47 protein-coding genes (2 of these 47 running past the window's edge) are annotated in these 57671 nt (G+C 37.8%); 15 read left to right on the top strand and 32 right to left on the bottom strand.

The features are described 5' to 3' along the window. The 5 genes from NOV28_RS05290 to NOV28_RS05310 form a co-directional block, all read right to left on the bottom strand. Positions 1 to 1570 carry the 5' portion of a YfhO family protein gene (locus NOV28_RS05290; protein ID WP_255928319.1) on the bottom strand. 992 nt of this gene lie to the left of the window's left edge, so the window shows 1570 of its 2562 coding nt (coding positions 1–1570); its start codon is at positions 1568 to 1570; its stop codon lies beyond the left edge, outside the window. Positions 1571 to 1627: 57 nt separating this feature from the next. Further along, positions 1628 to 1852 (bottom strand): hypothetical protein, encoded by a 225-nt coding sequence (locus NOV28_RS05295; protein ID WP_255928320.1) that lies wholly within the window; start codon positions 1850 to 1852, stop codon positions 1628 to 1630. Positions 1853 to 1890: 38 nt separating this feature from the next. Further along, positions 1891 to 2943 (bottom strand): DUF6263 family protein, encoded by a 1053-nt coding sequence (locus NOV28_RS05300; RefSeq protein WP_255928321.1) that lies wholly within the window; start codon positions 2941 to 2943, stop codon positions 1891 to 1893. 178 nt (positions 2944 to 3121) lie between these two features. Then, a complete protein-coding gene (locus tag NOV28_RS05305) occupies positions 3122 to 3571 on the bottom strand; it encodes a copper resistance protein CopD (RefSeq protein WP_255928322.1) in 450 nt (149 codons plus the stop codon). Beyond that, positions 3571 to 4089, bottom strand: a complete 519-nt coding sequence (locus NOV28_RS05310; RefSeq protein WP_255928323.1) for an SRPBCC family protein — start codon at positions 4087 to 4089, stop codon at positions 3571 to 3573. Before NOV28_RS05310 ends, NOV28_RS05305 begins: the two co-directional genes overlap by 1 nt. Positions 4090 to 4192: 103 nt before the next feature. On the opposite strand from NOV28_RS05310, the gene NOV28_RS05315 reads away from it, so the two are divergent. Together NOV28_RS05315 and NOV28_RS05320 are read left to right on the top strand one after the other, a co-directional pair. Next, positions 4193 to 6208: a M3 family metallopeptidase gene (locus NOV28_RS05315; protein ID WP_255928325.1), complete on the top strand. Its 2016-nt coding sequence runs from the start codon at positions 4193 to 4195 to the stop codon at positions 6206 to 6208. Positions 6209 to 6297: 89 nt separating this feature from the next. Continuing rightward, the gene (locus NOV28_RS05320; protein ID WP_255928327.1) at positions 6298 to 6957 is read left to right on the top strand and encodes an SGNH/GDSL hydrolase family protein; all 660 of its coding nucleotides are present in this window, start codon (positions 6298 to 6300) and stop codon (positions 6955 to 6957) included. A 27-nt stretch (positions 6958 to 6984) separates the two neighbouring features. On the opposite strand, the gene NOV28_RS05325 is transcribed toward NOV28_RS05320, so the two are convergent. Further along, on the bottom strand, positions 6985 to 8034 hold the full coding sequence (locus NOV28_RS05325; RefSeq protein ID WP_255928329.1) for a lysylphosphatidylglycerol synthase transmembrane domain-containing protein: 1050 nt from the start codon (positions 8032 to 8034) through the stop codon (positions 6985 to 6987). A gap of 26 nt (positions 8035 to 8060) precedes the next feature. Beyond that, positions 8061 to 8411, bottom strand: a complete 351-nt coding sequence (panD, locus tag NOV28_RS05330; RefSeq protein ID WP_255928331.1) for an aspartate 1-decarboxylase — start codon at positions 8409 to 8411, stop codon at positions 8061 to 8063. 397 nt (positions 8412 to 8808) lie between these two features. On the opposite strand from panD, the gene NOV28_RS05335 reads away from it, so the two are divergent. Next, entirely contained in the window at positions 8809 to 9099 is a 291-nt protein-coding gene (locus NOV28_RS05335) for an HU family DNA-binding protein (protein ID WP_255928333.1), read from the top strand. Positions 9100 to 9170: 71 nt separating this feature from the next. Here the strand turns inward: NOV28_RS05335 and pdxH are convergent, their stop codons facing one another. Continuing rightward, entirely contained in the window at positions 9171 to 9815 is a 645-nt protein-coding gene (pdxH, locus tag NOV28_RS05340; protein WP_255928335.1) for a pyridoxamine 5'-phosphate oxidase, read from the bottom strand. Positions 9816 to 9869: 54 nt separating this feature from the next. Here pdxH and NOV28_RS05345 point away from each other — a divergent pair, with 54 nt between their 5' ends. Further along, positions 9870 to 10418, top strand: a complete 549-nt coding sequence (locus NOV28_RS05345; protein WP_255928337.1) for a YqgE/AlgH family protein — start codon at positions 9870 to 9872, stop codon at positions 10416 to 10418. A gap of 138 nt (positions 10419 to 10556) precedes the next feature. Here the strand turns inward: NOV28_RS05345 and NOV28_RS05350 are convergent, their stop codons facing one another. From NOV28_RS05350 to NOV28_RS05410, 13 genes are all read right to left on the bottom strand, one after another. Then, on the bottom strand, positions 10557 to 11363 hold the full coding sequence (locus NOV28_RS05350) for an aminotransferase class IV (RefSeq protein WP_255928339.1): 807 nt from the start codon (positions 11361 to 11363) through the stop codon (positions 10557 to 10559). Positions 11364 to 11438: 75 nt separating this feature from the next. Further along, positions 11439 to 11825: an START-like domain-containing protein gene (locus NOV28_RS05355; protein WP_255928341.1), complete on the bottom strand. Its 387-nt coding sequence runs from the start codon at positions 11823 to 11825 to the stop codon at positions 11439 to 11441. 207 nt (positions 11826 to 12032) lie between these two features. Then, a complete protein-coding gene (locus NOV28_RS05360) occupies positions 12033 to 13208 on the bottom strand; it encodes an aspartate aminotransferase family protein (RefSeq protein ID WP_255928343.1) in 1176 nt (391 codons plus the stop codon). Between the two features lie 113 nt (positions 13209 to 13321). Beyond that, positions 13322 to 14542 (bottom strand): TCR/Tet family MFS transporter, encoded by a 1221-nt coding sequence (locus tag NOV28_RS05365; RefSeq protein ID WP_255928345.1) that lies wholly within the window; start codon positions 14540 to 14542, stop codon positions 13322 to 13324. Between the two features lie 98 nt (positions 14543 to 14640). Beyond that, the gene (gene secD, locus NOV28_RS05370) at positions 14641 to 17562 is read right to left on the bottom strand and encodes a protein translocase subunit SecD (protein WP_255928347.1); all 2922 of its coding nucleotides are present in this window, start codon (positions 17560 to 17562) and stop codon (positions 14641 to 14643) included. 223 nt (positions 17563 to 17785) lie between these two features. Continuing rightward, positions 17786 to 19147 (bottom strand): oxygen-independent coproporphyrinogen III oxidase, encoded by a 1362-nt coding sequence (gene hemN, locus NOV28_RS05375; RefSeq protein ID WP_255928349.1) that lies wholly within the window; start codon positions 19145 to 19147, stop codon positions 17786 to 17788. Positions 19148 to 19206: 59 nt separating this feature from the next. Beyond that, a complete protein-coding gene (gene arsB / locus NOV28_RS05380; protein WP_255928351.1) occupies positions 19207 to 20265 on the bottom strand; it encodes an ACR3 family arsenite efflux transporter in 1059 nt (352 codons plus the stop codon). Positions 20266 to 20317: 52 nt separating this feature from the next. Beyond that, a complete protein-coding gene (locus tag NOV28_RS05385; RefSeq protein ID WP_255928353.1) occupies positions 20318 to 20926 on the bottom strand; it encodes an arsenate-mycothiol transferase ArsC in 609 nt (202 codons plus the stop codon). A 51-nt stretch (positions 20927 to 20977) separates the two neighbouring features. Continuing rightward, positions 20978 to 21442, bottom strand: coding sequence for a DUF6428 family protein (locus NOV28_RS05390; protein ID WP_255928355.1), 465 nt, complete (start codon positions 21440 to 21442; stop codon positions 20978 to 20980). A 21-nt stretch (positions 21443 to 21463) separates the two neighbouring features. After that, positions 21464 to 21802 (bottom strand): ArsR/SmtB family transcription factor, encoded by a 339-nt coding sequence (locus tag NOV28_RS05395; protein ID WP_255928357.1) that lies wholly within the window; start codon positions 21800 to 21802, stop codon positions 21464 to 21466. Positions 21803 to 21816: 14 nt separating this feature from the next. Continuing rightward, positions 21817 to 22179 (bottom strand): DpnI domain-containing protein, encoded by a 363-nt coding sequence (locus NOV28_RS05400; RefSeq protein WP_255928359.1) that lies wholly within the window; start codon positions 22177 to 22179, stop codon positions 21817 to 21819. Between the two features lie 732 nt (positions 22180 to 22911). Continuing rightward, positions 22912 to 23919, bottom strand: a complete 1008-nt coding sequence (locus NOV28_RS05405) for a WD40/YVTN/BNR-like repeat-containing protein (protein WP_255928361.1) — start codon at positions 23917 to 23919, stop codon at positions 22912 to 22914. Positions 23920 to 24003: 84 nt separating this feature from the next. After that, positions 24004 to 25647: an APC family permease gene (locus NOV28_RS05410; RefSeq protein WP_305119988.1), complete on the bottom strand. Its 1644-nt coding sequence runs from the start codon at positions 25645 to 25647 to the stop codon at positions 24004 to 24006. A gap of 175 nt (positions 25648 to 25822) precedes the next feature. Between NOV28_RS05410 and pnuC the strand changes: the two genes are divergently transcribed. The 5 genes from pnuC to NOV28_RS05435 all read left to right on the top strand — a co-directional run bounded on the left by pnuC (position 25823) and on the right by NOV28_RS05435 (position 31716). Continuing rightward, positions 25823 to 26473, top strand: a complete 651-nt coding sequence (gene pnuC / locus NOV28_RS05415) for a nicotinamide riboside transporter PnuC (protein ID WP_255928363.1) — start codon at positions 25823 to 25825, stop codon at positions 26471 to 26473. A 23-nt stretch (positions 26474 to 26496) separates the two neighbouring features. Further along, positions 26497 to 27096 carry a hypothetical protein gene (locus NOV28_RS05420; RefSeq protein ID WP_255928365.1) on the top strand — a complete coding sequence of 200 codons (600 nt, stop codon included), beginning with the start codon at positions 26497 to 26499 and terminating at the stop codon, positions 27094 to 27096. 112 nt (positions 27097 to 27208) lie between these two features. Further along, positions 27209 to 27973 (top strand): diaminopimelate epimerase, encoded by a 765-nt coding sequence (gene dapF / locus NOV28_RS05425; protein ID WP_255928367.1) that lies wholly within the window; start codon positions 27209 to 27211, stop codon positions 27971 to 27973. A gap of 38 nt (positions 27974 to 28011) precedes the next feature. After that, positions 28012 to 29046: an endolytic transglycosylase MltG gene (gene mltG / locus NOV28_RS05430; RefSeq protein WP_255928369.1), complete on the top strand. Its 1035-nt coding sequence runs from the start codon at positions 28012 to 28014 to the stop codon at positions 29044 to 29046. A gap of 105 nt (positions 29047 to 29151) precedes the next feature. Beyond that, the gene (locus NOV28_RS05435) at positions 29152 to 31716 is read left to right on the top strand and encodes a TonB-dependent receptor domain-containing protein (RefSeq protein WP_255928371.1); all 2565 of its coding nucleotides are present in this window, start codon (positions 29152 to 29154) and stop codon (positions 31714 to 31716) included. A 67-nt stretch (positions 31717 to 31783) separates the two neighbouring features. Here the strand turns inward: NOV28_RS05435 and galE are convergent, their stop codons facing one another. Together galE and NOV28_RS05445 are read right to left on the bottom strand one after the other, a co-directional pair. Then, the gene (gene galE, locus NOV28_RS05440) at positions 31784 to 32800 is read right to left on the bottom strand and encodes a UDP-glucose 4-epimerase GalE (protein ID WP_255928373.1); all 1017 of its coding nucleotides are present in this window, start codon (positions 32798 to 32800) and stop codon (positions 31784 to 31786) included. A gap of 47 nt (positions 32801 to 32847) precedes the next feature. After that, positions 32848 to 33972 carry a DegT/DnrJ/EryC1/StrS family aminotransferase gene (locus NOV28_RS05445; protein ID WP_255928375.1) on the bottom strand — a complete coding sequence of 375 codons (1125 nt, stop codon included), beginning with the start codon at positions 33970 to 33972 and terminating at the stop codon, positions 32848 to 32850. Between the two features lie 329 nt (positions 33973 to 34301). Here NOV28_RS05445 and NOV28_RS05450 point away from each other — a divergent pair, with 329 nt between their 5' ends. After that, positions 34302 to 35906 (top strand): S8 family peptidase, encoded by a 1605-nt coding sequence (locus NOV28_RS05450; protein WP_255928377.1) that lies wholly within the window; start codon positions 34302 to 34304, stop codon positions 35904 to 35906. Positions 35907 to 36082: 176 nt separating this feature from the next. On the opposite strand, the gene NOV28_RS05455 is transcribed toward NOV28_RS05450, so the two are convergent. The 3 genes from NOV28_RS05455 to NOV28_RS05465 form a co-directional block, all read right to left on the bottom strand. Then, a complete protein-coding gene (locus NOV28_RS05455; RefSeq protein WP_255928379.1) occupies positions 36083 to 38923 on the bottom strand; it encodes a M16 family metallopeptidase in 2841 nt (946 codons plus the stop codon). A gap of 151 nt (positions 38924 to 39074) precedes the next feature. Continuing rightward, positions 39075 to 39431 (bottom strand): DUF2200 domain-containing protein, encoded by a 357-nt coding sequence (locus NOV28_RS05460; protein WP_255928381.1) that lies wholly within the window; start codon positions 39429 to 39431, stop codon positions 39075 to 39077. Positions 39432 to 39442: 11 nt separating this feature from the next. After that, positions 39443 to 41983, bottom strand: coding sequence for a phosphoenolpyruvate carboxylase (locus NOV28_RS05465; protein ID WP_255928383.1), 2541 nt, complete (start codon positions 41981 to 41983; stop codon positions 39443 to 39445). A 78-nt stretch (positions 41984 to 42061) separates the two neighbouring features. Here NOV28_RS05465 and NOV28_RS05470 point away from each other — a divergent pair, with 78 nt between their 5' ends. Both NOV28_RS05470 and NOV28_RS05475 read left to right on the top strand, forming a co-directional pair. Then, positions 42062 to 43396, top strand: a complete 1335-nt coding sequence (locus tag NOV28_RS05470) for an aspartyl protease family protein (protein ID WP_255928385.1) — start codon at positions 42062 to 42064, stop codon at positions 43394 to 43396. Further along, on the top strand, positions 43386 to 43919 hold the full coding sequence (locus tag NOV28_RS05475) for a hypothetical protein (RefSeq protein WP_255928387.1): 534 nt from the start codon (positions 43386 to 43388) through the stop codon (positions 43917 to 43919). The genes NOV28_RS05470 and NOV28_RS05475 overlap by 11 nt, the downstream gene beginning before the upstream one ends. On the opposite strand, the gene NOV28_RS05480 is transcribed toward NOV28_RS05475, so the two are convergent. The 5 genes from NOV28_RS05480 to NOV28_RS05500 all read right to left on the bottom strand — a co-directional run bounded on the left by NOV28_RS05480 (position 43916) and on the right by NOV28_RS05500 (position 49506). Continuing rightward, positions 43916 to 44860, bottom strand: coding sequence for a L,D-transpeptidase (locus tag NOV28_RS05480; protein ID WP_255928389.1), 945 nt, complete (start codon positions 44858 to 44860; stop codon positions 43916 to 43918). The genes NOV28_RS05475 and NOV28_RS05480 overlap by 4 nt on opposite strands. A gap of 113 nt (positions 44861 to 44973) precedes the next feature. Continuing rightward, the gene (locus NOV28_RS05485; RefSeq protein ID WP_255928391.1) at positions 44974 to 46380 is read right to left on the bottom strand and encodes a glycogen synthase; all 1407 of its coding nucleotides are present in this window, start codon (positions 46378 to 46380) and stop codon (positions 44974 to 44976) included. Between the two features lie 39 nt (positions 46381 to 46419). Next, entirely contained in the window at positions 46420 to 48384 is a 1965-nt protein-coding gene (gene glgB, locus NOV28_RS05490) for a 1,4-alpha-glucan branching protein GlgB (protein WP_255928393.1), read from the bottom strand. A 220-nt stretch (positions 48385 to 48604) separates the two neighbouring features. Then, positions 48605 to 49075 (bottom strand): hypothetical protein, encoded by a 471-nt coding sequence (locus NOV28_RS05495; protein WP_255928395.1) that lies wholly within the window; start codon positions 49073 to 49075, stop codon positions 48605 to 48607. A 26-nt stretch (positions 49076 to 49101) separates the two neighbouring features. Beyond that, entirely contained in the window at positions 49102 to 49506 is a 405-nt protein-coding gene (locus tag NOV28_RS05500) for a hypothetical protein (RefSeq protein WP_255928397.1), read from the bottom strand. 92 nt (positions 49507 to 49598) lie between these two features. Between NOV28_RS05500 and NOV28_RS05505 the strand changes: the two genes are divergently transcribed. The 3 genes from NOV28_RS05505 (at position 49599) to NOV28_RS05515 (ending at position 54469) form a co-directional block, all read left to right on the top strand. Then, on the top strand, positions 49599 to 51590 hold the full coding sequence (locus NOV28_RS05505) for a heavy metal translocating P-type ATPase (RefSeq protein ID WP_255928399.1): 1992 nt from the start codon (positions 49599 to 49601) through the stop codon (positions 51588 to 51590). A gap of 189 nt (positions 51591 to 51779) precedes the next feature. Then, entirely contained in the window at positions 51780 to 53921 is a 2142-nt protein-coding gene (locus NOV28_RS05510; protein WP_255928401.1) for a S46 family peptidase, read from the top strand. A gap of 239 nt (positions 53922 to 54160) precedes the next feature. Beyond that, the gene (locus NOV28_RS05515) at positions 54161 to 54469 is read left to right on the top strand and encodes a DUF2695 domain-containing protein (RefSeq protein ID WP_255928403.1); all 309 of its coding nucleotides are present in this window, start codon (positions 54161 to 54163) and stop codon (positions 54467 to 54469) included. 375 nt (positions 54470 to 54844) lie between these two features. Here NOV28_RS05515 and NOV28_RS05520 read toward each other — a convergent pair whose 3' ends face one another. Continuing rightward, positions 54845 to 57671, bottom strand: partial view of a M16 family metallopeptidase gene (locus NOV28_RS05520; RefSeq protein ID WP_255928405.1) — the 3' portion only. 89 nt of this gene lie beyond the right edge of the window; only the last 2827 of its 2916 coding nucleotides appear in the window; its start codon lies off the right edge, out of view — the gene reads right to left on this strand; the stop codon is at positions 54845 to 54847.

Raw genomic sequence — 57671 nt, forward strand, 5'->3', positions numbered from 1 at the left:
AGAATAAAACAACGGCTGCAATTCCAACATAAATAATGGCTTTGATGGCATCAATTCTGAACATATTGAACCTTTCATCCACCAAAAAATCCAAAAGATAGGGAGGCAAATATGTTTTTTCAGTCGGCGTATAAAATCCTAAAAGTGACTTCCCGAAAATCAACAAAATGAAAGTAAAGCCCAGAACTGCACCGGTTACATAAGTCAAAATTTTCTTTTTGTAATCGTCTGTCAAAATATTTTCAGTGGAAGTTTCTGTATTTTCATTGGAGTTAAAAAAACGGTATAATCCAAGAATAGCGATTAAAGGAAACAATAATTCAACGACTACCAAAATGGAGCTTGGCGCGCGGAATTTGTTGTAAAAAGGAACATAATCAATGAAGAAATCGGAAAGTGGCATGAAATTGCTTCCCCAAGCTAAAAGAACGGTAAGAATCGATGCTCCTAAAATCCAATAACGGTATTTTTTCCAACCAAAGAAAAAACCAAGAATCGCCAGAAAACAAACAATTGCTCCTTGATAAGCCGGTCCGGAAGTTATCGGTTGCTCGCCCCAATACGTCAACGAACCAAAACCTTTGGAAATTTGATTCATTTCTTCCTGAGATGAAACATTGCTTTGAACCATTTCCTGAACTTTCTGCATCATTTTTTCAGAACCTTCTTCGTTGCTGGATCCGCCCATTAATCGTGGAATAAAGAGGTTTAAAGTTTCCAATTTTCCGTAGCTCCACATCAAAATACTTTCATTATCCATCCCCGATTTTTCGGAAGAATGAATGCCATTGTCTAAAATTTGCTTGCCACGAACGGTTTCTGTGATGTATTCGGAATTGGCCATTATTCGTTGTGAATTCATCCCAACGCCGAGTAAAAAAGCCAAAGCCAAAACACCTGTGGAAATCCCGAAATGCTTCCACTCGGTTTTTCCTTGAACCGCACGGATGAATTCAGACAAGAATAAAAATCCGAGCGCAATAAAAAGATAATATGTCATTTGTGGATGGTTTGCAGCAATTTGCAATCCCATAAACAAAGCCGTTATGATGAAACCGAGAATGTATTTTTTTCGAATATAAACCAGAAGAACTCCCGCCAAAAGAGGTGCAAAATAAGCAACTGTATGGATTTTTCCGTTATGTCCCGCTCCGATCGCGATGTAGAAATAAGTTGAAAGTCCAAAGAAAGTCGCCCCTAAAAGTGCATATTTCCAATTTCTCACCGCCACCATTCCGAGGAGGAAAAACCCAGCAAAAAGCAGGAAAATATAATTCGCCGGTTTGGGCAAAAAGCTCAAAACATCGTCAATATTTTTAATGATATCTCCACGAAACTGCGATCCCATTTGATAAGTTGGCATTCCACCAAACATCGAGTCGCTCCAATAAGTTTCCTCTCCGTTTTGTGCACGGTAATCTAAAAGCTCTTTTGCGCCGCCTTTATATTGAACGATATCGTGCTGAAAAAGCTGTTTCCCTGTCAAAACGGGATTCGCATATACTAGAGCCAAAATAATGAAAGCTACAATGCTCCCGATGATGAAAATGAGTTTTTTATTTTTTGCCATGTCTCGTTTTGATGAATAAAAACCCTTTCAAAATTTTATATTCAAAAGGGTTCAGATTTAATTTTCAGTGTGTTTGTTTTCTTTTATCTCTTCGTAATCTACAGTTTCGGCGTCCCAATGTATTTTGGAATCTACATTTTTGTTGGTCTTCTGTTCAGAAGGATTTTGCCGTTCTTGTGATCTCGGGAATTTATAAAAAGTCGAAAAAAACATTCTTTTTAAAATATTCCAGAGGAAAAAAATAATTATGGTGGTAAGAATTAATTCTAAAAGATATTTCATTTTTTAAAAATAATTAATGATAACTTTTCTGCAACAATTTACTTCGCTGGATTCACAGTAACCGTAGAATTAGAAACACTTTTCATACTTTGAGATTGTTTGCCATCCGAAAGAGTTTCTGTTTGAGTGGTTTTCACTGAAATCGTTTGGTTCTTGATCCAGCCGGTATTTTGATCCAAAGTAATAATTCCGTTTTGCGAAAGTTCAGAACTCATGCTTCTGGTAATTCCTTCTTGTGTTTTTTTGTCAGATTTCTTAGGAATTCCGCCGGCTACAGCAATCGTAGCTACTCCATTATCAACACTTTTCAAGATATAGTTGGTGGTTAATTTTATTTTTCCATCAGGAGTTGCGTTTTCACTTTCGCTCCATTTTTCACCAATTTTAGCACCTTTTGCCGGAATTAAAATTAAGTTTTTAGAAAATTGCTCTTTCAACACTTTTTCATTAAAGCTTTCTTTAAAACTGTTTACAAAAGCTGTTTTCTGTTTTGCATCTTTAATCACACTTCCCATAGAACTCGCCACTTTTGTATAAATCGGGTCAAAACCGGTAATCGAAATTACTTTCCCGTTTTGATCCATTTTAAGGTTCAGTTTATTCCCAACCAAAGCTTTATTCACTTTCCACATCATTTTCAATTGCTCTTCTTTTGGTTCAGCCAATTTGGTGTCCACAATAATTGATTTTCCGTTAGCTGATTGAGAATTTCTTTTTCCTAAAAGATTAATGGTGATATCATAAATTCCGTTCTCGAAATTATTGACTAAAAAAGACATTTCGTCGGTTGTTTCGCTGGTTCCGCTTTGGGTTTTCCCATCCGGAGCAGTCATCGTTTGCACATCTTTTTGATAGGTAACCAATGGATAAGTTTTCCCTTTTTCCAATTGAAAAGATTGCTTATAAACTCCCATCGAATCTTTGATTGCTACGTTTGAAACCGCTTTTTCAGCAGTTGCAGAATCGCTCACCGGAACTTCTACCGTAACGGTTTTTCCGGTTTTAGGATCAACTTTAGTGATGGTTTGAGTTTCTTTTTTACAAGAAATTAAGGCTATTGAAATAAGCGCAATGGCTGTAATTTTTTTCATTAAAATAATTTTCGGATTGATAAATCTGTTGCAACCATCAAAAAGCTTACCTTTTTCTGATCGCACCGACAAATTTAAGGTAATTATTTTAAGAGCATTTGAATCCTCAAGAAAAAATTGAAAAATCAACAAAAAATAGGTAAAAATTAAGCGCTAAAAGTGCAAAACTTTTCATTCATTAAAAAGAAATTCCACCGTATCGCACGAAACTCCCAAGAATAAGCATTAAAACCCCGATGAATGTGACCGAAATGATATGAAAAGCCATTAAAGGAAGTGTTTTCGCGGAAAGTTTTGGAAGGACAAAAAAATTGGCACTTATCGCAAAAATCACCGTTATGAAAAGCAAAATCAGCTTCAAAGAAACCACTGTTTCGATCGGATTTGAAAACCGAAACCACGCCGAAACGCCGATTCCAAATTGGTAAGCCATCCAAACGCCGGTAATTACCATCACCAACAAAGCGGGAATGCCAATTTTCTCAAATTTTCTTTCGAAATTGAGTAAAATTTCGGGATCTTTTTTCTTTAAAACTTCTGGTAAAATACTGGTTGCCAATACCAAATGACCACCAACCCAAATCGCAGCGCCCATTAAATGGAAAATTAAAAGCAAGTGATGTGACATTATTTCTCAGAAATTTCTTTCAACTTCTGCAAACCGTCGCCATAGGATTTATCCATTTGACCGTCCATGAAAAGTTTCATCAGATTCATCGGATAATCCAGCTCACAATCCATATTCCAGGTAACTTTTGTGGCATTTCCTTCAGTTGAAAATAAAAGATCGGAAGTAGCATCACTTTCAAAAGGCTTTTTGAAAAGCATTTTGGTCGCTACTTTTTGGTTTGGAACCAAAGCGGTAATTTCGTGGCAACCTTCGCCAACTTCGTCGTTTCCAACCCAGCAATAGCGATCTCCTGCTTGTCCGGAATTTCCGGTATAAGTCACCTTCAAATTCGGATCCAAATTCATCCACGGATTCCATTGATTAAAGGCTTTCATAGAACTCGCCTGAGCATATACTTTTTCCAAAGGCGCATTGATGACAATCGATTTTTCGTAATGATAAGGTTTTCCGATAACGAACATTGCGATGAGCAAAATAGCCAAAACGGCTAAAACGATTTTAAAGAAAGTTTTCATGGTGAAATAATTAGTTGTTCAATAAAACAAATGTAAAAATTATTTTTGAGTAAATTTGTCTTTTAAAATTCATCGCTTTTATCGGCGATTAAAAACATTTAATATGCAAAATCCCTTATTAAAAAACTTCCAAACTCCATATCAATCAGCTCCTTTTAATGAAATTAAAGAAGAACATTTTCTTCCGGCTTTTCAGGAACTCATCAAAATTTCAGAGAAAGAAATTGATGATCTCGTAAACAATCCTGAAGTTCCGACTTTCGAAAATGTAATTGAAGCGTTGGCTTTTTCGGGAGAAAGACTGGATGTGGTTTCCGGTATTTTCTTCAACCTTAATTCTGCGGAAACCAACGATGAAATCCAGAAAATCGCGCAAGAAGTTTCGTCACTTTTAACGGAATATTCGGCAAAAATTTCACAAAACGAAAAACTTTTTGAGAAAATAAAGAAAGTTTACGACGAAAAAGGAAAATACCGACTCAATGAAGAGCAAGAAATGTTGCTGAACGAAACTTACAAAGGTTTTGTGAGAAGCGGCGCACTTTTGAACGAATCTGACAAAGAAAAATTCAAAAATATCAGCATTGAGTTATCGAAAAAATCACTTCAATTTGGGCAAAATGTTTTAGCGGAAACCAATAATTATTTCAAACACATCACTGATGAAAAGGACCTTGCCGGAATTCCCACACCAATTTTGGAGCAATATCGTGAAGAAGCGAAAGAAAGAAACCTCGAAGGATTCGTAATTACTTTGCAATATCCGAGCTATCTTCCGCTAATGACGTATGCTGAAAATCGAGAATTGAGAAAGGAACTTGCATTAGCTAATGGAAAGAAATCTTTTAATAATAATGAATTCGACAATCAGAATTTAATTAAAGAAATCGTCGCTTTAAAACAAGAAAAAGCCGCGCTTTTGGGCTATAAAAACTACGCAGATTATGTTTTGGAGGAAAGAATGGCGAAATCTCCGGAGAAAGTAACTACTTTTTTGAATGAACTTCTCGAAAAAGCAAAACCATTTGCCGAAAAAGAAATCGAAGAATTGAAATCTTTGGCAAAAGCCGACGGAATCGAAGAAATGGAAAGCTATGATCACGCTTATTACGCCGAAAAACTCCGCAAACAGAAATTCGATATCGATGATGAAGAGTTGAAACCTTATTTTCAATTGGAAAAAGTTCAGGAAGCGGTTTTTGGTTTGGCTTCGAAATTATTTCAACTCGAGTTCAAGGAAACCGATAAAATCCAGAAATACCACGAAGAAGTAAAAACCTATGAAATCTACGAAAACGGTGAGTTCAAAGCACTTCTTTACGCCGATTATTTCCCGAGAAAAGGAAAAAGAGCCGGTGCGTGGATGACAAGTTTTAAAAATCAATTCAAGAAAAATGGTGAAAATTCGAGACCGCATATTTCGGTTGTTTGTAATTTCTCGAAACCAACTTCTGACACGCCGAGTTTGCTTACTTTTCAGGAAGTTACGACGCTTTTCCATGAATTTGGTCACGCTTTGCATGGAGTTTTAGCGGATACAACCTACCCAAATCTTTCGGGAACGTCGGTGAAATGGGATTTTGTGGAACTTCCTTCGCAATTCTTGGAAAACTTCTGCTACGAACCGGAATTCCTTAAAACATTTGCCAAACATTATAAAACCGGCGAAACTTTGCCTGACGAAAAAATAGAAAAAATCGCTGCTTCAAAAAATTTCTTGGAAGGCTATCAAACTTTAAGACAAATCGGTTTCGGGCTTTTGGATATGGCTTATCATACTGAATCTCAAAAAATAGGCGACATCAAAACTTTTGAAGTGGAAGAAACCAAAGCCACCAATTTATATCCAAGCAATCCGGAAACCGTGATGAGCACAAGCTTTTCACATATTTTTCAGGGTGGTTATTCGGCAGGTTATTATTCTTACAAATGGGCCGAAGTTTTGGATGCGGATGCTTTTCAGTACTTCAAAGAAAATGGGATCTTCAATCCAGAAATTGCCACAAAATACAAAGTTTTGCTTTCTTCAGGAGGAACAAAAGATCCTATGGAATTGTATAAAAATTTCAGAGGAAGTGAACCGAAAATTGAAAGTTTGCTAAAAAGAGCATTTGGATAATTGAAAGTTGAGAATTGAACATGAATTGATGATGAAAAACAGAGTTTTCACCAAAACTTATTGCTTATCTTTGAATATAATCTAGTTCCATGAAAAAATCAATTCTCACTTCAGCTTTAACATTAATGTCAACATTATTTTTCGCCCAAGATTTTGCCAATTACGCTAAATATGAAAAAGAAAATGCAATTTTAAAATCTGGAAATATCGCTCCAACTGCTGTTTTTATGGGAGATTCTATTACAGAAGGTTGGTTTTCTAACGATCCTAAATTCTTTACCGATAATCATTTTGTTGGACGAGGAATTTCTGGTCAAACTACTTCACAGATGTTGTTGAGATTCAGAGAAGATGTGATTAATTTAAAACCTAAAAAGGTCATTATTCTTGCAGGAACCAATGATATTGCAGAAAATAACGGCCCTATTTCTTTAGAAAAAGTCTTTGGGAATATCGTTTCTATGGCCGAATTAGCAAAAGCGAATCGAATAAAAGTAGTGATTTGTTCTTTACTTCCAGCGTATGAATTTCCTTGGAGAAAAGGTTTAGAACCTGCTAATAAAGTTATTGCTTTGAATAAAATGCTGAAAGATTTCGCACAAAAAAATCACTTAATATATGTGGATTATCACACTCCGTTGAAAGACAACAAAAACGGATTACCAACAGAAATTGCAGAAGACGGAATTCACCCTACAAAATTGGGTTATGCAAAAATGGAAGAAATTTTAATGAAAGTTTTGAAATAAATTATGCAACAACATTTTTGTTGTTTCTTATTTTAGAATGTTTGATTTTACAGCTTCATTTCTCGATTTCGCCAACATCGGAATTGAAATAATTCCCATAACAACCATGATTACCAATTGCATGGTATGAGAAATGAATGCATAGGAAAGTCCCACTTCTCCACCTTCTTCTGGATTTTTACCCATGGAAAGAAATAACGCCATCACGCCAAGTTTTAGGGCAAAATGAAAAGCGCCGATTCCACCGGAAGCCGGAACCATCATACCCAAAGTTCCCACCACAATGATGAAAAATCCATCAGCAAAAGTGAATCCCGAAGTTTCTGACAAAGCAAAACATACCAAATAAGCTGCGAAATAATAGCATATCCAAATTGCTAGAGAAAGCAAAATAAACTTCAGTTTTTGTTTCAACTTAAAAATAGATGTCAAACCGTGGAAAATCCCTTTCGCAAAATTTACAGCTTTTTGATAAACTGGATATTTTTCAAGATGCTTTCTAAAAGCAAGAAATAAGATTCCTAGACCAATGAAAATTCCCGCTAACAAATAGATCCGATTCCCTGAATCTGTTTTTGGCGCATTGCCATTTTGTGCGGTAACGTATTGATAAAAAGATAAAATTGCGTCGTACTTAAAAATCAAAGTCAAAAGCAAGAAAAAGCCCATACATACGAGATCCACAACTCTTTCCAAAATAATCGTTCCGAAGGATTTATCGACTGGGACTTTTTCAACCCCAAAAAGAGCGGTAGAACGCGCTACTTCACCACTTCTGGGAATGGTAAGGTTCATTAAATACCCAAAAGAAATCGTCCACAAAGCATTTGCGTTGGAGATTTTGTATCCCAAAGGTTCCAAAAGCAGATTCCAGCGAATCGCCCGAAACCAATATGCCAAAATTCCAAAAACAGAAGCAGCAAATACCCAAAAATAATTGGCTTTTGCGAAATATCCTGCAATTTTTTTAAACTCAATGCCTTTAAGAGCCAACCACATAAAAAGCGCTGCAATTGCTATGGAAATAGCAATCGTGATAAAAGATTTAAGTGGATTCGATTTTGTGGTTTCTTCCAAAACTAAGGGGAATTATATAGGGAAAACTAAGTAAGAAGGTTGGTTTTCTCGTCTGGGAAAATGATTTTAGGCTGGAAATCTTTAGCTTCCTCAAACGTCATTTGCGCATAAGAAATGATGATGATAATATCACCTTTCTGTACACGACGCGCAGCAGGGCCATTGAGACAAATCTCTCCAGATTTTCTTTTTCCTTTAATCGCGTAGGTATCAAACCGTTCGCCATTGTTGACATTCACGATGTAAACCCGCTCTCCTACTACGATTCCGGATGCTTCCAAAAGATCTTCATCAATGGTGATGCTTCCTATATAATTAAGATCAGATTCGGTAACCCGAACTCTGTGGATTTTAGATTTAAAAACTTCAATTAACATGGCGCAAATTTAAATATTTAAATCAAAACAAACAGAATTATTTAATTTTTATTAATTGATTTATATTTAAAAAAGAAGGATGAATAATGGCTTGAATTGGCATTTCACACCCATATCGCATTATTATAATCAAATAAGTGAAAAATTGACATTCAATTCAATAATTCGCAATTGTGAAAATCACAAATAAAAAAAGACAAACTATGCACAGACAAAGGGTTTGGCATAATATTAGAACTCGGCAACGCTGATTAATTGCTTATTGTCTTATTTATGAGTTTTTGTTAAATTGAAGATTTTAATCAATTTTTAATTAAATATATCCTAAAAATTTGCACAATTTGAAAATTGTATTATATTTGCTTTAACAATAAAACTAACCTTAATAATAATTATTATGAACAAGTCTGAATTAATCGACGCAATCGCAAAAGATGCAAACATCACAAAAGTAGCTGCTAAAGCTGCATTAGAGTCTTTCATTTCTAACGTAACTTCTACTTTGAAGCAAAAAGACGGAAAAGTTTCTTTAGTTGGATTCGGTACTTTCTCTGTAGCTGAAAGAGCTGCTAGACAAGGTATTAACCCTGCTACTAAAAAACCAATCAAAATCGCTGCTAAAAAAGTTGCTAAATTCAAAGCTGGTGCTGACTTAGCGGATGCTGTAATGGGCGGAAAGAAAAAATAATCATTAGATTATAGAAAAAATTTAAGCCTCATCTGCAGATGAGGCTTTTTTTATTGGAATTATAAAACATTCTAAGGTGCAAGTCGGGAGATTTTCCAGTTATAATCTTCCTGAAGTTCATAAATAATTCGGTCGTGTAAACGGTTTGGTCGCCCTTGCCAGAATTCTATTTCATACGGTTTCGCCAAATATCCACCCCAATTTTCCGGTCTTGGAATTTCTTTATTTTCAAATTCTATTTCTAAATCTCGCAATTTATTTTCCAGAAAATCACGATCCGGAATCACCTGACTTTGCGGAGAAACTACCGCTCCAAGCTGACTTCCCTTTGGTCGCGACTGAAAATATCCGTCACTAAGATTTTCTGGAAGCCTTTCCAAATTCGCTTTAATGATGATTTGCCTTTCCAAAGTAGGCCAAAAGAAGTGCAGACAAGCTTTGTGATTACTCTCAATCGCTTTTCCTTTGCGGCTGTTGTAGTTGGTATAAAAGATAAAACCTTCCCAAGTATAAGATTTCAGCAGCACCATTCTCGTGCGCGGACAGCCATCGTTTTCCAATGTAGAAATTGCCATCGCATTGGCTTCCGAAACATCCGGATTCTCGTTGGCTTCCAAAAACCAGTTCCGGAACTGCTCCATCGGATTTTCTTTTATTTGATTTTCAAGAAGTTGAGATTTTTCGTAGACTTTTCTTTTATCGTGTAAGTTTTCCATTCAGTTTTTTTATTACTTTTGAATATAGGTAGTTTATTTAACTTGGCATTTCAGATGAATTCTTCTTACAAAGGTAAAATTTTAATTTCCACTCCGGATATTTCCAGTGATATCTTTTCACGTTCTGTTGTACTCATCATTGAACACAGTGAAGAAGGCGCTTTCGGATTGATTCTGAATAAAAAAAACACCAACATGAGTGCAAGATTGCGCGTTATTTTTGGATTTCCTGTAGATGTTTATGAAGGGGGTCCTGTAGAAAATGACAAAATTTTCTTTATCAATAAAGGAAAAAAAATCACTGAAAACTTCACCGAAATTGGCGACAATTATTACCTGACGGAAGACGTTGAAAAAGTTGTTTCAGGAATTATTGACGAGAAAATTACCACGGAAGATATCAAAGTTTTTTCCGGATATTCGGGTTGGTCTGCGCAACAATTGGAGCAAGAAGTTCGACAGAAAGTCTGGACTGTGGTTGATGTCTATAATCTAGACTTTACCTTGCCCAACGATCATCATTTATGGAAAAATATCATGCAAAATCTCGGAGGCGAATTTTTGCTTTGGGCCAATACTCCGGAGAATATTTCGATGAATTGAAAGCATTCAGAACTTTAACAAAACTTTAATAATCACAAGGATAATTTTATCCAGAAACATCCGTTTCTTAAACAACTTCAATTAACCAAAACCCGGTAAATGACTTTCTTTAAAGGTTGTTTCCCGGGTTTGTCAATTTTATTGGAAACTGTTTTTCCATTGATTCACCATTTCTTCAAAACGGTTTTTCTCAAATGTTTTATTTCTGATTTTACTAACTGCAAAAATCCCTTTTTCATCAGAAATCATGAGAATTTCTTCTGCTTTTTGAGATTCGAAAGCAATCATCTCGGTCTCTTGAATTTCGGCTAAATTGTTTTTATGAACAAAAGTCACGAAATTTTCCATCAAAGGCGAAATATAAGCGCCTTCCGTTTGCTTTGGAATTTTAATAACATTCGCTTCCAGAAACAATAGATTCCCGAAAATACTTCTTGCAATTCTTTTATTTGGATTCAGCAAAATAAGGTCATCCAAATCGTTTTCTTTGGCATAAATCTCCGCATAGGTATTTTCCGGACAATGTACTCGAATATTGCTGAGAAGATTGATATTCACGTTGATTTCTTTAATCAAATCCATTTCATAATCGCCTTGAATTGCCAAAACATCATTGCGGTTTTCTACTGTTGCATAAAACGAAACTTCAGCTTTCTCCAGGAAGTCCGTGCCGTGGTTCCGGTACATTAAAAGATGAACAACACCATTTGCAATACCTTTATCAATAACATTTGTCTTTAAAAGCTCTTCAAAATAATCGAGGGTAAAAGACAACGGAATTTTCATTCGCATCTTTCGCATCGAAGCCATCAGAAAAAAATAAGATTCCTCGCCAATGATCAGTTGAGAATTGCGTACAAAAAACGAAACTTTCACGGCATCACCAAAAAGAAATGCGCGGTTCAGCGGTTGAAAATTTTCGGAAGTAAAAATGATTGGCTCCAAAACAAATATGAATTTAGATTAAAAAAATAATGAACGAAAGTTCGTTCATCAAATTTATGGGTTGTATAAAAGAAATTAGGAAGCTCCTAATTTTATTTTCAGGTTTTCGATAAGATTTTCCCAGTAAAGTTGGTTTTCATCCTCGTCGCCCGGTTCACAAAAATCGGTGACATTGAGGGACAAATCATCGGTGATATCATCGATTGCAATAGTCATTTCGAAGAAATTTTTGGTTCCTTCGTCTTCTTCCCAACGAAAACGCACGAAACTTTCCGGCTTATAACGAATAAGCGTAGCTTTTTCTTCCGGCCCATTATTCCAGCTGAAGAAAAAATCGTCTCCTTTTTCCACTACCTCATCAGCAAACCATTCAGAAAGTCCTTCTGCACTTGCCATATATTCATATAAAATCTCCGACTGACAGTGCATTGGAAATTCATACTGCACTTTCGTTTTAGCCATATTGTTCCCTATTTTTTAATGTGTCGCAATATATAAATTAATTTCTAATCTTTGCAAAATTATACCCGAAAAATGCGAAATATCATATCGCTACCAATACAAAATCCCGTAGCGCATCTTTCGGCGATACAGGTAGCGATCGACAAGTCGTTTGCTGATGGTGCTTCGGGTGCTATTCTTCCTTATAAATAGCTTATAACGATGCGGTTAGTCCTCTTTTAAAACATCCAGAATGATGTTGCAACCTTCACGGATTTCTTCGAGTGAAATCGTAAGAGGAGGCGAAATTCTCAAGTATTCGTTCCGGTAGAGTTGCCAGAAAACCACAAGCCCTTTCTCCATACAGCGCTTAGCAACTTGAAGGGTATATTCGGGAGAACCGAGATTTACAGCAAGCATTAATCCGCGTCCGTTAATGTTTACAATTTTCGGGTGTACCAGAAGTTCACGGAATAGCTTCTCTTTTTCATCCACTTCGTTCATTAAACCACTTTCCAAGACCTCTTTCAATGTTGCAAAACTCGCTGCCGCAATCAAAGGATTTCCGCCAAAAGTAGTAATATGCCCTAGCTTAGGGGAATGAGACAAGCTTTCCATAATCTTTCTGGAACTCATGAAAGCACCTACTGGAACGCCCCCTCCCATTCCTTTGCCTATGGCAAGAATATCGGGAACAATACCGTAATGTTCGAATGCAAAGAGTTTTCCGGTACGTCCGAACCCGGGTTGTATCTCATCGAGAATAAGCAAAGCGCCCACTTCTTCGCATCGGGCTTTGAGTTTCTTTAAATAATCTTTTTCAGGGAGTAAGAATCCTGCAGCACCTTGTATCGTCTCTAGGATCACACCTGCGGTCTTCTCGGTAATTTTGTCTAAATCTTTTTCATTATTAAACTCTATAAAACTTACCATTGGCAAGAGCGGACGAAATTCCCGCTTGTGATATTCGTTACCGGAAACCGATAAAGCGCCATGAGTATTCCCGTGATAGGAGTTTTTGAAAGAAATAATTTCCTCTCTTCCCGTATATCTTTTAGCCAATTTCAAACTACCATCGATGGCTTCGGCACCGCTGTTTACCAAATAAGTTACCTCCAAAGGTTCCGGGGTTGTCTCAGCAAGCAGTTTGCAGATTGCTACCGGCATTTCCTGTGCATACTCTCCGTAAACCATTACGTGCAGGTATTTTTCAGCTTGAGTCTTTATGGCTTCTACAATTTTCGGATGCGAATGGCCCAAAGTATTGGCAGAAACTCCGGCAACGAAATCGAGATATCTTCTGCCGTCTTTGCCATAAATATAGCTTCCTTCAGCTTTTTCTACTTCGAAGCCTGCAGCGAATTGAGTGGTTTGTGCTTGGTATTTAAAGAAATCGGTTTGCATAAAAATAATGTGAAAGATTTTAAATTCGTCAAAGTTCGGTAAAAATTTTTGCTTGCTTTAAATCTTCAAGCAAAAAAATGAATCCATAAGTGATTTGTAACTTAATCCTAAAATTAAATTTGCTTCTTCCGAAAGACACGATAAACAATCACCGTACTGATGGCCATTAATAAAAATCCAAGAAAAAATGGTGCTCCTGGAAATTTAAAGGGTGCATCATCGTGGGTGAAATAATAGAAAATATTGGTCATCAAAGGTGGACCGACGATCGCGGTTAAACTCACCAAACTCGCCAAAGCGCCTTGTAATTCTCCTTGTTCATTCTTCGGAACTTCTGAAGAAATCACCGATTGCAAAGCCGGACCGGCAATTCCTCCCAATCCATAAGGTATGAGGAAGGCGAACATCATCCAACTTTCGCTGGCGAATGCAAAAAGCAACATTCCGACCGCATAAAGGGATAAGCCGTAGAAAATACTTTTTTCGTTGCCTAATTTAGGTTGAATAAAACGTATTAAATATCCCTGAACCAAAGCAGCCATAAAACCCGAAACACCGAGTGAAATTCCAACTAAAGTTTCAGTCCAGTTGAATTTATACATGGTGAAGAAAGTCCAGTTGGTTTGTACTGCATGACCTGCAATATAAACGAAAATAAGGGCGGCAATAAGTCCTAGAATCTGTGGGTATTTACGCAATTGAAGCAACGATCCTACAGGATTCGCACGTTTCCAGTTGAACGGACGGCGGTGCTCTTTGTCTAAACTTTCAGGAAGGATCAACAAGCCATAAAAGAAATTCACCAAACATAAAGCAGAGGCAGCATAAAAAGGAATTCGCGCTCCATACTGACCTAAAACTCCACCAATGACTGGTCCAATGATAAAACCTAAACCGAAAGCAGCTCCAATCATTCCGAAATTCTTCGAACGGTCTTCGTCGGTTGAAATATCAGCGATATAAGCACTTGCGGTAGTAATACTCGCGCCGGTAACTCCGGAAAATATTCTACCTACAAAAAGCCAGAAAATCGTCGGAGCGAGCGCCTGAATCATAAAATTAAGAGAGAAACCCAAAAGCGAAAACAGGATAATCGGACGACGACCATAACGATCGCTTAAACCTCCTAAAACAGAAGCAAACACAAACTGCATTCCCGCATACACGAAACTCAACCAACCACCATATTGCGATGCAACACTGAGATCAGGATTGTGAATAAGTTCCTGAATAAGTTTAGGAACCACCGGAATTACAATTCCCCAACCGGTAATATCGATGAGGAGGGTAATAAATATAAAACCTATCGCCGCGGATTTCTGATTCTTTTTCATGTATTACAAAGATAGTTTTTGTGAAAATAACTTTCTCAATTTTTTTAAAATAAAAAATGTCCTTCTTTCGAAGGACATTGTATAGTAATAAAAGTTTTTTAAGCTTTTTTAGGTTTTGAAACAATTTCTTTATCTACGGAAGTTTTACCGTGAACTGCTTCTTCTTTTCCTTTCCCTCTCAGGAAGTCGTAAGCGATTGCGGAAGCGATAAAGATGGATGAATAAGTACCAAATCCAATACCCAATAACAAGGCGAACATAAATCCTCTCAAGTTATCTCCACCGAAAATGAAGATGGCCAAAATCACAAGAATTGTGGTGAATGAGGTGTTGAACGTTCTACCCAAAGTACTGGAGATTGAATCATCAAACAAACCTGCTAAAGTTATGGATTTTTTCTCTCTCAAATACTCACGGATTCTGTCGAATACAATTACCGTATCGTTAATTGAATATCCGAGAACGGTAAGAATCGCCGCGATGAAATCTTGGTTAATCTCCATATTGAACGGCATGTATTTGTGTAAGAACGAATATACCCCCAAAATGATGATCGCATCGTGAGCAAGACCAGCTACAGCACCTAAAGAGAATTGCCATTTGCGGAATCTCAATAAGATGTAGAGGAAAATACCCGCCAAAGCAGCAATGAGTGCAAGTGTACCACCGGTTTTGATATCATCCGCTACGGTAGGACCTACTTTGGTTGAAGATACAATACCTGCGTGGTCTTTGTCAGCTGATTTGAAATCCTGCAAAGTCATATTCGCCGGAAGGTCAGCTTTCAAGCCTTCAAATAATTTCTCTTCAATCGTTTGATCCGCTTTCAAAGATTCGTCGTCGATCAAGTAATCGGTCGAAATTTTCAGTTGGTTATCGCTACCAAAAGTTTTCGCTTCTACTGATGAGTTTTTGTTATCGGCAGTTTTGAAGATTTGTAGCAATTTTTCTTCAATTACATTTCCGTCAACTGGTTTTTCGAATCTCACCACATAGTTTCTACCACCTGTGAAATCGATTCCGTATTTAAATCCGTTCGTGAAGATTGAAATTAAACTTGCAATGGTAAGAATTGCTGAAATGATATAAGCGTATTTTCTTTTCCCGATAAAATCGATCCAGATATTTCTGAATAGATTTTTGGTTGGAGCAGTCCATACTGAAAGACCTTTTCCTTTGTGTAATCTTGAGAAAATCATTACTCTCGAAAGCAATACCGAGGTAAAGAAAGTCATTAAGATACCGATGATTAATGTTACCGCGAAACCTTTGATTGGTCCGGTTCCGAAGATGTACAACACTACTGCGGTAAGAATCGTGGTAAGGTGACCATCGACGATCGCAGAAAGTGCATGTTTGAAACCATCTTTATATGCTTCTAAGATACTTTTACCAGCGAAAAGTTCTTCTTTGGTTCTTTCATAAATAATTACGTTGGTATCCACCGCCATCGCCATTGATAATACGATACCCGCGATCCCAGGAAGTGTTAAAGTTGCATCCACCGAATCCATAATTCCGAAAATATAGAAAAGGTTGATGATCATTGCGATTACCGCATAAACACCTGCTCCACCATAATAGAAAATGATATATGCAATGATAATTAAGAATGCGATACCGAAAGAAAGCATTCCAGCACTGATGGATTCTTGTCCTAATGAAGGTCCAACAACATCTGCTTGAACGATTTTAGCACTTGCAGGCAATTTACCAGCACCTAACACGTCCACTAAATCTTGAGCTTCCTGTTGAGAGAAGTTTCCTGAAATCTGAGTTCTTCCGTTTGGAATTTCGTTCACTACGTTTGGAGCGGTATAAACCACGTTATCCAAAGTTACAGCAACCGGTTTGTTTACGTTTTTACCGGTAAGGGTTTTCCAGTCTTTAGATCCTTTAGAATCCATTTGCATATCTACCACTACTCTTCCAAGTTCGTCATAGTTTACTCTTGCAGATTCTACTGCACCGTCCACTGGAGCTTTTTGGGTGATATTTCCACGGATGGCGTACAATACCAAATTATTTGGATCGGTAGCTTCCGGTTTGTACCCCCACATAAATTGGGTGTATTTAATGTTTGCTGGACGTTGTTTTTTAGCAATTTCTGAATTCAGAATTTTATTAACAATCGCTGTATCAGAAAGTTTGATGTTAGCAACACCATTAGCTCTTAGCGTATTCAACTGAAGCAAGTTCATCAAATTAGTGCTTTTAGGCACTCCGATAGAATCTCCGTTTGCAGCGATTACGGTAGTTAATTGTTGGAAATAAGGAGCTACTTCTTGTACTTGCTGCACTTCCCAGAACTGAAGTTTCGCAGAAGTTTGAAGCATTTTCTTTACACGGTCGATGTCTTTAATCCCCGGCATTTCTACAGAAATTCTTCCAGTTCCCGGTACTCTTTGTACGTTCGGTTGGGTTACCCCCATTTTATCAATACGGGTTCTGATAACTTCATATGCAGAACCTTCAGAAGCTTCAATTTTTCTTCTGATGATATTTTTCACTTCATCATCAGAGGAGTTGTATTTAATTTCAGACAGATTGGTATTCCCGAAGATTTCAGGATCTGCAAGTTTTAGGTTGGTATTTTTTTCTTTGTTCACCAAATCGAATTGAACGAAGAAATTCTCAATATAAGTTTTGGTAGAGTTTTTCTGAACAGCATCAGTTCTGTTCAAAGCTTCCAAAAGAATTGGGTTGGGCGAATAGTTGGTTAACCCGTTCACTAAATCTCTTTGGTTGATTTCTAGTAAAACGTTGATCCCTCCTTTCAAATCCAGACCAAGCTTCATTTCTTTTTCCTTTGCTTTGGTATAATAAAGCTTTGTGAAACCGAGATTTAGGGTGTCTTGAGAAAGTCTGGCCATTTCTTTCTGATACTTTGCCGGGTTGTCTCCAGCAAGTTCAGTTGCCTGCTTTTCAATTTTACCAGCATACCAAGTTGGCAACAATTCATTAAGACAAATAAGTCCCAAAATAACCGCAACCAGCGTAATAAGTCCTTTTCCTTGCATTGTTAATAGTTTACAACATTAAAATTATAGTCGGCAAATATAATGATTTTCAGCAGAATTAAGAATATTTTAACAAAAGAATTTGCTTTGATTTTTTTAAGTAGAAAAAACCACAAAAACGTCCGTAAATCGTGATGAAATCACAATATACGCACGCTTTTATTGAATTCAGAAAAAATATAAATAGGTGATTATTATTTGAAAAATCAAATCATTTCCAAAATTAAATCGTCATCGAGAAAATGCGGGTTTCGGGTTTGTTGCGCATCATTCTCAAGTCGAAAGTCATCGCGACATTTCGGGTGAAAGCGCGACCTTTATCAGTGATTTTGAGTGAGTTTTCTGAAATCTCCACCAAACCATCGTCTTCCATTTCCTTTAAAGTTTCTAATGCATTTTCAAGCTCCGGAAAGACGTTTGTAGCATCCCAAGAAGTTTCGAGGCGGCACATGATATTCAGAATATGTTTTCTGATCAAAAGATCTTCTTCATTTAAAATATGACCACGGAAAACAGGAATTACCCCTTCTTCTACTCTTTTCTGATATTCCTCAACGGTTTTTTCGTTTTGTGCAAATGCGTACCAAGAATCCGAGATCGCGCTCATTCCCAAACCAATCATCAACTGGGTTTTGCTGGACGAATAGCCCATGAAATTTCGGTGAATATCTCCCGAAACCATCGATTGATAAAGGTCGTCATGCTCCAAAGCGAAATGATCCATTCCCACTTCGATGTAGCCCAATTCTTCGAGGAGTTTTTTTCCGTTTTCGTAGAGTTTTCTTTTCTCTTCGCCACTTGGCAAATCGTTTTCATCAAAACCTCTTTGTCCAACACCTTTAATCCATGGAACGTGAGCGTAAGAATAAAACGCCAAACGATCGGGTTTTAACTGCAAAGTTTTGCGGATGGTGTATTCCATTTTCTCCCAATTATGAAAAGGAAGTCCGAAAACCAAATCGTGGGAAACGCTTTTGTAGCCTATTTCTCTGGCCCAATTCGTCACTCTTTCCACATTTTCGAAGGGCTGAATTCGGTTGATGGCTTTCTGAACCTGTGGATCATAATCCTGAACCCCAAAACTGCATCTTCGGAAACCTAAATCATACAACGTTTGCAAATGTGCTTTCGTGGTATTATTCGGATGACCTTCAAAAGAAAACTCCGGATTTTCGGCAATTTCAGCGTGTGCGAAAATTCCTTCCAATAAGATTCTAAGGTTTTCAGGCGAGAAAAATGTTGGGGTTCCGCCACCCAAATGAAGTTCTTTAATCTTCGGTTTTTTACCAAACAATTGAAGGTATAATTGCCATTCTTTCAACACACTTTCCAGATAAGGTGTTTCCACGGAATGTTGCTTCGTGATGCGTTTATGACACGCGCAAAACGTGCAAAGTTGCTCACAAAAAGGCAAATGAATATAGATTGAAATCCCTTCAGCATCATTGCTTTCATTGAAAGATCTGATGACCGATTGTTGCCACAAATCAGCAGTAAAAGCCGATTCGTCCCAAAAAGGAACGGTAGGATAAGAAGTATAACGTGGCCCGGGAATATTATATTTATTGATCAGAGAAGTTTTCATAATGCAAAAATAGCGAATTTATTTCCTTTGCTCGGCTGACAAATATCAAGTGTTTTTTTTTACGGATACCACTTTCTCTTAAGCCAGAAAGCCACATTGACCAAAGCAATCAGTGCTGGAACTTCCACCAAAGACCCTACTACACCGGCAAATGCCTGACCTGAGCTGATCCCATACACGCCAATCGCTACTGCGATAGCAAGTTCAAAATTATTACCGGCAGCGGTAAAGGATATTGCCGCATTTTGAGAATAGTCGGCACCCAGCTTTTTCCCTACAAAAAAACCCACAAGGAACATCAGTGCAAAATAAATAACCAAGGGTACCGCAATGCGCAGTACATCAAAAGGAATCTGTACAATCATTTCCCCTTTTAGGCTGAACATCATCACAATGGTCAATAAAAGGGCGATTAAAGTAATCGGAGAAACCTTCGGGATGAAAACCGTATGATACCATTCTTCACCCTTGGCTTTCAACAAAAAATATCTTGTTAAAAAACCGAGTACAAAGGGGATCCCCAGATAAATGGCTACACTTTCAGCGATTTGCGCAATGGTGATATCCACTTCAGAACCAGTAATACCAAATAATGGAGGCAACACCTTGATGAATAAGAACGCGTAAACACTATAGAAAAGCACCTGAAAAATACTATTGATGGCCACCAATCCGGCTGCGTATTCGCGGTTTCCTTCCGCAAGTTCATTCCATACCATGACCATGGCAATACAGCGGGCAAGACCTATCAGGATCAAGCCAATCATATACTCTGGTTGGTCGTGCAGAAATACAACAGCCAAAACAAACATGAGAATGGGGCCTATCACCCAATTCAGGAGCAGAGAAATCCCAAGAATTTTGGTGTTTTTAAATACCGTCGGAAGTTCCCTGTACCGAACTTTCGTAAAGGGCGGATACATCATAAGAATGAGTCCGATGGCCAGCGGAATATTGGTAGTTCCATAGGAGAAACGATTGATAAAGTTGGCAGAATTCGGATAGAAATAACCGATAGCAACTCCTAGGAACATGGCAAAAAAGATCCAGAGCGTCAGATTTTTGTCTAAGAAAGAGAGCTTTTTTCTTTCGTGTGGTGCGCAGTTGTTTGCAGACATATAATACTAGTTTTTTAGTTAGAATGAATGTTCTATCATTTTCTTTCAAAAACTATTGAACAGATTTCATTACATAATACATCTCTGCAGCGATTTCAAGACTCCTCTCAGCATAGACGTTGTTCATTTCCTGTGTACCGTCACTGGATTTGGGGTCATCAAACTTCACAGCGATGCGTTGCGCTGCTCCTGCGATGAATGGGCATCCAGCGTCTGCATTGGAACAGGTCATGATGGCCGCAAAATCCGATACCGGATTGAATGCATCATCATACTTCTTGGAAAAACAGATTATCGGGTGTGCATTTTGTGCATACTTTACTGTATAAACAGGATTATCGGTATGTGTAAGCTGTTGGAATTCCATTCCCTGATTGCGAAGGGTTTCAGCTACTTTCGAGAACATTGCGGTAGACTCGGTGCCTCCGGAATAGCAGAACACATTTTTTATGTTGAAATACTCTGACATTACTTGTGCCCAGACTTGCGAAAGATGACTTCTTCGGGAATTGTGGGTGCAAATGAAATTTAAGTTAATTCGTTCTCCTTCATCTGCTTTTTTTTGAATGAAAGCGACAAGGGATTTCAAAATTTCCTTTCTCTCTTCAGACACCGGCATCATGGCAATGACCTCAATGGTTTTTTTTAAATTTTCAAACATACCTTAGTTTTATTTATATTTTTAAAGAACTAATAGCAACATTTATCTTGATTAGCAGCATCCGGAACCTGGTGCACAACTGCTAGCCTTCAACTCCGATAGTTTCACTTTGGGTTTCTCCTGAGGAATTACACAAGCATCCTGTGCGAGACAAGTAGTGGTTTTTGTGGTGAGTACTAACTCTTTTCCGTTGAAATCTAAACCGAATTTTCCGATGGTAGACTGTTGGTATTCCACTTCAATTTCTGCATCTTCCAAACCTAACTTTTCTTCAGAAAGCGCAATGATTTTTCTGAGTTTATCAACTTCCAGGCGGTGATCGTTATCCGTGGAAAACCATAACTGAAAATTGATAGCAATCTCGTCCCGCGTTACCCCTCCGCAATCGATGAAGCGTTTGTTGATTTGACCAATTTCGGTGACATGGAAATGATCGGGAACCTGCTCTCCGTTTTCTAAAACAAAATGCAATTCTTGAAGATGGGTAAGGATGTTTTTAATTTCTGAAAGTTTCATGATGAATGAATTTAATCGTTTTTATTTTTTACAGGATGGGTTTTCCAGCGTATTCATTTTATAGAAAATATGCTCGATAAATGAATCGAATTTCTGGATTGTTTCTTTGTTGATACAATAATTAATGGCCTTTCCATCAATATTTCCTTGGATAATTCCGGCGTTCTTCAGCTCTCTCAAATGTTGAGATACCGTGGGCTGAGCCAGAGGTAACACGTCCACAATATCATTGCAGATGCAGGTATTGGTGGTGAGCAAATATTCTATAATCGCAATTCTAGCCGGGTGTGCCATTGCCTTTAGCAACACTGCCATTTCGTTCTGTTCTGTGGTAAAATGCTCTTTTTTGGTAACTCCCATAACGTTATATATAATTATATTGCAATATTACGATATTTATATATGAGAAAATCATTAACTGTCCATTGTTTTGTATATGTAAGAAAAAAGAAATTTGGGTTATTTTCTGAATTAATTCTTTCTATCATTGTAAAGTAAGCTCCATCAGTAATTGTATTTGATAATTTACCACTTTTACTTTTTAACTCAAATTCTTCATTACATTTGTTACAATAAAAATCAGCGACAGGTCGATTATTTTCAAATTCATTTAATGGTCTTTCTCCACAGCTTGGGCAATATGAATTATTTAATACCCAATTCTCTGTCAATAATCTTGCGATTTGAGAATTACTTGTATAACCATCTGCTAAAATTGTATTAAACAACAAATTCATTCTATGCTACTTTTTACAGTTGAAATCATTATTTAAAGATTTTAAGAATTGGGGAAGGTTGTTCTCATTTGATAAATCAATCATATCAATTGCATCTTTGTCTCTATTCCGATTAGTTTTCTTTGTTTTCATTTATACAATATTCAGTTCATAATGTTCATTAACAACTGCTCGGCTTTTCGAAGTCTCCACTATGTACCCACTCACGTAAGTGAATTCCACAAATCCCCCACTTCCCTCAAATATACACATCTTCCCAGAAATACAAGAAATTTTCACCCAAAAAACAACGCATTTCAAAAAAATAGATATCGTTATTCCAGGATTGATTGATTAACCTCTATCGTTATTCTGAGACAGGTCTTCCTTCCGTTTCCTTGCAGACTCCTTGCAGACTCCTTGCGGAATCCTTGCCAAAAATGCCTTTTTTCGGCAACAACCCGCAAGGATTCCCGAACAATTCCGCAAGAAGATGTTGGAGACACAAGAATGTCATAGGAATGAAACTAAATTATCATAAGGATGAAACTGGAGTATCATGGGCATGATAATGGAGTGTCATAGGCATGATACTATTGAATTGTAGGCATGTTTTTTCATTGACGCATTTATTACATTTTCCGAAAACACCAAGCATCTCAGGAACCGTCAGAAACTTACGGGGTAAAAGAAATCCGGAATAAGGAAAAACACTTCTTCCCTATACCAGATTTGTATAAAATAATCATTCGGTTAAAGCAGCGTCATTTTCACGACTCTGTTTTTGCCGGCAAGAACCAAGGTGTTGGCATCCATCCATTCGCAAACATAGAGCCCTTTTTCTTCTGAAATGGTCGTCCAGGTTTTCCCATAATCAGTGGAGAATTCAATATTTTGATCTCCCACAGCGATAATATCTTTTCCTTTAGATTCTGGGCGAAATTTCACACAGGTTTTATAGCCTCCATTCTTTCCGGAAGCCTGGATTTGCCAAGTTTCTCCACCATCGTGGGTAGTGGCGATATTGTCGATATTTTCGGCTTGTTTGGTATAATCTCCTCCAACAGCGATACCGAAGTTTTTGTCATAGAAATCAATGGAATAAATTCCCTTTGAAGCTGTGCCCTGAGTAAATGGGGTTTCATAGACTTTCCATGTGAAAGGATGATTCCAATTGAATTTGAAAACCCTGGCTTTCGTACCGCCAGTGGCAATCCACCCCCACTTTCCCTTCAGTGCAATATTGGAATTGCTTGCCGCGAAATGGGCTTCTCCCGAGAAATATTTAGGAAAGTCTGTCTTAGGATTATTAAATGTATCACAGGTGAAAATGAGATTCCTGCTGCTTCCATCTTTATTGGGATCGCTGATCGCAATGCCTCGATTTTTAGCTTGATCAAAAACAAAAGCGTCATAAAAAACGGTTTTGGTCGTATCGATCATGTTTAATTTGACTTTCAGATCTTTTTTTTGAATGGTAAACCATTTTGCAGGGGTACCGATATTGAGGGCATAAAACGCATCTTCAGTCTGCGCCAGGGTTCGAAATTCCAGCTTTTCATCGGAAAGTCTGAGCTGTTTTTTATCCGCAGTATCTTTTAAACTAACATACCCAAATTTAGAATCCGTTCCTGAATACCATACTTTGCCATCCCAGATATGCAACGCGCGAATAGAGATTTTATCTTTTAGAAGGGTTTGGAATTCTTCCTTTTGAGCAAAGACTAAGTGTATACTCATTAAAACGAGTAGATAGGACATTTTTCTCATCATAATTTTGTTTGTTCAAAAATATAAAAAATCCCGCCAAAAATGACGGGAAATTTCAATAGTTTATTTTGAGTCCTATTTTTTGTTGTCGATATCGATATCCACATCTTGCAATGGGATTTTTTCTGCTTTAAAGGTTTCGCCGTAACCTCCGTTTTGTAGTTTTGAATTTCGCTTGCTATAAAGGAAATAAATGATAAATCCGATCAGCAACCAAGCAAATGAATAGATTTTAGCCTCTCTACTGAGGTTATAAATCAGGTAAACATTAATTAAAATTCCCAAAGTTGCAATCACCGGTAAGGCAGGAACTCTGAAACTTCTTTCTACATTAGGTTGTTTCACACGAAGCACCCAAACCGCTACACACACCATCGTAAAGGCAAACAAAGTACCGAAACTGGTCATGTGCGCCAAATCATTAATCGGGGTAAGAGACGCTATAACAGCGATAATCGCTCCTAAAATCAATAAGTTTTTGGTAGGAACTCCCGTGGTAGGATTCACTTTAGCAAAGGTTTTAGGAATAAGTCCGTCTTTCGACATTCCCAAGAAAATACGAGATTGTCCCATAATCATCACCATTAATACTGAAATTAAACCAACCGTAGCTGCAATGGTAATGATATAACCTGCCCAAGCTTGCCCCGCAACATCGAATGCATAAGCTACCGGAGCCTTAATCGCATCCGGATATTTACCCAAAGGATTAAAGTCGGTATAATGCATCATTCCGGTAAGGACCAAGGAAACAAGGATATATAAAACTGTACAAACCACCAAGGAAGTGATAATCGCAAAAGGAACATCCTTCTTCGGATTGATCGCTTCTCCCGCTTGAGTAGAAACGGCATCGAAGCCAACATAAGCAAAGAAAATCGCAGAAGCTCCTGCTATAATCCCGCCAATACCGTAAGCTGAGTGAGAAACCCCATTTTCAGTAATGGTAGTCGCTTCTGGAATAAATGGAGTCCAGTTCTGAACATCGATAAAGAAAAGTCCGGCGATAATCACGAAAATAATGGCCGAAACCTTCATGATTACAATTAAATTATTGGCTTTCGCTGCACCTTTGGTTCCTCTGATTAAGATTGAAATCACGAATAAAACAATTAACAATGCTGGAAGATTAAGGAAAATCTTCATATCGAACAGTTCCGGAGCTGCATTGAAATTGCTGATGGTTTCTTGAAAAGTTTTCAACTTATCAACAGAAAGATTTCCGTTGGCAATTTGATTGGTGGCTTCACCAAAAGCTTTTTTAGCAGTCGCCGGATCAGTGGTCATCCAATAAGGCAAATGAAGCCCGAACATTTTGAGCAATTTGGCAAAATATCCCGACCAAGAAACCGCTACGGTCATCGATCCCATCGCATATTCGAGGATAAGCCCCCACCCGATAATCCAAGCGAAAATTTCACCCACCGTTCCGTAAGCATAAGCATACGCCGATCCTTCCACCGGAAGAATAGAGGCAAACTCCGCATAACACAACGCAGCGAAAACACAGGCGATACCCGCCACTACAAAAGAAAGCGCCAAAGCCGGCCCCGCATTGTAGTAAGCACCAGTACCGGTAAGTACAAAAATTCCTCCTCCAATAATTGCCCCGATTCCAATTGCGGTAAGGCTCCATTTTCCAAGCACCCGTTTCAGCTCACTTTTTTTTACGTCAGCTTCGTAAGCTTCCATGGGTTTTTTAATCCAAATATTCGACATGTTTATTTTTTTTAAGATTTCCAAAAATATAAAAATTTGGTAATGATTAACTATTTTTCGTCACTTTTCTTTTTCAAAACATCAATAAACCCCTTTAGTTTTCTGATTTTCATAGAGAAATAATAAATAACAATGCTTTTCACCCATAGAAAATAAAATATTTACCTTTGAAAACATGAATTTCTACGAACTCTTCTTACGTCCTTATGAATCCTACGAAACCTACCAAATCGTTCTGGAGGCGGTGGCGGCCATTTTTGGTCTGCTGAGTGTGTATTTCTCCATCAAAAAAAACATTTGGGTGTATCCGACCGGGATTATCTCTACGGCATTGTATGTTTATATTCTGTTCAAATTTGGGCTGTTAGGAGATATGATGATTAATTTCTACTACACGGTAATGAGCATTTACGGCTGGATTCTTTGGGCAAAAAGTTCGGAAGATCAGGTGCACGTCGATGTTTCTTGGGCTACCAAAAAGGAATGGCTTTATGCATCGTTGCTTTTTATATTGAGCTTACTACTCGTTACAGTGGTGTATTATTACAAACCTTTTATCGACAATCATTTTTCGATGAACAATGTGACGCTCGGTCTCGATCACCTCGATTGGGCGAACTGGCTGGATGTTTTAACCACCGCAATTTTCCTTGTCGGAATGTGGCTCATGGCAAAACGAAAAATAGAAAACTGGGTTTTCTGGATTATTGGCGACTTTATTTGTATCCCGATGATGATTTACAAAGGTTTAGGAATTACTTCGGTACAATATTTGGTTTTTACAGGTATGGCCATCATTGGCTATATAGAATGGAAAAAAAAATAAGAACATCAACACCCATTAAAACAATGAAAAATACAATAAAATACTTCGCAGCCCTAATCCTCTTTGCAGGCTTAACCTCTTGTGTTGCATACACTGATGGTTATGCAAACAACAATAGCCCATATTACGATGGTTATTATAACAACGGGTATTACTATGCGCCTCAATCTTACTACGGATACGGCGGATATTACGGAAACGATGGTTACTACTATCGCGAAAATATGAATTACTACTATGACAACGGCGTACCTTACTATGTAGGGCAAAACAACCGAAGAATCTATGTAGTAAGACAAAATAACAGCGCCACCGGAAGCACCAATACCAACACCGCAACCTTCCGAAACAACAATCAATCCACCCTTCGGAATACCAACCGAACTGGAACCACCACGACCAGAACCGGCAACAGCTCCAACAGCGGTTTCCGAAACAATACCAACCAAAACAGCGGAACTGCGACCAAAACCGTTCGTACAACAACTCCTGCAGCTCCGAGAACGTCAACGAATCAAGGAGGTTTCAGAACAGGGAATACACAAGCTGCCCAACCTGCCGCCACTCCAGCTACTCCATTGAGAAGCAACTCGAACAACTCGGGATTTAGAGGCAATAGATAAATAAAACCAAGTGAGTGAATTCAACAAGAATTCGCTCTCTTTTTTTACGAAAACCTATACACAGAATTTGATGTAAAATTATCGTAATTTTGCCTCCTCAAATTATCATGACATGGAATTCTATAAATACCAAGGCACCGGAAACGATTTCGTAATGATCGACAACCGAGACCTGCAGTTCCCTAAAGAGAAAGACCTGATCGAAAAACTCTGCGACCGACGCTTCGGAATCGGCGGCGATGGCCTCATCCTCCTAGAAACGGACGAACACGCCGACTTCAAAATGGTGTACTACAATTCCGACGGAAACGAAAGTACCATGTGCGGAAATGGTGGCAGATGTATCGTTGCTTTTGCCCATTTTCTCGATGTTTTCGAAGATAGAACCCACTTCCAAGCCATCGACGGATTGCATGAAGCGGAGATCCACAACGGCATCGTAAAACTAAAAATGATTGATGTAGAAAACATCAGCAAAGATGGTGAAAACTCTGTATTAAATACTGGTTCGCCGCATTTCGTTCAGTTTGTAGAAGATTTAGATCACTATAAAGTTTATCAACACGGTAACGAAATAAGAAATTCTTCGACTTACCAGAAGGAAGGAATCAATGTGAATTTTGTAGAACAAATTTCCGAGAATGAAATCTTCGTGCGAACTTACGAACGCGGCGTAGAAGACGAAACCTTCAGTTGCGGAACCGGCGCTACAGCAGCTGCATTGGTGTTTTTGAAAGATAAAAATCAAAGCGCTGTGCAAGTGAAAGTTTTAGGTGGAAAGCTGAAAGTTTACGCTGAAAAAGACCAAGATTCCTACCGAAATGTATGGCTCGAAGGCCCCGCAAAACAAGTATTTAAAGGGAAAATAAAACTTTAACCATTTCCCAAAGCATTAAAAAAACAGCAAACAAGACTATGAAAAAAGGTTCTTCCGTTTTTGCAATCATCGCCCTGATTATTATTCTCATCGGTGGTTTTTTCGGCTACCGATATTACAGCAAATATTACGGCAACAACGTGGAAAAAGAAGGATATATCCTGATTCCTCATACCGCCAATTTCAACGCTATTGTGGACTCTATTTCGCCTTACTTGAAAAACAAAGACCAATTTGTGGAAGTGGCGAAAAATAAAAACATGGACCACTACTTCAAAGCCGGGCGTTACCGCATCGTATCGGGAACCAGCAACACGCATTTGGTGAACATGATTAAAGCCGGAAACCAAACTGAAAACACCTACCGTATCGGTGATTTCGGGGATGTTTATCAAATGGTAGGTCGAGTAACCAAAAAAACAGAACTCGACTCGCTGAGATTTGTGAAAGATCTTAATGAAATTGCGGTTCAGAAAGGCTACAACAACGCCGAAGACTTAAAAAAATATTTCTTTATCGATACTTATAATTTCTTCTGGACCGTCACTCCAAAGGAATTCTTCAAGAAATTTGAAGACGATTATCAAGAGTTCTGGACTGCCGAAAGAAAAGCCAAAGAAGCCCAAAGCGGATTGACCAGAGATCAAATTTATGCCCTCGCCTCCATCGTTTACAAAGAATCCGGAGGGAAACCCGATGAGCAGAAAACCATCGCAGGCCTCTACCTGAATCGCTACAGAAAAGGCATGAAACTACAAAGTGATCCAACGGTAATTTATGCCATTAATAAAGATTCCAACTTCACCACACCGATCAAAAGAGTGCTTTATAAACACTTGAAACATCCGTCACCATACAACACGTATGCGAATGCAGGAATCCCACCGGGACCGATTTGCGTGACCGATAAAAGTTCTGTGGACGCGGTATTGAACGCTGAAAAGAACAACTACATTTTCATGGCAGCAGATCCAAATCGTTTCGGCTACCATCGTTTCACCGCAAGCGATGCTGAACACGCCAAAAACGCAAAAGATTATCAGGATTGGCTGAATTCTAAAAACATCAAATAAGAACTTTCAAGCTTTTTTAATTTAATAAATATTTAACACTAATTAAACAATTGTTTATTTAACCCGCTTCCATTAAAATCATCAATAGAAGTATAAACTAAAGATATGACAGACAAAATTGAGATTTCATCAATTATCAGAAAAAGAACTTTAGGACTCTTATTCGTCCTCGGAGCTGCAAGTTTAGCTTTCGCACAACAGAAAGTAAACGTCTCCGGAAAAATCGTTAACAAACAAAACCAACCGGTTCCATACGCATCTGTAAGTTTCAGCAACAAAGCCGATAAACTCTTCAGCGACGCTACACTTACCGATGAAAAAGGCGATTATAACCTCGATTTGGCGCCAGGAAACTACGACATCACCATCGAGGCCATCGATTTCAAAAAATCAACCCTTAACAGACAGATTACCGCAGCAGGCAACTTAGGAAGTTTCTCGGTTGAAGCTGAAGCTGCTGCTACCAATACCAAAACACAAGATATCCAAGGGGTGGTAATTACCGCGCAAGCTGTAAAACCTTACCGAGTGGAAATCGATAAAAAAGTATATGATCCTTCCCTCGACATCGTGGCAAAAGGTGGAAACCTTCAGGATGTTTTGGCCAATGTGCCTTCTGTGGATGTAGATACCGACGGTACGGTATCGATGAGAGGTAATTCTAACGTTAAATTTTTAATCAACGGGAAACCTTCTTCCATGCTTGGAATTGATGATGGTGCGAATGCATTACAATCGATCCCTGCAGACCAAATCGAAAGAATTGAAGTGATCACCAATCCTTCTTCTAAATACGAAGCCAGCGGAACCGCGGGAATCTTGAACATCATCCTTAAGAAATCTAAAAAAGTAGGTTTCAACGGAAGTGTAGAAGGTACTTTGGGATATTTACCGAATACCCGTTTGAACACCAACCTCAGCTGGAGAAAAGGCGCTTGGACTTACTACATCAACGGTGGCGGTGGCTACAACAGAAACAAATCCAAGAACAATTCGGAATTCAACTCTTACCTCGATCCTAAGAATTTGAATGATGGTTTCTCTATGAAATCCATCCAAAACGGAATCAACGAAGGCGAAAACAAAAACTACAACGTAACGACCGGTTTTGTGGTAGATGTTACCGAAAAATCTTCTTTGAACGCATCGGTAATGTTCAGAAACTTCAATAATGAATCTACAGGACAAACCGATTATTTTGACAATGTCATCATCAAAGACAGAAACGCTATCGGCTATCCGAATGTACCTTATATCCTTCAAGATCAATACACCAACCGATTGAATTCTGGAACCAATACCAATAATTCTTTCCAGGCAGATTTAGGTTTTGAACAAAAAATTGGAGATAAAGGCCAGTTGCTCTCTTTAGCGACCAGCTACCAAAAAAATAAAAGCGACGGAACTTCTATAATCACCGAAAATGGCTACGACAACGAATTTGATGTGGCTACCAAAACTTTAAACAACATCCTTACCAATTCCGTAAACACCACCTTCCTCGCGAAAGCTGATTACGAATTGCCTATCGGTGAAGCTTCAAAATTGGAAGCCGGTGCAAGATTTGATTCCAACAAAAACGACTACGATTATTATGTAGATCAAAGCCAAAACAACGGCCCAATAAGCATTTTACCCAACTTTACCAGTACTACTTTCTACAACGAAAACATTCTTGCTGGTTATGCGCAATTCAAAAGCAAAATCAATAATTTCGGGTATCAAGTTGGTTTAAGAGCTGAAAACACCGACATCAATGTTGATTTTAAAAGAATGACTGACGCCGAACAAATTAGCGTTCCTAAAAACTATCTGAAGTTTTTCCCTTCTGTTTTCTTAAGTTACGATTTAGGTAAAAACAATCAATTATTATTGAATTATTCCAGAAGAATCAACCGTCCGCGTTCTTTCTTCCTGATTCCGTTTATGTCGTATAACAACAACAGAAACCTTTTCAGCGGAAACCCGGATCTGAATCCTACTTATGAAAACTCTTTCGAATTAGGCTACAGTTTATCGAAAAGCAAAGTGACCTTTAATCCGACTTTATATTACAAAAAATCGGAAGATGAAGTGAATATGTACCAATACAGTGGTGTAAACGACCAAGGAAACACCGTCATCTACACCATGCCGGTAAATGCAGGAACTGAAACCCAATATGGTTTAGACCTTAACGCAAGCTATGACCCATTCAAATGGTGGAAAATCATGGCAAGCGCTAATGTTTTCGGATACAAAAATGAAGGTTCTTATGGAGATTTCGATTTCTCCGGAGACGGTTTCTCTTCCAGATTCCGTTTGACCAATACCTTCAAACCAACCAAAACCACAAGCTTCCAAATCCAAGGATTCTATCGTGGTGCCCAAAACACGGTTTCTACCCAAAGTAAAGCAATGTACGCCGTGAATTTAGGAGCCAGCCAAACCATCTGGAAAGGCAACGGAACCATCTCTTTCAACATTCAGGATATTTTCAATACCAGAGCTAGAGAAAACTTCGTTACCACTCCATCGTATTCACAATACAGCTTCATGCAGTGGCAACCGCGCCAGTTCAGCATTTCATTGAGCTACCGTTTCAAACAAGGTGACAAAGTGGAACAGCCGAAACGCAAAAAAGACATCAACAGCAACACTGCCGGCGATGAAGAACAAGTGCCGATGTAATCTATTACAATAAAATAAAAAATCCCGTTCGTCATGAACGGGATTTTTTTTATTTAAAAATTTTTATTTAAACTCTAGACTCCAAATATTTCTGCCATTCCCAAGTCGTACGCAAGGCTTCTTCCAAACTTGTATTTGCTTTCCAACCCAATTCTCTTTCCGCTTTATCAGCGTTGGCATAAGCAATCGTGATATCGCCCGCTCTTCGGTCGCAAATTTGATAAGGAACCGCCACATTATTTGCAGTTTCATATGCTTTCACTACTTCCAAAACCGACGAACCTTTCCCCGTACCGAGGTTGTAGATATCGATCACCGTTGCCTCATCGGAAGCAATCAGTTTTTGCAAAGCTTTCACATGGGCTTTTGCCAAATCTACCACATAAATATAATCGCGAATCGCAGTGCCATCTTCCGTTGGGTAATCATTTCCCCAAATATTCAGTTTCTCCCGAATTCCAGAAGCGGTTTGCGTAACATACGGAACCAAATTATTGGGAACTCCGATCGGTAACTCGCCCAACAGAGCTGTTGGGTGCGCCCCAATTGGATTAAAATATCTCAACAACGAAATCTTTCTTCGGTGTGCAGTTGCAAAATCTTTCAGGATTTCCTCGCCCATTTGTTTGGTTTTTCCGTAGGAAGATTCCGGCAATTTCAGAGGAGTGTCTTCGTCAATCGGCATTTCATCCGCTTGTCCGTAAACCGTACAACTCGAACTGAAAATAAAATTGGAAATATTTCTTGTTTTAAATTCCTGAAGAATATTAATCAATGAAAACAAATTGTTTTCGTAGTAATCCACCGGTTTTTCCTGGCTCTCTCCCACCGCTTTGAACGCAGCAAAATTGATACATCCACCAATATCATGTGCATCGAAAACCTGTGCAAGCAATTCTTTTCTCTTTAAATCGAAAGGATAAAACACAGGCTTTTTCCCTGCCACTTTCTCGATATTTTCTAAAATAAATCTTTCAGAATTGGATAAATCATCCACGATAACGACATCAAAATTGTTGTTTAAGAGTTCTACCACGGTGTGTGAACCGATATAGCCCAATCCTCCTGTTACAAGTATGGTCATGTTGTGTTTTTAATTATTTTTAAAACGTTTGGGGAGTAATTTAAATGCTATTTAAAAAACTCCAAAACGGCATCGGTAATATACTTCAGTTGCTCATCATCCAATTCGGTGTGCATCGGCAAAGAAATCACCTGATCCAGAAGTTGATCTGTATTCACGAAATCTTTTGGATCGCTTTCTTGGAAATACGCTTTTTGTTTTCTTAAAGCCACTGGATAATAAATCATCGCCGGAATCTCTTTTTCGGTTAAAAACGCCTGCAATTCGTTGCGTTTTCCGTTCAGGATTCTCAATGTATATTGATGAAAAACATGGGTTGAGTTTTCGGCTCTTGTTGGAATTAAAATATTCGGATGGTTTGCGAAAGCTTCATCATAATAATCGGCAGCTTTTCTTCTCGCGTCATTATACCCATCCAAAAGCGGAAGTTTTTTTCTAAGAACGGTCGCCTGAATACTGTCTAAACGCGAGTTCACACCCACTTCATCGTGGTAATATCTTTCGTACATTCCGTGGTTCACGATTCCGCGAAGCTTGTGTGCTAATTCATCATCATTGGTAAAAATAGCACCGCCATCACCGTAGCAACCGAGATTTTTAGAAGGAAAGAAAGAAGTAGTTCCCATCACGCCCATTGTTCCAGATTTCTTCACAGTTCCGTCGGAGAAGGTAAAATCAGCTCCAATCGCTTGTGCATTATCTTCAATCACCGCAAGGTTGTGTTCTTTGGCAATCTTCAGAATTTCTTCCATATTGGCACATTGCCCGAAAAGATGAACCGGAATAATTGCTTTTGTTCTTGGCGTAATCGCAGCTTTCACTTTCTCTGGGTCGATGGTGAAAGTATCATAATTCACATCCACCAAAACCGATTTCAGTTTCAGCAAGTGAATAACTTCTACCGTTGCTGCGAAGGTAAAATCAGCGGTGATCACCTCATCTCCTTCTTTTAAATCAAGTGCCATTAATGCAATTTGAAGCGCATCGGTTCCGTTGGCACAAGGAATTACGTGTTTTACGTCGAGGTATTGTTCCAATTCATTTTGGAAAGATTTCACTTCTGGACCATTGATGAATGCAGCAGAATCCAATACATTCAAAACAGCATTATCGACATCAGCTTTTATCTTATAATATTGACTTTGTAGGTCAACCATCTGAATTTTTTTCATAGATTTTTCTATTTTTATTTTTTTTAATCGGTTACCTTTCCTCTTCGGTTGGGTTTCTTAAAAAATATTTGCTCAAATTTAAGAAAATTAAATTTTCAGGAAAATTAAAACTCCTATTGTTTTCATGATTCATCAATAAAAAGGAAAATCAAGAGCATTTCGGTTGGTTATTTTAATGAAATTGAAAAAAGTAGAAAACACAATTAATCATCAATTTTTATGGATTGTTATTAAAAAAAAAATAAAAACAAAACAAACATAACCGATTAATTTACGCGTACATTTTAACTTTTTGTTAATTTCGTTGAAATTTACCATACTCACCCTCTATGAAAAAAACATTATCCGTTCTTATCATTTTTCTTTATGCTTTTGTCAGCGCACAAACCGAATTGGTTTTTGTATTTTTTAAGGACAAGCCGAATAAAGCAGCATTTTATGCTAATCCACTTTCCGAAATTTCCCAGAAATCACTCGACCGAAGAGCCAGACTCAATATCCCTTTGAATGATCAAGACGCTCCATTGGAAGCTTCCTATATTCAAAACATCAAAAATTTAGGCTTCACCGTAACCGATTATTCGAAATGGATGAATGGAGTTGCAGTAAACGCTACAACTGCTCAAATTGCTACCTTGCAAGCTCAAAGCTACGTTCAATCCGTTGAAAGCTTTATCAAACATCCTGCAGGTGGAAAACAAAGCATAAAAAAGTCGGATAAATTCAAAGTTTTCGACAATACCATCGGAAAAACCAATTTCAACTATGGAACAGGTTTATCCCAAATTGACCAAATCAATCTTCGTCCGCTACACGTTGCAGGTTACACCGGTACTGGAGTTACGATTGCCGTTATCGATACCGGATTTCCGACAGTGAATACAGGATCTGCGTACGCAAGAATCCGAAACAATGGACAAATAAAAGGCGGTTATAATTTCGTAAACAAAAGCACTGATATTTACAATACTTCTCTAAACAATCATGGTTCTTATTGTTTAGGAGTAATCGCTGGTTATATCGATAATTCTTATGTAGGGTCCGCTCCAGATGCAGATTTTTATCTTTATGCATCCGAAGATGCCGTAAACGAAAAACCTGAAGAAATGATTTATTGGGCAGAGGCCGCCGAAGAAGCCGACAGAAAAGGTGTTGATATCATTACAACCTCCCTTGGATATTACGATTTTGATGACAGTCGCTACAACATGTTATACTCGGATATGGACGGAAGTAATTCTTTCATCGCAAGAGCTGCACAAATCGCTGCTGAGAAAGGAATTTTCGTACTTGCAGCCGCCGGAAACGAAGCTCAAAATTCTTGGCATTACATCATCACACCTGCCGATAACGAAAAAGTTTTCACCGTGGGTGCTGTAACTTCAAGTGGTACGAGTTCTTCTTTTTCTTCTTACGGACCAAATGCTTTAGGACTCGTAAAACCCGATGCAAGTGCAAGAGGAACCAATACCGCAATAGCTTACAACAACAGCGCAACTACCAGCAACGGAACTTCTTTCGCTACTCCACTTGCGGCGGGCGGTGTAGCTTGTTTGTTGCAAGCTGTTCTTACAAAACCTTTGGATGAACTGAAAGATATTCTTAGACAAAAAGCTTCTCTTTTCCCGAACCACACAGACCCAATGGGATATGGAATTCTGAATTTCGGAGCATCACTTACGGAAGTGCAAATGGCAACTGCAAACGTTACTAAATCTTCAATTAAAATCTACCCGAATCCGGTAAGCACAAGCTTTACGATCAATACTTCTGAAAAAATTGTTTCGGTAGAATTGTATGATGTTTTAGGCAGAAAATCCCAAAACCTTTCCAATGAAAAAATACAGAACATCGAGAAACTAACCAAAGGAGTTTACTTTTTAAAAATAAAAATCGACAAAAATGAGTTCGTCGAGAAACTCATTAAGCAGTAGAAGACTGACTGTAATTAACCAAAGTTTTTCACGTTATTACATTATCAAGTAGGTCTATTAGTCATTATTTAGACTTGGTTATATAAATCACTATCGAAGAGATAATAAAAAAATCCGTCTCACACTTTTAAGCGAGACGGATTCATTATTTTTTGGTTATTTTAATCTGTGTCTTTTTATTTCGCAACAGCAGTCTTTACTTCTTCTTTCTTCACATTTTCCCAACCATCTTCAGGCATTAAAGTAGCAATCCCTCTGTTTTTTGTCAGATATTTTTTTGCCACATTCTGCAAATCTTTTACGGTAAGTTCTTTTATTTTCTCTGGATAATTAAGAATTTCATATTTATCACTACCGTCTAATTGACTCTTTGATAGCGCATTGATCCAGTAATTATTATCTTTAAGATTAGTATTATAGTCGTTTATTTCCCCTTCTTTATACTTATCTAAATCTTTTTGTTCCGGACCATTATCAATTAATTTTTGGAGTTCTGCAATTGCACTTTTTGTCAGTTTATCGGCATTTTCAGGACCACATGGGAAACTTATACTGAAAGTATAATTACCAAACGGAACTTTGGTCATGGTGCCTCTTGCTCCACCACCGTAGATGCCGCTCTCTTCTTCTCTCAATTTTTCAATAACTTTTATAGTAGCTACTTCACCTAAGGCAGAAAGTGCCAAAGCTTCTTTTTCGTTATAAGGAGTTTCGCCTGAGTAAACGATTTGAACCATACTCTTAGGATCTTTACCTTTTTTATAAACTTTAGTAAAATCTCCACCAATTGATCTATAACCGGTATCTTTAAAGGTAGTCGCCTTCCCTGTACTTGGCAAACTTGCTACATATTTTAAGATTTCATTTTTTAAATTATTTTCATCAATATTTCCCGTAAAATAGAAGTGGAAATTCCCTGCATTCGCAAACTTTTCTTTATAAATATCGTATGCTAGTTTATAATCCGTTATTGCCCAATCTTTTTCCGTAGGAATAATTCCTACAAACCTTGGGTTTTTCTGATTTAAAAATTTAGCATGCTCACTAGAAAAATAAAACTGCGGATTTGAAAGCAAATTATCCAACATGGCCGACTGCTTCGTTTTAAAGGCGTTGAATGCATCTGGATTGTAATTTAAACTTGTAAAATAAGCATACATCAATTCCATAGCTACCGAGAGATCTTTCTGTGTAGTTTTACCGTTTATTCCTTCGGTGAGAACACTAATATTAGGATTTACAGAAACTTGCTTTCCAGTAAGATAATTGGTGAGATCAGTCTTTGAAAAACCACCTACTCCAGCTTCAGTTAGAGCAGCAAATGCAAATTGTGTTTTTTTGAAATCGGTATCGTTAATGATAGAGTTTCCTCCTAAACTTCTTGCTGAAAATATAATTTCATCATCTTTAAAATCGGTTTTCTTAAAGGTAACTTTTGCACCATTGCTAAGCGTCCAGGTCGTTGTACCCAGTTTTGCATCTGTTTCAGTTTTTACAATTTTACCTTCGGATTTAAATGGTTTAACCAAATTATTGATTGATGCTTTTTCTTCATAAGGTTTAATATCTGCCATCTTTACAGATTCAAATGTATTAAGCACCATTGCTTCTGTAGGCATTGTAACATTATCCTTTTTTGGTCCGGTAATCACGATAACTCGGCTGTCATCTTTCACAAATTTCTTGATAATATCATTGGTCTGTGCTAAGGTCACACTTGGCAAGAAGTTTTTTGTATCTTCATATTCCCAAGCAATTCCTGGCATTGGTTCCTGCTCCAAAAAGCTTCTTACGTATTCATCCACAAGCATACCACTTTCAGTCTTATCTCTGTTGTTATAAGATCTTTCAAGGTTCGATAAAACTTGAGATTTTGCTCTATCAAGTTCAGATTGAGTAAATCCGAATTTTTTAGCTCTTTCTACTTCTGTTAAAAGTACCGATAATGCTTTCAATTGATCTCCTTCTTTGGTCAATGCAAATCCTTGGAAAGCTTCTTTTGTTCTTGCATAGGTGCCACCATGATATACAGATCCAAAAGTGAAAGGTGGATTATTGGAATTGATCAGTTCTCTTAATCTATTATTCAACATTGTAGTTGCTAAATTTTTAATCAAACTCTGATTGTATTGTTCCACTGTCACATTCGGTTTATATGCTTCCGAATCTTTCATGATAAACTGAACCATTGAGTTTGTTGCATCAGGATCTGTTTCTATCGCAACCAATGTTTCTTTATGATTAGGCAGATCAAAAACTTTTCTTTCTTTTGGTTTAGCCGGATTTTTATATTTACTGAAATTATCTTTTATCTTTTTTTCAATTTCATCTACATTGATATCACCCACCACTGCAATTGCCATCAAATCTGGTCTGTACCAATCCTGATGGAATTTTCTAATCACATCTGGTTTAAAGTTTTCCAACACTTCTTTTTTTCCAATTGGAAGTCTGTTAGCATACTGAGAATTGTATAATAATTTAGGTAAATATTTATCTGACATCCTTTTATCAGCTCCTAATCCTAATCTTAATTCTTCTAAGACTACTCCTCTTTCTTTATTAATTTGCTCATCAGAAAGTGTAGCATTAAAAGCCCAATCCTCCATTACTTTTAGACCTGCATCAAGATTTCCCGGTTTATCTAAAGGAACAGGAAGCATGTAAACGGTTTCATCAAAACTGGTATAAGCATTAAGGTGTTGTCCGAATTTCACTCCTATAGACTGTAGGAAGTCAACTAATTTATTATCCGGAAAGTTTTTAGTTCCATTGAAGTTCATATGCTCCATAAAATGGGCTAATCCTCTTTGATTTTCATCTTCAAGTATAGAACCTGCATTGATTGCCAATCTGAAATCCACCTTTTTCTCAGGAAGTGTGTTCTTTTTAATATAGTACTTCATTCCGTTGGAAAGAGTTCCTATTCTCACAGAAGGATCTGTCGGGATATTCTGAGCAAATCCATTTGTAGTCATCAAGAAGATAACCACCAAAGAAGCTAACATTTTCTTCATAATTTATTTTTCTTGTGAAAATATTGATTTTATCTTACCGAATAAAATGATTTAATGTCATTTAATGTTAAACTTCCGTTAAAAATTACACTTTTTATTATTCAAAACATAAAAACCAGATCTATTTGAATTACCTAGTGTATAACTACATTCATTTTCTCAAAATCTTTTCCATCACTTTTCCTTTTGCTAATTCTTCGATTAGTTTATCCAGATAACGGACCTTTTGCATGATTGGATCTTCAATTTCTTCTACTCGGTAACCACAGATGACGCCGGTAATTTTCGAAACATTCGGATTCATTTTCGGAGCTTGATTAAAGAAATTTTCGAAATCGACTTTATCATCGATGATTTTTTGTAGCATTTTTTCATCGTAGCCGGTGAGCCAGAAAACAATCTCATCCACTTCAGCTTTTGTCCGCCCTTTTTTTTCTGCTTTTGTGATATAATGTGGATAAACACTGGCAAAAGACATTCGATAAACGCGGGTGTTATTGGCATTCATGTTCAAATAATTTACGCTGAATTTCTACTTGCATTGATGTTTCCGAACAACGAACGCATCACGAGTTTTTCGTAAGCTTCGCGATTTCCTTCTTCTTTCTGAATTTTCATCAAAGCATATTGCTGAATGCTCAACAACGGAAGCACAATTTTCTCGCGGATTTTAACTGATTTTCTTGAAATTGGATCTTCTTCCATCAACATTTTGAAACCGGTAAGTTCCAACATCATTGATTTTGAAAGTTCGTATTCGTCAAATAAAATATTCCAAAAACCACCAAATTTCGAATTGTTTTTCATGTAATATGTAAGGGGAAAATACGATTTATTCATACTCATCATGGAATTTAAAACCAGAGTTTTAAAGAAATCTGAACCTTTGTAAAGCGCATGAACCTCATCAAATCTCCCTTGATTTTTAAGTTCATTTAAAGCAAAACCAAACCCGAAAAACCCAGGAACATTTTGTTTCAATTGGCTCCATGAACCTACAAACGGAATCGCGCGCAAATCTTCAAATTTAAGTTCATTTGTTCCACCTCTTTTGCTTGGTCGGCTGCCGATATTGGTTCGCCCGTAATATTCCAGCGTGCTCATTTCTTGCAAATACGGCACAAACATTGGGTGCGCCTTCAAATCAGAGTATTTTTGGAAGCTGATTTCTGCCAATTCCTCAATAAGCTTTCTTTCTTTTTCCGTTAAATCTTTTTTTGAATTTTTAAAAACATCATTCTCAATTCCGGCAGTTAACAGTTGTTCGAAATTATATTTCGCTTGATCTTTATTTCCAAAAACACTGGTAATGGTTTGCCCTTGAATGGTCAATTCAATTTTATTATTGGCAATGGTTTTCCCTTGAGAAGCGTAGAAATCGTGGGTTTTCCCGCCACCTCTTGCTGGTGGACCGCCCCGTCCGTCGAAGAAAATGACTTTAATATTGTTTTCATCCGAAATTTTCGTCAGCTGTTCTTTGGTTTCATAAATTTCCCAATTGGCTTTTAAATAACCACCATCTTTGGTTCCGTCGGAGAAACCGAGCATAATTGTTTGCGCATTTCCGCGTCTTTCCAAATGTTTTCGGTACACCGGAAGTTCGTAGAGTTCTTTCATCACTTTTTCTCCGGCATCCAAACCTTCCATCGTTTCAAAAAGCGGAACAATATCGATATGGATTTCCTCCTCACGATAACCACAAAGCCTGAACATTCCGAATACATTCAGCACATCTTTTACCTCATCAGAATTGGAAATAATGTAACGGCTGAGTCCTCTTTCGTCGTTTTTCTGTTGAATTTTTTTGATGTTAAAAATATTCTCCAAAGTATCTTTGGTAATACCTTCAAAATCATTGGGATCTACAACGACATCGGTTTCCAGAAGCCATTGTAACTTATCTTTTGTAGAAATATTTTCAGAAATAAAGCCCGCCTTTTTTGCAATAATATCATCAATAACCTGTTGATGAACACGGCTGTCTTGACGAATATCAAGGGTTGCAAAATGAGTTCCGAAAATCTTCACCCGATCTTGGAAATCTTCCAAAATATTATTAAAAAGCCCGTTGTGTTGTTCTTTCAGTATTTTTTCGGCCTCTTTTGTTCTTTTTAAAATTTGTTCAGTACTGATGTTTTGATCTTTAAAAATCGCATCATAAATTTCATGGCTCAAAGTTTCCAAAACTTCTGAAACTCCACGGAAACTCAGTCTTCTTCGCAAGTTTTTCAAATGCGCATAATACGATTTCAGGATGGAAGAATTGAGTTCCTGCGCGACTTTCTGAGTGATTTCTGCGGTGACGAAAGGATTTCCGTCGCGGTCTCCACCTGGCCAAAATCCCAGCTGAAAGATATCTTGATGCGGCACAAAATGCTGATTCCCAAAAGTGTTTTTAATCGTTCGATAAAGCTCGCCGATTGAATCGTAATACACATATCTGAGGTAAAAAATAATGCTCATCGCCTCATCGAGCGGTGTGGGTTTTTCTCGATTAAGGAAAGGTGTTTTACCCAATTGTTGCAAAAGCATATCGATTTCCGTCACGGAATCTTTCATAATCGCTGAACGGAGATCATGCAAAATCCGTTGCACCGAATTCGGGTAAAATTGTGTTGGATGCGCTGTGAAAACAACTTTTACTGCAAAATCCTGAAGTTTTTTTCGGGTTGCGTCCAACTGATGTTCCTGCACCGCACGATCGTGAAGATTTGCTAGCATACCTGCTTCGTTTTGGGAATGCAATTGCGGGAAAGCGGCATCTTCAATACTGTCAAAAAGCACCACTTGTCTTTCAATATATTGGATAATCTTGAACAAAAGTTCGGTTTTCTGCTCTTCGGTTACCAAATCGGTGTGTTTGGTGAAAAATTCTTCCACAATATCTTCCGGACTTTGGCCTTTTTCGTAGCCAATTCTGCTTTCTTCGTATAAAAAAGGGAGCAACATCCCGATGTTGGTCATTTTATCATAAGGCAAACTCATGAATAATGAATTGTAGATCTGGAATTTGTTTTCGACGATTTGTCGGAATCTTTCTGTTTTCGCTTCGTTTTGCATAGAACAAATTTAGGATTTTTAATGTACTTATTTTGATGATTTTTAATGAAATTGATGAAAATATTGTATCTTCAATCAATGAAACGCTGCTTGCTTTTTCTGCTTTTTGTATTCACTTTTTCTTTCGGGCAAAAGGGATTCGAAATTGCAGATGACAAGAAAACAGTAATCCCATTTCAGCTGATTAATAATTTAATATTTGTTCCGCTAAATATTAATGGGGTTGATCTTACTTTTCTGCTGGATTCGGGTGTGAATGAAACCATTCTTTTTAGCCTCGACAGCAAGGAAATTAATTTTAACGACATCGAAAAAATAAAGTTTTCCGGGTTGGGAGAAAGCCGCGATATCGAAGGTTTACGATCGGAGAATAACATTGTCAAGATTGGGAAAGATTTCAAAGATTTTAATCATACGGTGTTTATTATTTTGGATGAAAGCATCAATTTTTCTTCACATGTTGGGATTCCGGTGAACGGAATTATCGGTTATCATTTCTTTAAAAATCATCCGATTTCAATTAATTATATCACTAAAAAAATCATCGTTTACCAAGACAAAACGCTTTTTGAAAAAAAAGTGAAAAGACATAGCGAATTTCCCATCACCGTTGAAAGCAACAAACCTTACTTGATGGCGGGAGTTGAAATGACTTCAACCCGAGTGGAATCGAAGATGTTGATCGATCTAGGAAACAGCGATGCAGTATGGCTTTTCCCGAAACTCATCAAAGATTTTGTGTATAATCGGCCGAATATTGATGATTATTTAGGACAAGGTTTTAATGGAGATATTTTTGGAAAAAGAAGCAGAATTCACCGTCTTTACATTGGCGATTTCGCATTCGAGAAACCTTTAACAGCGATGCCCGACGAATATTCCATTCAAAATTTAAAGTTGGTTCCCAACCGAAAAGGTTCGGTGGGAAGCGATATTTTAAGACGTTTTGAAGTGGTTTTTAATTATACTGAAAATAAAATTTACTTGAAGAAAAATAAACACTTCAACGATCCTTTTCTCTTTAACAAAAGTGGTTTAGACATTCGCCACGATGGAATGACTTGGGACAAAGATTTGGTCACCGTGGAAACTACAAAAAGCAACCGAGTAAGCGAAGGAGACAATGTTTATACCGCGAGAGATACCTTTCGATATCATTTTGTTTTGAAACCCAAATATTCGGTTTCTGGTTGCCGAAAAGACGCGCCGTGCTACATCGCAGGAATCAGGAAAGATGACAATATCATCAGTATTAACAAGAAAAAAGCAGGTGATTATACCTTGCAGAGAATCAATGATTTGATGAAAGATGATGATGGCACAAAAGTTAATTTTGAAATCGAAAGAGCGGGTAAAAAAATAATGTTTCAAATGATATTAAAAGATCCAATTCCTTACCAAGATGAAAATTGAAGAAACCGTTTTAGACCAGATTCGTTCGAGGCCGAGATTCAAAATGTACACTGAAATCAGTCGTGAAAAATATGCAGAAATCGTGAAAGAATTCCTCAACAGCCAATCGGAATATTATACTGGAAATATCAACTCCGAAACGGCAACGATTATGGTTAAAAGTGAGCACAACAACTTTTGGAAACCCTGCTTATCCCTACGAACCGAACACGATTCCGAGGAAAACAAAACGGTAATCCGCGGAATTTTCGGACCGACAAGCGCAGTGTGGACTTTCTTCATGTTCCTTTATTTCATCGGAAGCATTCTGTGGATGGTTTTTATCACGATCTGGTTTGTAGAAAAACAAATCAAAAGCAACGATTTTCCCTGGGCGCTCACGGCATCATTTGCCACTTTATTTTTATTGGCATTAACTTATTTCGCCACTAAAATCGGGCAATACCAAGCAAGAGAAGAAATGCGAAAACTTCGTGATTTCGCTGAGAAATCTATTCTCCAATTTGAAAAACAAGAAAATTAAGCCGCAGGTTTTACTTCCGTAGAAGTTGATGCTACAACTTCATCTCTTTTTTTCTGCTCTTCTAGAATTTTTTCAAGATGCGGATTGATAATGGAATTGAGTTCTTCCACCGAAATGTCGTTGGCTTTAGAATCTTCAATGAGCTTTTTCCAAGGTTTTTTGCCTCCCCATTGGTAATCACCGAAAACGATAACCGGTGTTCCGTTAGCTTTTACTGTAGCTCCACCTTTATTGAGAATCCAAGTATCCACCCAGCTATAAAGATATTTCGCATCGTCCATCAACAGTCTTAAACAAGAATGTGAGGCGGGGAATCCCGGCAAATCATATTGATGCCATCCAATTCCCAAAGTATTGTGAACATTAACGTTATAAGGCAATTTCCAATCACTGTCGATAGTAGAAATAGCAAGTTCTTTTTTCCAGTTGGCAAACATGAGTCCGCGTTTGGTTTGAGCCGCTTTTTTCCCCATACTTGTTGGTCCCCATTTGATTATTTTACCATTTTCGTACAACGCATACGCCTGAATAGGATAAGAGAAAAGCACCATTTTTTTCACATCTTTCAGCACATCCAATTGAGCTGGAAATGGCGAATACATCATCAAAGTTCGATCAAATTTATCGGGAATAGCGAGGGTATCAGCGCGCCATTTATTTTTAGAATCAAGGCGGTTTAAAGCCAAAATAGTATAACGTTCCTCTTCGGAAAACTGCTTATTGAAAAATGACATCGCCGAATCTTTTTTCTTCGCAGGGAAAATCATTGAGGTATATTTAATGACAGGTTTCGGAGCTTCTGCTTTAATTACTGAATCTTTTTTTTGAAGAAGATGTTGGTCAGCGGATTGACCAGAAATTTCATTGTCTTTTTTGCATTGAACAAGAACTGCCATCATCAAAGCGGCTAAAGCGATTCCAAATAAGGGTAAATTCTTCATTTTTTCTGCGGACATATTTTTTTCGTTTCCAATGAACTTTGCAAGAATAATACCACAAATAAAGCATTTCAAGAACTTTACAAAACTTTAATCAATGAAAATCTTCAGTACAACTACCCGCGATACATTTCCATATATTTCTCGGCAGATTTTTCCCAAGAGAAATTGAAACTCATATTCGATTGAACCAGACTTTCCATCAGCTCTTCTTGTCGGTAAACAAACAGCGCCCGATGCATCGCATGAACCGCATCATCAGCTGTTGCAGCGCCAAAATTAATTCCGCTTCCACGTGTTGATAAATCCTCCACTGTATCGCGCAAACCACCTGTATATCTCACAATTGGAATGGTTCCGTAGCGCATTGCATACATTTGGTTGAGTCCGCAAGGTTCCACTCGTGAAGGCATCAGCAAGAAATCGGAAGAAGCATAAATTTTATGAGAAAGATATTCTTTGTACCCCAAATCGAGTGCGAAATTGGAGAAAGAAGCATTGAGATGACTCAATTCATGTTCGATATGCGGATCGCCAGAACCCAAAACCATAATGTTGATGGCTCCATAAGTTTGTTGGATGCTTTTCCAAACAATTTCCGGGAGCAAATCAGCACCCTTCTCCCCAGCAAAACGACCAATAAAACTAAACAAAGGCAAATCTTCATTCAAGCCGTATTCTTTGCAAATCTCTTTTTTATTTTTAAGTTTTCCTTTTTGAGCCGTTTTTTTATGATAATGAAAATCCAGGAAAGGATCGGTGGCAGGATCCCAAACTTCAGCATCAATTCCGTTGATAATTCCGTAAGCTTTGTTTCTTTCATGATTCACAAGGCCTTCCAAACCACGGAAACTTTGGAGCAATTCATTTAAATACCCTTCAGAAACGGCATTGAAAGCGTGACAACATTTGATCATCGATGCCAAAGGATTGATGTAGCCGTCCCAATCGAGAAGGCCCCAGTTTTCACCATAAAACCAAGGCATATAGCTGGTCATTTCCCAACTCATTTGCCCTTGATATTCGCCATTATGGATGGTTCCTACCGTTTTCACGCCTTTCAAGAAACTGAATTCCGGGCAATGTTCAATCATAAACGGCACTAAACCGGTGTGATAATCGTGGCAATGCAAAATATCTGGACGAATTTCCATCGCAGTAAGCCAATGCAAAACACCATGTTGAAACGCCAAAAACTGCTGACTTTCATCCCAATATCCGTACGGATTATCGCGATCTAAAAGCCCAGGAATCTTCACCAAATACAAATCGAAGCCCAAAACTTTCGAGCGCTCTTTCATCACCTGAACCTGAAACATTTGGCGGCTTTGGTGAATCCAACCATCAAAAACAATTTCGAAACTGTGTTCATGCACAAAAGGTTTGTTGTACCAAGGCATAATCACGCTGGCTTCGACGCCTTCAATTTTATTGAGATATTTCGGTAAAGCTCCCACCACATCAGCAAGACCGCCGACTTTTGCAACAGGATAACATTCGATGGAAAGGTTGAAAATTTTCATTCTAAAGGATTGCAGTTTGGGATGAAATTTAAAATTGAATTAATCTTTTGTCGGTAAAACGTCTTTGGTTTCGATATTTTTCTTCGATTTTCTTTTGACCGTTTTTTTCTGTTTCAGCACTACGCCTGCAAGTGGCGGTAATTTCAGAATAATAGCATTTGGTCGGTACATCCATTCATCATCTTCTTCATCTACAATTTCAGCAATGACACCGCTTCCGCCGTATTTTTTATCATCAGAATTGAAAATCACTTCCCAATTTGTGCCTTCATTAACGCCAATCTTATAATCGAAAACCCTTGGTGTAAGGTTTAAAACCGTCATCGTCACTTCGTTTTCATCTTTACCTTTTCTTAGATAAATGTAAATGGAGTTTGCATCATCATTGGCTTCTACCCATTCAAAGCCGTGGCAATTGAACTGATTTTCATAAAAAGAAGGCTCACTGGTGTATAAATAATTCAGATCGCTCACAAAAGTTTGCAATCCTTTATGAATCGGATATTGCAATAAATGCCAGTCTAGACTTTGTTTGAAATTCCATTCATTGGTTTGTGCAAATTCGTCTCCCATGAACAAGAGTTTGGTTCCCGGATGGGTAAACATGTAAGTATAAAGCGCGCGCAGATTGGCAAATTTCTGCCATTCGTCGCCCGGCATTTTGAAGATTAAACTCGATTTTCCGTGTACAACCTCATCATGCGAAAGCGGCATCATATAATTTTCGTTATACATATACATCGATGCAAATGTGAGTTTGTGATGATGATATTTTCTGCCGATTGGATCTTCTTTGAAATATTTCAAGGTATCGTGCATCCAGCCCATCATCCATTTCATTCCGAATCCTACTCCACCATCGTGTACAGGTTTGGTAAGCATCGGGAAATCTGAACTTTCTTCAGCGATGGTGATGATATCTGGAAAATGTTTGTACACTGCGGTATTAAATTCCTGCAAAAACTGCTTGGCTTCTAAATTCACATTTCCACCATAAATATTCGGTTCCCATTCGCCTTCGTTTCGGGAATAATCCAAATGAAGCATAGAAGTTACAGCATCTACGCGCAACCCATCTGCATGATATCGATCGAGCCAAAACATTGCATTTGAAATCAAAAAAGAGCGCACTTCCGGTCTTCCGTAGTTGAAAATATGCGATTTCCAGTCAGGGTGAAATCCTTTTCTCGGATCTTCATGCTCATAAAGATAAGTTCCATCGAAAAAATGCAATCCGTTGGCATCACCCGGAAAATGCGACGGCACCCAATCGAGGATGACACCAATTCCGTTTTGGTGAAGTTCATCAATAAGAAACATTAAATCCTGTGGCGCTCCGAAACGTGATGTAGCAGCGAAAAATCCGGTCACTTGATACCCCCAACTCGGATCATAAGGATATTCCATCACCGGCATAAATTCCACATGAGTGAAATTCATTTCTTTTAAATAAGGAACTAATCGTTCGGCAATTTCGCGGTAACTGAAAAACCGATCAGGATAGTCCACGCCGCGCATCCAGGAACCCAAATGCACCTCGTAAACAGACATTGGAGCCTCCAAACTGTTCTTTTTGAAGCGTTCTTTCATCCAGTTTTTGTCGTTCCATTCGTACCAAGTGGTTGAAATCACCGAACTTGCTTGTACATTTTGCTCCCAACTCAAGGCAAAAGGATCGCCTTTTTCCAGCAGCACTCCGGTATTGGTTCGGATGGCATATTTGTAAATATTTCCCCAATTTAACCCTGAAATAAAACCTTCCCAAATCCCGGATTCGTCCCATCTCGGGTAGAGTTTATGTGATTCGGAATGCCAATTATTGAAATTCCCCACCACGGAAACTTCTTTCGCATGAGGAGCCCAAACGGCAAAGTAAACGCCTTTTTTTCCTTCAACTTCCACAGTGTGGGAGCCGAATTTATCGTAGAGTTGGTAATGTTTTCCTTCGCGGAAAAGGTAGATATCGTCGTCTGTAAACAGCGAATAAGGAATGACTTTTTCCATGGTGACGGAATTTTCTGAATGGTTATTTTAAAGGCCTTTTAATCATAGCCTATTGTCTCACCAAATATATTTAAAATTCAGGGAAAAATGTGTTAAATCTTAAATAAAAACACATCAACAATTTTACAAATAGAAACTTCAGTATTTTCTGCACAAAAAATCCCGTTTATTCTGCATTTTCAACAGTGTAAACGGGAATTTAAACAATTTAAATTATAGGTTAATCTTCTTTCGCAGAAGGTACTTTCACCGCAAGTTCATAAAGGTTTCCACGCATGAGAAACTTGATTCTTTCTCTAGTGGTCACGGTGTTCACTTCTCCGTTTTTCATGATGATGATTCGGTCGCCTTGAGCGATATTCTGGTCAGCAAGCCAATCTTCGGGAGCCACATCATTTTCTTTTTCTTTCATATCCTCCAAAATCGTTTCGGCCAATTCTTGGAAACGTTCATCGTAGGAATATAATACCTGATATTCAGGATCGAGACCTACTTTAAAGGTTTTCTTTTCGGCGATTAGGTTTCCGGTAGTATTGGGCATTGGATTATCTGAACCATCGGTAAATCCTACTTCGATCAATTCACCATTATTGGCTGATGCATAATCAACCACGTCTTGATAGGTTTCAAAATTGGTTACTACTATGTAATTTTCATACTGGTATTCTTGAAGTCTTTCTGTATTTTCCATTGTTTATTTTTTTATGATTTATTGAATTATTTTGATTCTTCTTTTACTTCCTGCCATTCATTATCTTTCAATTTAGCTTCTATTCTTTCTACTTTCAAGCTTTGTCTTAAATAAGCGAACAAACTCATGTAAACATTGGCAATAAAAACGATGATGAAAAATGCCACCAAATATCCTCGCCAATCCTCAAAAAACATGCTGAAACCGGTAAGCCACAGAAAAAAAAGCGTCACATAATGGCTGAAACAGTATTCACAGGTAAAAAGATAAAAGAACTTCCGTTGGTACAACTTGCTGCAATTTTTGGATTTCTCAACACAAAATTCCCGTGGTTCCCTGAAAATTTCCTCGTGAGTGACCGTCCATGCAATACACGCAACCGGTATTGCTACAATGAATAACCTAAACAGCTGCTCTGCAAGTGCCATCATGAATTTATTATTTTCAATATCAACTTCAAAAGTAATGCCAGCGAAAGTATTGGTGCTGAATTTGTATATTTGAAAAGATAATTCTATAAAATATGTCTAAAGAATGTTGCAGTACTGACAAAAAACCGTCAAAAACAAAGCATGTTTCATCAGATCATGAACATCACGAAAACGAAGGACACAATCATAGCCATTCCCACGAAAATGATGAAAGAACGACCTTTCAGATGTTTCTTCCCGCATTGATTTCTTTTGCATTGTTGCTTATCGGAATTGCATTTGATTATCTTATCAAACCTTCATGGTTTAGTGGATGGCCTCGTTTTGCACTTTATCTTTTAGCCTATATTCCTGTAGGATTTCCAGTGATAAAAGAAGCTTTTTTAAGCATTAAAAACGGTGATTTTTTCTCAGAATTTCTTCTGATGACGATTGCAACGGTGGGCGCATTTGCGATCGGAGAATATCCGGAAGGCGTTGCGGTAATGCTTTTTTATTCCGTAGGTGAAGTTTTCCAGACGATGGCGGTGCAAAAAGCGCAACTCAACATTAAAACTTTGCTCGATCAGCGACCCGATGAAATCACGATATTGGAAAACAATATTCCCACAATTTTAAAGGCCGAAAAAGCAGAAATCGGACAAATAATTCAGCTAAAACCAGGCGAAAAACTTGCGCTGGATGGCGAACTTATTTCGGAAACCGCAGCTTTCAACACCGCAGCTTTAACCGGAGAAAGCAAACCAGATTCCCTGAAAAAAGGCGATCCTGTTTTGGCAGGAATGATCAATTTGAACACCATTTCCCTTGTGAAAATCAACACGCTTTATCAGGATTCTAAATTGTCGAAAATTCTTCAGTTGGTTCAAAACGCAAGTTCCCAAAAAGCAAAAACCGAACTTTTCATCCGAAAATTTGCTAAAATCTACACGCCGATTGTAGTTTTTCTGGCTATTGGAATTTGCCTTCTTCCCTACTTTTTTGTTGCAAATTATGAGTTCCGCGACTGGCTTTATCGCGCTTTGGTGTTTCTGGTAATTTCTTGTCCTTGTGCTTTGGTGATTTCTATTCCGCTTGGTTATTTTGGTGGAATTGGAGCCGGAAGCAAAAACGGAATTTTATTTAAAGGAAGCAACTTTCTGGATATTTTAGCCAATATTCAAAATCTGGTGATGGATAAAACCGGAACGATGACTGAAGGTGTTTTTAAAGTTCAGGAAGCATTTATTGAAAAAGATTTTAATCAGCAGGAAATTCTTCAATATTTGAATGTTTTGGAAAGCAAATCTACCCATCCAATTGCTATTGCAGTTCATGAATTCGTAGGTGAAATCGACCATGCTATTGTTGTTGAAAATCTCGAAGAAATTGCCGGTCATGGACTGAAAGGAAACATTAATGGAAAAGAATTTCTCGCCGGAAACTTCAAACTGATGGAAAAGTTTAATATTCAGCATCAAATCAATCATACTGCGGTTTCCGACACCGTAATTGCGATGGCTTATGATGGTAAATTCGCTGGATATCTCACCATTTCAGACCAAATTAAAGAAGACGCTGCACAAACAGTGGCTGAACTGAAAAAATTAGGAATTAAAACCACAATGTTAAGCGGTGACAAATCTTCTGTAGTAATGGAAGTTGCCAAAAAACTTGGAATTACCAATGCTTTCGGAGACCTTCTCCCAGAAGATAAAGTCAACAAGATGAAAGAAATGAAAGCCCGAAATGAAAGCGTGGCATTTGTTGGTGATGGCGTAAATGACGCTCCTGTAGTCGCTTTGAGCGATGTGGGAATGGCGATGGGCGGACTCGGAAGCGATGCCACCGTAGAAACTGCCGATGTTGTGATTCAGGATGATAAACCCTCGAAAATTCCGATGGCAATAAGAATTGGAAAAGAAACAAAAAAAATCGTTTGGCAAAATATAATACTTGCATTTAGCGTAAAAGCAGTAGTTCTCATTCTTGGAGCTGGAGGTTTGGCCACGATGTGGGAAGCGGTTTTTGCGGATGTTGGCGTAGCACTTTTGGCCATTCTCAATGCCGTTCGGATTCAGAATATGAATTTCTCTAAAAAATAATAGATTTTCAAACAAAATAAGTTTCTAAACAAGCCGAATTCGCTTCAGTTTTCATTTAAAGATGAAGTGTTTACAAGCATTTTTTAATTTCATTGATTCGATAGGATTCAAAGCTTGTTTCGGGTGATTCTACTTGCTTCCAATATTTGTTTCCTAAAAATTCCTTACTTTTAAGGCAAATTTTAAAAAATGAAAAGAAGAAACTTATTGCTTTCCGCAATACTTTTTCCCGCAGCAATGGCTTTCGCACAGCAATACGGCGGTATGTGGATCCCCACAGAACTCAACGAAAAGGAAATGAAAGATTTGGGAATGAAAATCTCAGCAAAACAGATTTTTGACCCTTCCAAACCGAGTATTAAAGATGCAGTAGTACAATTTGATGGAGGCTGTACCGCTGAAATCATCTCTCCTCAAGGTTTGCTTCTCACCAATCACCATTGCGGTTATGACAATATCCAAAATCATTCTACCGTAGAAAATGATTTGCTGACCAATGGTTTCTGGGCGAAAGATATGAATGGCGAATTGCCAAATCCCGGCGTTACCGTTGATTTCATTGCAGATATCAAAGAAGTAACAAATGAAGTTTTAGCCGGAACCCAAAATCTGGATGCTAAAGCTGCTCAGGAATTGATTAACAAGAATTTAGAAACCGTAAAAGCAGGATTCAAGCTAGAATCTTGGCAAAAAGTAGTCATCAAACCGATGTATTACGGCAATAAATATTACGCTTATATCATCGAAACCTACAAAGACATCCGTTTGGTTGGTGCACCACCACAAAGCATCGGAAAATTCGGTTCTGATACCGACAACTGGGTTTGGCCAAGACATACCGGAGATTTCTCAATGTTCAGAATCTATGCTGATAAGAACAATAAACCTGCGGAATACTCCAAAGACAATATCCCTTACAAACCGAAATATTTTTTACCCGTTTCCATTAAAGACAAGCAGGAAAATGACTTCACTTTCGTGTTTGGATTTCCGGGAAGAACTACGGAATATCTACCGGCTATTGCGGTTGAAAAAATCATGAACGAAACCGATCCTGCGATGATTTCGGTGCGTGAAGTAGCGTTGAAAACTTTAGATGAAAAAATGCGAACCGACGCGGCAACCAGAATTAAATATGCTTCAAAATACACTTCTGTAGCGAATTATTGGAAAAAATGGATTGGCGAAGTGGAAGGTTTGAAGAAATCTGATGCGGTGAGTAAAAAGAAGAATTATGAACAAACTTTAATCGCTAAAAATGCTCAAATAAAACCGACCATCGATGAGTTGAACCAACTTTATACCGAGCAAGCGCCATATAACCTGAACAAAGCTTATTATTCTGAAGTGTTAAGAAATGCAGAAACGTTAACCTTAACCAACAATTATTACAATTTCGTAAAAGCTGTAGAAGCCGGGAAAATGGATGCGAAAACTGCTGAAAGTTTCAAAGCCAGATTATCGAGTATTTACAAAGACTACGATGCAGTTTTGGATGCTAAAGTAACTGCGAAATTGCTCGCACTTTACGCCAATAAAACTCCGAAACAATTTCTACCGGCAGGTTTCGAGCAATACAAAGACGAAAACCAAAACCTGAAATCCATCGAAGAACTTTCGAAGAATTCAATCATTACAGGACGAGGAACTTTGAATGGCGCAACGACTTATTCCGACATTAATAAAGTATTTGCAGATCAGAACGCCTTGGTTCAAAACCTTAAAAATGATCCGCTCATGAAGCTTTTAACCGCTTTTAGAGAACATTATATAGCAAGTACCGATGCGAAAGTTACCGCGTACCAACAGCAAATTGATGTGCTACAGAAGAAATTCATGGCGCAGCAAATGGAAACCGACAAAGCCCGCAAATTCTTCCCGGATGCCAATTCTACCCTTCGTGTAACTTACGGACAGGTAAAAGGTTCTAACCCGAGAGACGCGGTTTCTTACGGCTACCAAACGCATATCGCAGGAATTATGGAGAAATATGTTCCTGGAGATTATGAATTTGATGTTCCTAAAAAACTGATCCAATTGTACAATACCAAAGATTACGGAATTTACAAAGACAAAACCGGCGATGTACCTGTGAACTTCACTGCAACCAACCACACGACCGGCGGAAATTCCGGAAGTCCGGCGCTGGATGCTTACGGAAATCTTGTGGGACTGAACTTTGACAGACAATGGGAAGGCACGATGAGCGACATCAATTATGACCCGCGATTCAGCCGAAATATTATGGTGGACACCAAATACATTCTTTTCGTGATTGATAAATATGCCGATGCAAAATGGCTTATCAATGAGATGAAAATAGTAAAGTAGTTTTTTTTAGTAGTTAAGTAAAGGACGCGCCCTTGTGGTGCGTTCTTTTTTTTTTGCGTTTGTTTGATGGAGGTTTTTATTTTTCTGGCGTAAGTGTTATTGTATCTCGGAGAATATGAATATATTTGAATAGTGTGGTGGATTTGAAAAATTCTTTCTTGTGGGTAAACTCGGAGAGGGGATTACAAAAAGCAAACGGGATGTTAGCAACAATTATAAAAACCTTTATCCAATAGAAAATGCCAGATAAAAACGAAATAGAAAGAAGAAAACAAATAAAAAAAGAATTGAGAGAAAAAGCTAAACTTGAATTTGAAAATTCACTTCCAATTTCAAGAGAAAAATTCACTCAATTATTTGATTTTTTAGATGAAAAACTTAGCGAATATGATTGTGATGATTCATTAACACTAACGGTGGAATTTTTACAAGAAAACAAAATTGAAAAAATTGAAAAAATTGAAAGCTGGCTTCAAGAAAATGGAGCTTATTGTGATTGTGAGGTATTAAATAATGTTGAGGAAATGTTCGAAGATAATGCAATCTAATAAACTCAAGAAATATCAAAGAATTAGTCTTTTGGTATTTATTTTCATTCTTATGATTTATTTAAATCGTAATTCTCTAATTTACAGGAATGTAATAGGTTTTTTAGAAACAAAATCCACAAAAGCCGTAATTATTTCTGAAAAAGAAGGAATGAGAGGTTCGCATCTAACTGGTTCTTTTGGTTATTATTATGAATTCAATGTAGACGATAATGTTTACAAAAATCCAAGTTATAACGAAAACTATAAGATTGGTGATTCTGTGAAAATACTTTACGCGATAAAGTTTCCTTTCATAAATAAAATAACTGAAAAAAAATAAAAAAGGTGAAATTTCGGTTTCACCTTTTTTTTTGGAATGTTTAGAAAAACAGATTAATATCCGAAAATCTCTTCCAGAGATACTTCTTGGAAGGTTCCCATTTTGTTGATGGCTGACATATCTAGGTTTTCTTTTTTCCCGATGATGGCAGTGTTGTATTTCATTGGTTTTACTTCGTTATTGTAGAAATTGGTTACATCCGCCAAGGTCAGTTTTTCAATTTCTGCATAGATATCTTTTCTTAAATCATAGTCGATTCCCAGTTTTTTGAGGTTCATTTGATTAAAGAAAATATTGGTTCTGTTGATTCTTCCTGAAGCGATTTGTTTTAATGCCGCATTTTTAGCATTTTCAAATTGTGCCGGAACTTGTGGCAAATTCGCCATCAATTCATCCATTGCATTTACCGCTTGTGGCAATTTATTCGCTTGAGTTCCGATGTAAGTCGTTACATAATCTGGGTGATTCAACTCGCCATTAGCAGCATAAGAAACATACGCAGAATACGCTAAACTCTTGCTCTCACGAATTTCTTGGAATACGATAGAAGACAATCCACGTCCGAAATATTCATTGAATACATTGATTTTCCCAAAGTTTTTCAGGTTCACATTGCTTCCCTTTCCTACTTTGCTCATTTCGGTTTGTACCATATCGTAATTGGTAAAGAATACTTTGCCTTCAGTAGCCGGTTCTGGATAGATTTTCTTTTCCGGAGCTTTGATGGTTTCTTTTTCTACGAAAGGTTTCGCGTATTTTTTGAACGCATTGAAATCATTTCCGTAAAAGAAGATTTCATAAGGCATATTCAATAGATTTTTGATTTTAGCGGTCATTTCTTCAGACTTGATGGATTTCAATCTTTCCGCAGAAACTACATCCGAAAATCTCGAAACTTTCCCATATTTCGCATAGTTGGAAAGTGCAGCCATAATTCTCGCTTTATCTTTTTTGGCAACTTCACGACCTTCAAGGATGGTTTTTATGTTCTCTTCATATACTTTTTGGTCTGGTTTTGCATTTTCCAACCAATTTTTAAGCAACTCGATTCCTCTTGGCATATTTTCTTCCAAACCGCTTAAAGAAATAATCAACTGGTCCGGAGAGGTACGGAAATCGTTTGAAATTCCTAGTTTGAAGAATTCTTTTTTCAAATCTTCCGCAGAAATCTTGTCGGTTCCCAAATATTGCAACACTTGTGTCGCTAATCCTAGTTCTTTATCGTTATCGCTACCGAATGGGAAAATGAAATAGGTTTGCGCAATATCGTTGTATTTATTATTTACGAAACTTACTTTTTTGCCTGCAATTTTATCGGTTTTAATGGCTTTTGAATAATCAATAAATTCCGGTTTAATTTCAGAAGATTTTTCACTGATGATTTCTTTCAAGAAAGGTGATTGATCTACTTTGTTAAGTTTAATCGGTGTGATTCCCGGATTTTCAACGCGAACCAATTTATCGTTTACTCCTTTTTCTTTTTTAATGACTACATAATTATCCTTGAAGAATTCATTGGCAAATTTTACCACATCTTCTTTGGTAATTTTCTCGTACTCATTAATTTGGTTGAGTTCCTGATCCCAATTTTGATTATTGATATAGCTTCCGTACAAAGCAGTTGCTAAACCATCAGCAGTTTCCAGAGATTTCATCTGCTGAATTTTCATATCATTAATGATTGCCGGAATTTGCCAATCTTGGAATTCTCCTTTTTTGATGAGTTCGATTTGATCGAGCAATAATTTTTGAGCTTCGTCTAAAGTTTGTCCGTTTTTCGGAACAATCATCATTGAGAAACTTCCGTAGGTTTTGAACGGAGATGAATAAGACATCGCACGCAACGCTTTCTGGCTTTGATTAATGTTTAAATCAATTAAACCAGTTTCCCCAGAATTGGAAAGTAAGTTGGCTACAATTTCCGCAAGTCTTGCGTCTTTAGTTCCGTAAGAATCTGTTCTCCAAGCAATTTGCAAACGCTCTGCTGAAGGGCTTTTTACGGTTCTTTCTACGATTTTGGTCATTGGATCCTCCGAAACCATTTTCTTCATCGGCAATTCTTTGTATGCAAAAGAACCGAAATATTGATCCACGAGTTTGATGGTTTTATCAAAATCTAAATCGCCCACCAAAACCATTGCATAATTATTCGGAACGTAATAAGTATCAAAATACTTGTGAATCGCTACCATTGAAGGGTTTTTCAAGTGCTCAGATTTCCCGATAGTGGTTTGCTGACCGTTCGGATGTTTCGGGAACAAAGCGTCCATCAGTTCATAATTCACCAAACGAGAATCGTTGTCCTGTGCACGGTTGTACTCTTCGTAAACCGCCTCTAATTCGGTGTGGAACAACCTTAAAACAAGTTCAGAGAATCTTTCTTTCTCTACTTTTAACCATTTTTCCAATTCGTTGCTTGGAATGTTGTTTTTATAAACTGTTTCGTCGAGCCAAGTGTGCGCGTTGGTTCCTGTTGCTCCCAAAGAAGAAATCGCTTTGTCGTATTCATTTGCAATCGCATATTTACTAGCTTCTTGAGAAACCTCATCGATTTTTTTATAGAGTTCCTTTTTCTTTTCAGGATTTTGTTCGGCTTTATGTTGTTCGTAAAGCGCTGAAATTTGGTCCAAAAGTGGTTTTTCCTTTGCCCAATTCGCTGAAGCCAATTTTGAGGTTCCTTTGAACATCATGTGCTCCAAATAGTGCGCTAAACCTGTATTATCAGAAGGATCATTATTACTTCCTGTTCTTACAGGAATATAGGTTTGGATTCTTGGGGCATCAAAATTTTGGGCAAGATAAACTTTCAACCCATTTTTTAAGGTATAAACTCTTACTCCACTTTTATCGTTGACTACCGTTTCATACGAATATCCGGCT

The organism is Kaistella montana, assembly GCF_024436175.1.
Taxonomy (GTDB): Bacteria; Bacteroidota; Bacteroidia; order Flavobacteriales; family Weeksellaceae; genus Kaistella; species Kaistella montana.

Coding starts and splice junctions, on each gene's coding strand:
- NOV28_RS05295 (WP_255928320.1), bottom strand. CDS start 1,852: ATGAAATATCTTTTAGAATTAATTCTTACCACCATAATTATTTTTTTC.
- NOV28_RS05300 (WP_255928321.1), bottom strand. CDS start 2,943: ATGAAAAAAATTACAGCCATTGCGCTTATTTCAATAGCCTTAATTTCT.
- NOV28_RS05305 (WP_255928322.1), bottom strand. CDS start 3,571: ATGTCACATCACTTGCTTTTAATTTTCCATTTAATGGGCGCTGCGATT.
- NOV28_RS05310 (WP_255928323.1), bottom strand. CDS start 4,089: ATGAAAACTTTCTTTAAAATCGTTTTAGCCGTTTTGGCTATTTTGCTC.
- NOV28_RS05315 (WP_255928325.1), top strand. CDS start 4,193: ATGCAAAATCCCTTATTAAAAAACTTCCAAACTCCATATCAATCAGCT.
- NOV28_RS05320 (WP_255928327.1), top strand. CDS start 6,298: ATGAAAAAATCAATTCTCACTTCAGCTTTAACATTAATGTCAACATTA.
- panD (WP_255928331.1), bottom strand. CDS start 8,411: ATGTTAATTGAAGTTTTTAAATCTAAAATCCACAGAGTTCGGGTTACC.
- NOV28_RS05335 (WP_255928333.1), top strand. CDS start 8,809: ATGAACAAGTCTGAATTAATCGACGCAATCGCAAAAGATGCAAACATC.
- pdxH (WP_255928335.1), bottom strand. CDS start 9,815: ATGGAAAACTTACACGATAAAAGAAAAGTCTACGAAAAATCTCAACTT.
- NOV28_RS05345 (WP_255928337.1), top strand. CDS start 9,870: ATGAATTCTTCTTACAAAGGTAAAATTTTAATTTCCACTCCGGATATT.
- NOV28_RS05355 (WP_255928341.1), bottom strand. CDS start 11,825: ATGGCTAAAACGAAAGTGCAGTATGAATTTCCAATGCACTGTCAGTCG.
- NOV28_RS05360 (WP_255928343.1), bottom strand. CDS start 13,208: ATGCAAACCGATTTCTTTAAATACCAAGCACAAACCACTCAATTCGCT.
- NOV28_RS05365 (WP_255928345.1), bottom strand. CDS start 14,542: ATGAAAAAGAATCAGAAATCCGCGGCGATAGGTTTTATATTTATTACC.
- secD (WP_255928347.1), bottom strand. CDS start 17,562: ATGCAAGGAAAAGGACTTATTACGCTGGTTGCGGTTATTTTGGGACTT.
- hemN (WP_255928349.1), bottom strand. CDS start 19,147: ATGAAAACTTCTCTGATCAATAAATATAATATTCCCGGGCCACGTTAT.
- arsB (WP_255928351.1), bottom strand. CDS start 20,265: ATGTCTGCAAACAACTGCGCACCACACGAAAGAAAAAAGCTCTCTTTC.
- NOV28_RS05385 (WP_255928353.1), bottom strand. CDS start 20,926: ATGTTTGAAAATTTAAAAAAAACCATTGAGGTCATTGCCATGATGCCG.
- NOV28_RS05390 (WP_255928355.1), bottom strand. CDS start 21,442: ATGAAACTTTCAGAAATTAAAAACATCCTTACCCATCTTCAAGAATTG.
- NOV28_RS05395 (WP_255928357.1), bottom strand. CDS start 21,802: ATGGGAGTTACCAAAAAAGAGCATTTTACCACAGAACAGAACGAAATG.
- NOV28_RS05400 (WP_255928359.1), bottom strand. CDS start 22,179: ATGAATTTGTTGTTTAATACAATTTTAGCAGATGGTTATACAAGTAAT.
- NOV28_RS05405 (WP_255928361.1), bottom strand. CDS start 23,919: ATGTCCTATCTACTCGTTTTAATGAGTATACACTTAGTCTTTGCTCAA.
- NOV28_RS05410 (WP_305119988.1), bottom strand. CDS start 25,647: ATGTCGAATATTTGGATTAAAAAACCCATGGAAGCTTACGAAGCTGAC.
- pnuC (WP_255928363.1), top strand. CDS start 25,823: ATGAATTTCTACGAACTCTTCTTACGTCCTTATGAATCCTACGAAACC.
- NOV28_RS05420 (WP_255928365.1), top strand. CDS start 26,497: ATGAAAAATACAATAAAATACTTCGCAGCCCTAATCCTCTTTGCAGGC.
- dapF (WP_255928367.1), top strand. CDS start 27,209: ATGGAATTCTATAAATACCAAGGCACCGGAAACGATTTCGTAATGATC.
- mltG (WP_255928369.1), top strand. CDS start 28,012: ATGAAAAAAGGTTCTTCCGTTTTTGCAATCATCGCCCTGATTATTATT.
- NOV28_RS05435 (WP_255928371.1), top strand. CDS start 29,152: ATGACAGACAAAATTGAGATTTCATCAATTATCAGAAAAAGAACTTTA.
- galE (WP_255928373.1), bottom strand. CDS start 32,800: ATGACCATACTTGTAACAGGAGGATTGGGCTATATCGGTTCACACACC.
- NOV28_RS05445 (WP_255928375.1), bottom strand. CDS start 33,972: ATGAAAAAAATTCAGATGGTTGACCTACAAAGTCAATATTATAAGATA.
- NOV28_RS05450 (WP_255928377.1), top strand. CDS start 34,302: ATGAAAAAAACATTATCCGTTCTTATCATTTTTCTTTATGCTTTTGTC.
- NOV28_RS05455 (WP_255928379.1), bottom strand. CDS start 38,923: ATGAAGAAAATGTTAGCTTCTTTGGTGGTTATCTTCTTGATGACTACA.
- NOV28_RS05460 (WP_255928381.1), bottom strand. CDS start 39,431: ATGAATGCCAATAACACCCGCGTTTATCGAATGTCTTTTGCCAGTGTT.
- NOV28_RS05465 (WP_255928383.1), bottom strand. CDS start 41,983: ATGCAAAACGAAGCGAAAACAGAAAGATTCCGACAAATCGTCGAAAAC.
- NOV28_RS05470 (WP_255928385.1), top strand. CDS start 42,062: ATGAAACGCTGCTTGCTTTTTCTGCTTTTTGTATTCACTTTTTCTTTC.
- NOV28_RS05475 (WP_255928387.1), top strand. CDS start 43,386: ATGAAAATTGAAGAAACCGTTTTAGACCAGATTCGTTCGAGGCCGAGA.
- NOV28_RS05480 (WP_255928389.1), bottom strand. CDS start 44,860: ATGAAGAATTTACCCTTATTTGGAATCGCTTTAGCCGCTTTGATGATG.
- NOV28_RS05485 (WP_255928391.1), bottom strand. CDS start 46,380: ATGAAAATTTTCAACCTTTCCATCGAATGTTATCCTGTTGCAAAAGTC.
- glgB (WP_255928393.1), bottom strand. CDS start 48,384: ATGGAAAAAGTCATTCCTTATTCGCTGTTTACAGACGACGATATCTAC.
- NOV28_RS05495 (WP_255928395.1), bottom strand. CDS start 49,075: ATGGAAAATACAGAAAGACTTCAAGAATACCAGTATGAAAATTACATA.
- NOV28_RS05500 (WP_255928397.1), bottom strand. CDS start 49,506: ATGATGGCACTTGCAGAGCAGCTGTTTAGGTTATTCATTGTAGCAATA.
- NOV28_RS05505 (WP_255928399.1), top strand. CDS start 49,599: ATGTCTAAAGAATGTTGCAGTACTGACAAAAAACCGTCAAAAACAAAG.
- NOV28_RS05510 (WP_255928401.1), top strand. CDS start 51,780: ATGAAAAGAAGAAACTTATTGCTTTCCGCAATACTTTTTCCCGCAGCA.
- NOV28_RS05515 (WP_255928403.1), top strand. CDS start 54,161: ATGCCAGATAAAAACGAAATAGAAAGAAGAAAACAAATAAAAAAAGAA.